This is a genomic window from Aedoeadaptatus coxii (assembly GCF_001553115.1).
Lineage (GTDB): Bacteria > Bacillota > Clostridia > Tissierellales > Peptoniphilaceae > Aedoeadaptatus > Aedoeadaptatus coxii.
Genome location: NZ_KQ960173.1, coordinates 1 through 57,671, shown reverse-complemented (window position 1 = coordinate 57,671; position 57,671 = coordinate 1). Strand labels below are relative to the sequence as shown.

Sequence of the window (57,671 nt, the reverse complement as noted above, 5' to 3'; positions counted from 1 at the left end):
TCAAAGTCGTCTTTGCTTGCGCCGCAGAGGGGGCATTCCCAATCAGCGGGAAGATCTGCAAATGCAGTACCTGCATCGATACCGTTGTCCGGATCGCCTTCAGCAGGGTCATAAATATATCCGCAAAGTGTGCATTCGTATTTGTCCATGTTAGGAACTCCTTTCAAAAGTTATATTGTCAGCGTAACTTTATTATACCCTGCAGAAGAAAAATATAACACCGAAAGAAAGAATATTTTCCAAGTATATAAAATTTTACTCGGGCGTTACAAACCTTTGATTTTGGGTAAAAAATACTCAGAGAGGTGAGGGTTATGGAAGGAAGGCGTTGGATCGAGGGATCTGTCCCCAGTGATATGCTCATGCTGCGAGAATTTATTGCCGGCGCCATGCGCCAGGCGGCGTCTTATGTGTCAGATCGGGATCGTTTATTTGATATTCGCCTGATCATCGACGAATTACTTTTAAACGGCGCCGATCACGGCAATGCATGGGATCGAAAAAAAGAAGTGTATCTTCGCATGGAATTTATTCCCAACGGGGTGAAAATTGTCGTGCGCGATGAAGGCAGGGGCATCGATTACGCTCCCGAAGGCTATGTTTGCACCACGGATTGCTGCAGCGGTCGGGGACTTTTTATAGTGGAATCCATTTGCCAATCGGTGGCCTATGAGGGCAACTCCATCGAATGTTATATGGAACTTTCTTAATTACTGAAAATAAATGTATCTATTCAAGGGAAATAGCGTTATAATAGTTTAGTTAAAGGATTGGGTGTACCGATCCTATTTTTATGGAGGCATTTGCCGGAAAGGAAGTTTATGGAACGACAAGATATTCGAAACATAGCCATTATCGCCCACGTCGATCACGGTAAGACGACATTGGTCGATGTTTTATTAAGGCAATCGGGGGTGTTTCGTGACAATCAAATAGTCGCCGAGCGCGTCATGGACTCGGGGGATATTGAAAAGGAACGGGGCATTACGATCTTATCGAAAAACACGTCCATCGTCTATGACGGCGTGAAAATTAACGTCATCGACACGCCGGGCCACGCCGACTTCGGGGGGGAAGTAGAGCGTGTTTTAAAAATGGTTTCCGGTGTCGTCCTTTTAGTAGACGCCTTTGAAGGACCTATGCCTCAAACGAAATTTGTGCTTAAAAAAGCCATCGAACTGGGCCTAAAGGTTATTGTGTGCATCAATAAAGTGGATCGTCCGGGCGCCCGTCCGGAAGAAGTGGTCGGCGAAGTATTGGATCTTTTCATCGAGCTCGGCGCCGACGAAGATATTTTAGATTCACCCTTTATTTTCGCATCGGCAAAAGAAGGCTGGGCTTCGGAAGACAGCGACCAACGTGGCGACAACATGAAGCCGCTTTTCAACGCCATTATCGAACACATCGATCCTCCGGCGGGAGATAAGGACAAGCCCGCTCAGCTTTTAATCTCCACCATCGATTACAGCGATTACGTGGGCCGTATCGGCATCGGCAAAATCGAAAACGGAAGCATTCACAAAAACGATCAAATGCTCCTTATAAACGCCGCCGATCCCGACAAGAGAAAATCGGTTAAGATCAGCAAAATCTACGAATTTGAGGGCTTAAACCGCGTGGAAAAAGACGGATCCACCGCAGGCAATATCGTCGCCGTCACGGGTATCGACGATATTAATATTGGCGACACGATTTGCGATCCGGACTTGGACGAAGCGTTGGAGTTTGTAAAAATTTCCGAGCCTACCTTGTCCATGACCTTCGCCGTCAACAATTCGCCTTTTGCAGGGCGAGAAGGGGAGTATGTAACCTCTCGTCAACTGCGCAACCGCCTTTACCGCGAACTTGAAACCGACGTCAGCTTAAAAGTGGAAGATACGGATTCCACCGACGCCTTTAAGGTAAGCGGCCGCGGCGAGCTTCACCTTTCCGTACTCATCGAAAATTTACGTCGGGAAGGTTTCGAATTCCAGGTATCCAAGCCGGAAGTTCTCTTTAAAGAAGTGGACGGCAAGCGACAAGAGCCGATGGAGAAAGTCACCATCGACGTGAACCAGGAATTTGTCGGCGCCATTATCGAAAAGCTCGGTCGTCGAAAGGGCGAACTTTTAACCATGCAAGAGCCCAGCGGCGGCTATTCCCGTTTGGTGTTCCGCATTCCCGCAAGGGGTTTAATCGGTTATCGACAAGAATTTATTACCGACACCAAGGGAAACGGCATTATGAACTCGGAATTTGAAGGCTATGCGCCCTATAAAGGCGACATTCCCCGCCGCAAAACCGGCTCGATTATTTCCTTCGACACGGGTACGGCATCGGCTTACGGTTTACACAATGCCCAAGACCGCGGGGATCTTTTCGTCGAACCCGGCGAAGAAGTTTACAGCGGTATGGTCGTCGGATCGTCTCCCAAGGGTCTTGATTTGGAAGTAAGCGTCACCAAGACGAAGAAGCAAACCAATGTCCGCGCATCGGGAAGCGACGATGCACTTCGCCTTTCTCCCATTAAGGATTTAAGTTTGGAAGAGGCCATTGAATTTATCGAAGACGACGAGCTTATCGAAATTACGCCCCAATCCTTTAGAATCAGAAAGACGATTTTAGACGCCAACAAACGCTATAAGGCAAACAAAAACAAATAGGAGGCAGTTATGTCCACGGAACGTGCGCTGGCTTATTTACGGGAAAAAGGTTATGACGATCGCGTGATCACATCGGACGAATCCACGGGCACTGTAGCCGAAGCGGCATCGGCTCTCGGCGTGACGGAAGGGGAAATCGCCAAATCCCTTACCTTTCGCGGAAAAGAAGGTGAGGCAATATTGATCGTTGTGGAGGGGGATAAGCGCATCGACAACAGTAAATTTAAAGCCACTTTCCACACCAAGGCGAAAATGCTGAAGCCCGATGAAGTGGTGGAAGAAATCGGCCACGCCATCGGCGGCGTCACGCCCTTCGGCGCAAAGGAAGATGTGGTCATTTATTTAGACGAAAGTTTAAACGCCTACGATGTGGTCTATCCCGCCTGCGGCTCGTCGAACACGGCGGCGAAATTGACGGTGGAAGAACTTCAAGGCCTTTTCGGAAAAGAAAACATGGTGGATGTTACGAAATAAGACGATCGTTATCTCAGTCTTTGACGTATAGTAGATTTTCTCTGCTATACTCAAAGCAAAGGGGGAAAGCGACATGGAAATGAGCCAAGGAATTCAAAATTTCATCGACGAGAAAAAAGAAAAGAAGCGCAGAAAAAAACGCCGGAAACGCCGTCGTCGCATCGTGTTTTTCTTTATTCTCCTGGGAATTCTCGCCTACACGGGCACGCTGGAAAATCTGTACCGATCGGCGCAAAACGGCGGTGGCGAACGGGCCTTTTACACGGCAAAAGAAATGGGCGGCCACGTTATGGAACGAATGCCCGAATTTCGTCTATGGCTTGCGGACAAACTAAATTACATCGCACAGTTTTTGTAAAGAGCTTCGGCGTGTGCCGGAGCTTTTATTTTGCCTAGAGGGGATCGAGCCTTCATTGCTTTTAAGGGAAAGCTGTGGGAAAATGAGAAGAGGAGGCCCTATGTTTGGATTTAAGAAAAAACCGAAGACGCTATATGAGAAAATAATCGCCGATCCCACAACAGACATCGGCGAAGACGGAAGTTTTGAACTGTCCGTGTTGCGCAGGGAAGAAAAAGTAGAGCCTGTAAACACCGATCCCTTGGACGTGGGGATAATGGAATATTTCGGACGGGAAGCCTTCAGCATCGAACACATCGAAAGCTTTTTTGAAAAACACAAGGCCCTGGAAGCCATTCCTCATTTTGAAAATTGGCTTTACGCCTTCGATCAAATGGACAGACCCTTTTTAGGATTGAGTATTTTGCTCATGCGGGATTCTCAGGTTATCGAGGCTGTAAAATTCGGCATCTATCTGACGCAATTTACCGATCTCTCCCATAAAACCCAGGCGAGGGTGATCGTAGAAAACTTAGGAAGACATTCGGCATTTAGTTACTACGCCTTGACGGCGCTTTTAAGAAGCGATCGCGGAAGCCACGCTTTTTACGAATTAGGTTCCGGCCTCGAGGGGCGGGGACACGATATGTACGATATAATGGCGCGCGCGCTTTTAGAGAAAGGACGACAATGAAACTAGGTAAAGTACAGGAATTAAAATTAGTGGAAAAAGGGGAATACCTTTGGGCCACCGACGGCGTGGAGGAAGTACCCATTCACGGAAAAAAACGAGCTCCCGGCGGCGAGATGCGCCCGGTATTTCTCTACAGAGAAAACAACGGCCAAATCGTCGGCATGTTGGAAGAGCCTTTTATACAAGTAGGGGAAGTGGCGAAATTAAAAGTTGTGGACAAATCGAAAATCGGCTACTTCGTCGACATTAATGCGCCCAAAGATATTTTACTTCCCTTCTCGGAAGCCACAGAGCGCATTAAAGAAGGAGAAAGCTATCTCTTTACCATGTATGTGGATAAATCCGAGCGTCTGGCGGTGACCATGGAAATTAAAGACGTACTTTCCACCGACAGCCCTTACAAAAAAGATGATCGCGTCACGGGCACGGTATACCACGTTGGAAGAGGGGGCGCCCTCGTCGCCATCGACGACAAATATGACGGCATGATCCCGAAACAGGAAATGAAGGGAATTTACCGCGCCGGAGACGAAGTGGAAGGGCGCGTCTTTAATGTTTTAGACGACGGCAAGCTCACCCTCTCCCTCCGCGCCTATGCCCACGTGCAAATGCTCCAAGATTCCGATGTATTGTACGATCTTATGGGAGAATACGGCGGCGTACTTCCCGTAGGAGATAAATCCGATCCGGAAGAGATTATGAAGCTCACGGGTCTTACGAAAAAAGCCTTTAAGCGTGCCGTGGGCAAACTTTACAAAGAGGGCAAAGCCATTCCCGGAAAGACCGAAACGAGACGGAAGTAATGGAAGTCTTCGATCGTATTCATCTTGACGTCATGGATTACGACGTCAAGGGAAGAGGGCTCGGAAAAGTTGACGGTGCCGTGGTGTTTTTAGACGGCGGTGAAATCGGCGACAAAGTGGAGGTAGAAATCCTTAAAAAGAAAAAGAATTTCTACGAGGGAAAAATTATCGGCTACGACAAAAAGTCATCTCGCCGGGTGAAGAACCCTTGCCCTTACGACCGCTGCAACGGCTGCGCCTTTCTTTCCCTCGAGCGACAATCGGAGCTTGCATGGAAACGGGAGCGAGTTGCGAGCGCCGTGGCTCGCATCGGCGGCATAGACACAAAGGTGGAAGAGGTAATCACCGGCGGCGATGTTTTCGGCTATCGCAACCATATGCAATTTCACGTAAAAGGCGGCAAACTTTGTCTCTATGGAAAAGAGGGAGAGCTTATCCCCATTCGCCGCTGCCTCATGCAATGGGAAAGGGGCAACGAGATCCTCACAGCCCTTCAAGGGGAAAAGTGGCTCGCCGATATTCAAACCGTAGGCATTCGCACAACCCGTGGCGGCGAGGTGATGGTGATCCTCGTCGGCAAAAAAGATATGAGCGATCGCCTACTTCACGATGCCGTCGCCTTCGCCGTGGAGGAAAAGGTGGATTCCCTATACTATTCGAAGAACAAAAATCCACGCTTTCATTACGGCAAAACCTTCGAGCATCTGTATGGCAAAGAAACCATTGAGGAAACCCTTGGGCAGTTTCGCTACGGCGTCGGCGCAGGCAATTTCTTTCAGATCAATCCCTACGGCGCCGAAGCCATTACCCGCGAAGTGACGAAGAACTTAATCGGCGCGGAAACCGTGGTGGAACTTTACTCCGGTATCGGCACCATTACATTGGCGGCGAGCCGCATGGCGGGGCAAGTGATCGGAAACGAAATCTCGGAAATCTCCGTGGATTACGCGCGGCAAACCGCCGAAAATAACGGCGTCACCAATGTGCGCTATATTGCAGGCCCCGCAGAAAAAATGCTCCCGAAAATCGCCGAGGAAGAAACCATCGACGGCCTCATCGTCGATCCGCCCCGGGCGGGGCTCGATCCAGTCGTCGTGGATACCCTTTTAGAATCCAAGCCTAAGCAAATACTATACGTCAGCTGTAACCCCTCTACATTGGCGCGGGATCTGGGGCGGCTGGTGGCAGCATACGATATAGAAAAAATACAACCCATCGACATGTTTCCCCATACCGCATCGGTGGAGACGGTGGTGAATTTAAAAATAAAATAATCGCAAGTGATCTATTGAAGAAATCAAAGAGACCCCCAAAAAATTGGACGAAGGAATCCGACGCTTGGGGGTCTTTTAATGGCAAAAATGGATGCTTCTTAAAGTAAAAGCGGAGGGAAATTTGTGTATCAAAACTATTGTAAATGAAATACAAAGTAGAAGAATTAATAGAGAAAAAGTTGGGCTGTTAAAATTAAGAATTCAGATCGAAAAGCATAGCGATATTATTGTGATTAATAACGAGAGTATAAAGGAGAGGACCATAGGCAGGCGCAAAAGAAAAATTTAATGTTGCTATTGACAAAAATGGTGAGTGAAAGCTAATATATAGGCATACAGAACGAGTGTCGGTCGATTGGCGGTGAGGTTTTGACAAAAAGAAATATAAAGGATCCGGAAGAAAGAAAACAGGAGCTTATAAATATAGCATCCAGGCTTTTTGAAAAGTATGGATATGAGAAAGTTTCTGTTCGAGATATTCTCGCAGAAGTTAACGGTGCACCTGGAATGTTTTATTATTACTTCAAATCAAAAGAAGATATTTTTTTGGCGTGTATGGAAACATATTTTGAAGAGAAACTAAAAAATAAGTTGGATATACTTCAAAACAATGAAATAGATTACGAAGAAAGAATAAAAACTTTAAGGGAACTTATAGTAAAAGATATCGGTCAGTTTACGACAAGATATAACTTTTCAAAGGAGAGTTCAATTACAGATAACTCTTACAGGCTATGGGAATTGATTCATTACATTGGAAAATTTATAGACGTCTATTCAGAATTTATAATTGAAGGGATCGAAGGCAAAAAAATAGAAAATAATATGGGAATAAATAGAGAAAATGTGAGGAGTTTTGCAGCTTTTATTTTATACGGAGCTGTCGGAACAATATATAATGACTATATTATTAAGGGAGAAAACAAAACAAATTCAAGTGAAGCCTTTGGAATAATAAGCGAACTATTTCAAAGACCTCAGTAGAGAAAAATAAAATATAAGTATTTTACAAGGAAAACATCAACGGTGTTTTCCTTGTATTAGTTTTAAGGCAAATGAACGAACTCGTTCGGTAAGGAGGTATGTTTTAGATGAAAAAGAAGAAATCAATCAAAGATATTATTTCCTACAGCGAAATAAAAAAAGGACAACTTGTAGGAGGAATATTATTTGTTAGTCTTGGGATGCTATTAAGTATTTGTCCAATTTTGGTGATATACAAAGTCATAAAATCTCTATTTTTATATGGGAAATTAGAACAAAGTACAATTCAGTTCTGCACCTATGGACTTGCAGCAGTGGTATTGTCATATTGCTTAACTTACATTGGCGGTATTTTATGCCATAAGTTTTCATATGTTTTAATAGCTAACTTAAAAAAGAAGATATTATGTCATATTGGGAATCTTCCTTTAGGATTTTTTACCGGAGACAACAAGTCAAAAATAAGGCAAGTATTAGGATCGGACATGAATCAAATTGAGGGTTATTTTTCTCATCAATTACCAAATTTAATTTCAACATTAGCACTAATTTTAGTAATGATAGTTGTTATGTTGAAGATAAATTTAATATTAGGTCTTACGACTTTGTTAATTATATTTGTCGGTTTAGGAATTCAGATTGCAATCATGGCAAAGATTATAAAGTCGGGTGGACTTGAGAAGAACTTTGCGATTTTGGATCAAATTAATTCAGCAACTACTGAATACGTTAAAGGTATGCCGGAAGTAAAAATATTTGGAACAGGAGTAAAATCATTTAAAATTTTCTCAAAGTCAGTAGGAGAATATAGAGATTTTACAAGTTCGATGACATCAATGATAAGACCGGGATTTGTTTCATTTAGAATGTTTATTTTATCTGTTGCTACATTCATAGTTCCAGTAGGAATACTTTTAATGTCACGAAATAATAACTTGGATTTCGCTACAGTCTTTATTTTCTATTTGATTCTTGCACCTGCTATTAGTGTACCTGCATTAAAACTTAGAGATTTTGCAGAAGGAATGAATTTACTAAATGAAGTTGTTTTGAGAATCTACGAAATTATAGATCAAAAAGAATTGTCAATTAAAAATAGCGAGGAAGAGATAAAAGGTCATGATCTTGAATTCGAGAATGTAAGCTTTTCTTATGGAAATGAAGAGGTTTTAAAGAATATAAGCTTCTGTGCTAAACAAGGAGAAGTTACAGCATTGGTTGGCTATTCGGGAGCAGGCAAATCTACCATTGGAACGCTAATACCCAGATTTTACGATCCTTCAGAAGGCTCTATTAAAATTGGTGGGGTTAATATAAAAAATATTCCGATAAACGTCTTAATGGACAAGATAGCATTTGTTTTTCAAGACAGCGATCTTATCACAGATACAGTATTCAATAATGTTGCTATGGCAAAGACAGGTTCTACAAAAGATGATGTTATAAAAGCCTGCAAAAAAGCGAGATGTCATGATTTTATTGAAAAACTCCCTAATGGATACAATACTGTTTTGGGTAAAGGAACTTATTTATCCGGGGGAGAGAAACAACGTATTGCAGTGGCAAGAGCGATTTTAAAGGATGCACCAATATTAGTATTAGACGAAGCAACAAGTTTTGCTGATTCTGAAAATGAATATCTTATGCAATAAGCTTTATCTGAATTGGTTAAAGATAAGACAGTTATCATGATTGCGCATAGGCTAAATACCATAGAGCATGCAAATCAAATCTTAGTAATATCTGATGGAAAAATTGCAGAAAAAGGTAAGCATAAAGATTTAATCGTCGCAGATGGAATATATAAGCGACTTTTTGATATTTATAAGAAGACAAATATTTGGCAAATGGATATAGAAGGGAGTGAGAATGAATGATAAGAAATATTACTTTAGGAAAGATGAATAATATAAGAAAATCCATTATCTTAAATGTTTTGGCATCTATTTCCAACCTTATACCATTTATTGCTTTGGCGAAAATTGTAGAAACACTATTTTTGAATAGAGGAGCAGATAGTATAGATACGAGCCTTTTATGGAAGTATTTTGGGATAATGGCAATATTTTTCTTTGTGACATTCTTATTGGAAAATTTAGCCACAAAATATACCTATGGACTTGGATACAAGGCAAGTGCAGATGGAAGAATAGAGCTTGCAGACCACATAAGAAAACTGCCAATAGGTTATATTTCAGGGAAAAGTTCAGCAGAGATCCTAGATACATTAATGAATGATTTTTTCAAAGTTGAAACGGCAGTAACTCATCAATTACCTCAATTTTTCAGTGGTATATGTGTAGCGGTTCTTTGCTCAATATTATTTTTGATAATTAATATAAAAATGGGAATAGCAACACTTATTGGATTGCCAATTTCTGTTCTACTTCTTACACTCATGCAAAACTTTCAGAAAAAAATTTATTTGAAAACAAAGAGAATGAGGATAAAAGAGGAAGAAGATATTAACGAATATTTGGATGCTATTAAGACTCTAAAAGCTTACAACAGCATAGATGATACATTAACAAAACTTGAAGAAGATATAGATAATTCAAAAGACGCAAATATTAAGAGTGAGAAAGGAGTTGGTTCATTAACTACTATAGCAAGTATGATTTTAAGAATAGGACTTCCTTTGATGAGTTTAGTTGGTTCCTATTTATTTATAAATGGATCTTTGGAAATTGATACATTTTTAATGTTCTTATTTGTAGGCACAAGGATTTTTGATCCCTTGGAGCTTGCACTTGTAAATTATACAGGACTACAAATGGCATCAGTTTCAGGAGAGAGAATCATTAATTTACTTAACGCTAAACCTATGTCAGGAAATTCCGATGTAAACGAAAGCAACAAAATTGAAATTCACGATGTTTCATTTTCATACAAGGAATCTAAGGTTATCGATAATGTTTCATTAGATATTAATGAAAATGAATTAACTGCTTTTGTTGGTTACTCTGGCTCTGGGAAATCTACACTCATTAAATTAATTTCCAGATTTTATGATCCTAATGAAGGGACAATTAAAATTGGTGGAGTAGATTTGCTAACAGCCGACCCTGATAAATTAATGGAAAAATTTTCTGTTGTGTTTCAAGATGTGTATCTTTTTAAAGACACAATTTATAACAACATAAAGTTTGGAAATGAAGATGCGAGTAAAGATGAAATAATGAATGCTGCAAAAATGGCAGGAGCTTATGACTTTATAGTCAGAAAAGATGATGGATTTGAAACTATGATTGGACAAGGAGGAGCGACCCTGTCCGGAGGTGAGAAGCAAAGAATATCAATAGCGAGAGCAATATTAAAAAATGCCCCAATAATACTGCTTGATGAAGCAACATCTTCGCTTGATCCCGAAAATGAACTTATTATACAAGAAGCAATATCAAATTTAATTAAAAATAAAACAGTTGTGGTTGTAGCCCATAAATTAAGAAACGTAATGGGAGCTGATAAAATTGTTGTTTTAAACAAAGGAAAGGTAGAGGAAGTTGGGAAGCATGAAGAACTTATTAAAAATGAAGGACTATATAAAGACTTATGGAATTATCAAGAAAAGTCTAAAGAATGGAAGATAGTACAGTAATAATCAATTTTAAAGGAGGAAACGTATGAAAACACAAAAGAAATCATCAAAAAACGCAGTTACAGCCGGTGTTTTAATTGCACTTTACTTTGTAACATATTTAGTTATTGGGGCAATATCTATGCCTGTCCCTGTTTTATTTTTACTAATGCCGATGCTTGTAGCACTACTTGCTGCACCAACCTATCATATGCTTCTTGCAAAGACAAAGTCAGCTACTGCTATTGTAATCGCAGCTATCTTACCAAGTATTTTATTAGTTGCAACTGGACATATTACAATTGCGCCATTAGTGGCAGTGCCTGCCGGAATAATTGCCATGTTCATAGCAAAAGGTGGAAATTATACAGACTTTAAGAAAAATACAATGAGTCATATGTTTTTTTCTCTAAACTTATTTGGAGGATTCTTACCAATTTGGGTTATGAGAGAAGCATTTTTTGAAAGTGTAATAAAAGGTGGCTTAGATCAAAGTTTTTGTAACACAGTAAGGGCATGGACACCAATATGGATGTTACCGGTTATGATTATAGGAACATTTATATTCTCTTTAATTGGTTCTTATTTTACAAAGAAAATACTAAATAAAAAGTTGGAATCCGCAGGAGTTTTATAATGGAAAATTCAAAGTTTGTTCTGGGGTCAAAATATGACCTCAGAACAAAACTTATCTTGCTTATAGGCGCGAATATTTTAATTTTTTTAGGATTTGATTGGCTCTATCAAAGCCTTATTACATTATTTTTTCTTGTCATTATTATTAGTGATGGTTATAAAAAATCTGCTATAAGGTATATTTCATTTTTTGTAATAAGTCTAGCATTAGAAAAAGCTTTTGCCTATGTTAACATGAATTTTCTCTTGGATTTAATTTTATTTCTCTTGGCAATTGGAAGGAAATTTTTGCCGTGTATTATCGTAGGTAAATGGATTTTAAATTCTACATCTGTTTCCAGTGCAGTGGCAACTTTACAAAAATTAAAACTTTCAAAAGACTCGCTCATAATGATTTCTGTAATATTTAGATGTTTGCCTACTATTAAAGACGAATGGAGTCATATAAATATGGCGATGAAAACGCGAGGAATTAATTTTAACCTAATAAATTTAATAAGGAAACCAACATTAATTATGGAATATTTTTTTGTACCCTTATTCGTAAGTGTGATAGAAATTGGGGATGAACTCTCTCAATCAGCCATTATAAGGGGACTCGATGCTCCTGTTAACAAAACAAGTAGACACCTAATTAAGTTTAGAAAAAATGATATTGGTGTTCTATTTTTTATGATTTTAATTTTATCAATAATAATATTTATGAAAGTATCAGGGTGGGATTTATGATTGAAATTAGAGAATTAAGTTTTAAGTACAAGGGAGGATCTGATTACTCATTAAAAGATATAAATTTGAAAATCAAAAAAGGGGAATGCATTCTTCTATGTGGTAGGAGCGGTTGTGGAAAATCCACTCTATTAAAGCTTATGAATGGCATAATACCTGAGTTTTATGATGGGGACATTTCCGGCAGTGTCATGGTCAATGGTATGAATACATTTACTACACCAATTTATAAATTATCTAGGGATGTAGGTTCAGTTTTTCAAAATCCCAAAACACAATTCTATACAACCAATACAACCGATGAAATTGCTTTTGGTTTAGAAAATTACGGCATAGAAAGGGAAGTAATTAACAAAAGAATTGAAGAAGTCGAAAAAGAGCTTCATCTTGAAAACTTGATGAATAAAAATATATTCAATCTTTCCGGAGGAGAAAAGCAGAAGATTGCTATAGCAAGTATTTACGCATTAAACCCTGAGATATTTATTCTCGATGAACCGTCTTCAAGCTTAGATATAAAGTCAATGAAAGAACTATCACTCATAATGAAAAAGCTTAAATCTTTAGGGAAAACTATTATTATTGCAGAACATAGGCTGTGGTATTTAAAAGACATTGTCGATAGAGCAATATACTTAGAGGATGGACAAATCATCAGAGAATATAGTATGGATGAAATTGAAAATCTAAGCGAAGATGAACGAATGAGAACAGGACTTAGGCATTCTGATTATAAGGCTATTGAAGGATTTGATGATTTTGAAACTTTAAATAAAGGGACTTTATTAGAGTTAAAAAATCTGATATTCAAAAGAAATACCAGAACAATTTTGTCCATTGAGGATCTTAAATTTGGCTATGGAAATATTATAGGGATAGTTGGAGAAAATGGAATTGGAAAGTCTACTTTAGCAAAAATCATATGCGGATTATACAAAGCAAATAAAGGGAAAATTTTAAAAGAAAATGAGAATTTCAATATAAGAAGCAGATTAAATGAAAGTTTGCTTATCATGCAGGAGGTGAACTGTCAGTTATTCACGGACACTGTTAAAGATGAAATAGTATTAACCTCAACCATTAAAGATGATTATGTTTTAGATACTTGGCTAAAAGATATGGAGTTGAAAGATATTAGCGAGAGGAATCCTCACACCTTGTCAGGAGGACAAAAACAGAGAGTCATTATCTTATCAGCTTTACTATCCGACAAGAAAATTCTATTTTTTGATGAACCAACTAGCGGATTGGACTATAGAAATATGAAAATAGTAGCTAAAAACATAAAGAAAGTAAAGGAAGAAGATAAGTTGATTTTAATAATATCCCATGATGTTGAATTTTTAGAGTCAGTTTGTGATAGGATTGTAGAACTTGTTGAGAGCCGAGATACTTAAATGGGAAAGTTAACCTTTAGATTTATTCAATTTAGAAAGCTATGGATGAAATGACTTGCTCTATGCTACCCACCCAGGTGACCGTGAACTTAAAATTAAGATAATCGAAAAAGATCTCTTGAAGAGATCAAAGAGCCCCCAAACGTTGGACGAAGGAATCCGACGCTTGGGGGTCTTTTTGTGAAAAGAATGCATCCATTTTCCCTGGCGAATCAATGACAAATAGTCCTTAAGAAATCCTTAAATTTATGCCGTAATCTTCAATTAAGAAAGAGGAGGTTATTATGGATCAATTTATTTTGGAAACAAAAAAGTTATCGAAGGTATTTGCCAGCCAAAAAGCTGTAGATGGTATATCCCTAAGAATTAAGGAAAATTCAGTTTATGGACTACTTGGGCCAAATGGAGCCGGCAAGTCTACTACATTAAAAATGATCACCGGCATGTTGCATAAATCATCGGGAGATATTTTATTTGAAGGGCACCCATGGAGTCGGAACGATTTAGCAGATATAGGAGCCCTCATTGAAACACCGCCTTTATATGAAAATTTAAGCGCCAGGGAGAATTTAAAAGTAAGAACGTTATTGTTAGGATTGCCTGATTCAAGGATTGATGAAGTTTTGGAAATTGTAGGTTTGAACGATACCGGAAAGAAGAAAAGCGGCCAGTTCTCTTTAGGCATGAAACAAAGACTGGGAATCGCCATTGCATTATTAAATAATCCGAAGCTTTTGATTTTAGATGAGCCGACGAATGGACTGGATCCATTGGGAATTCAAGAATTACGTAGCTTAATAAGAAGTTTCCCCGAAAAAGGAATAACTGTGATTTTATCCAGTCATATTCTGGCGGAAGTAGAACAAACTGCGGATCATATAGGGATTATTCATAATGGGCAATTGAAATACAAAAATATTATGGATCGCCATGAGAACTTAGAGAAACTTTTTATGGATGTTGTGAAAACCAGAACGGGGGCATAGCATATGACGAATTATATTCTTGCAGAAAATTTAAAACACAAGCACAGTTTCTTGAAAAAGTTATTGCTCATTATGCCACTATTTACAATCTTATCATCACTCTTTCTCATGCCAAGTTATTTCACCACGAATTCCTATAACTGGTGGTATGTCATTATCATGCCGGCAACATTCGCCTTAATACCGGCCATGATGGATAGAAAAGAAAGTAGAAAATTAAATTACAGAGCTGTTTTTCCGCTCAATATTGATCTTCAAAAGGTGTGGGTTTCAAAAATAGTAACAGCTTTGCTTTATATGAGTATAGCTGCAATGGTTCATATGCTGGGAGTATTTATTTTTCAATCTTTTGTGGGTGAACAACTAACACCGAACTATGCATTTCTGACATTGTTATGTGCAAGTGTATTATTAATTATAACTAATATATGGCAAATCCCATTTTGCTTTTTCTTGGCAAAAAAGTTCGGCTTTGTCGTAAGTATTGCAATCAATGCCGTGTTGGGTTTAGGGTTAGGAATTATGTTATCCGATAGAGGTGCGTGGATTTATTGCCCGTATTCCTGGGGAATTCGATCAATGGTTCCTGTTTTGCATATTTTACCGAGTGGTGTTTTAATAAAATCATCAAACCCGATGCTATCGAACACATCCATCTTTCTTCCTTGTATTTTATCTATATGTCTATTTACTTTACTGACATTGATAAGTGCAAAATGGTTTTCGAAGCAAGAGGTAAAATGATGTTGAATATTATCAAATTCGAACTTTATAAAATGAAGCACACCTGGCTTCCTTGGATTCACATCCTTTTACCCATTGCATATTCAGTGTTTTTTTACGTAGCGTCAAATACGACCGGTTTAAAAAATTTTGAAGAAACGGAGATAGTACAGACCTATTTCGTGATGTTAGGAGCAATGCTTCCAATAGTCTGTAGTTTTATTACATCCAAAGTTGTCGATATGGAAGCAAGTGCGGGAAATTTTCAGGTGCTTTTATCAACGACAAAATCTCGAACGAAGGCTTACCTTGGAAAACTGATTGTAATGGAGTTGGGATTTATTGTTTCGTTAACGTGGGCCGTTATCATTTTTGCTGCTTTATCCGGATATCAACACGCCCTTGATTGGATCATTGAGTTATTTTTAATTTTTATTAGCAGCATAGCTTTGTATATAATTCATACGTGGATTGGGTTCGCATCTAGTAGCGGCGCATCGATTGGATTGGGTTTTATAGAAACAATGATATCTTTACTTTTGATGACAATTCTTGGTGATAATATTTGGTACTTTATTCCTTGTACATGGCCAACCAGGCTTCCGGCTACGTTTATTATGATGCGAAACGTTTTGGATAGTTCCTATTTTTACAGAGAGATAAGACTGTGGAGTTTTGTAGCGACTCTTATGATCCTCATCTTACTTATTTCTTCGATCATTTGGTTTAATAAGTGGGATGGAAAGACTGCCGGTGATTAATAAGGGGGTAATATTATTTTAAATGAGGAGGTGACGGAATGTCTTTAATTCTTGCAGTTGATGATGAGCTGGACATGCTCGATCTAATAAAAAACATTTTGAAAAAGAACCACCATCAAGTTCATATATTCCAAAACCCTTTAGACATCGATAATAGCAAACTTAGTCAATATGATTTGATTCTGCTCGATGTGATGATGCCGGGTATGGACGGAATTCGTTTTTGTAAAGAGATTCGAGGTAAAGTAGACTGTCCTATTCTCTTTTTAACCGCAAAAACGATGGAAGACGATATCGTCGAAGGGCTATTAATTGGTGGAGATGATTACATTACCAAACCATTCGGTGCAGCAGAACTAGTAGCTCGTGTCGAGGCGCATTTAAGACGAGAAAAGCGAGAACGGCACACGAGTTTAAACCTTGGTGACATTCGATTTGATTTATCTTCCAATGAAGTGTTTGTAGCGGACAAAAAAGTTCATTTGACAAAATCGGAGTATCAAATTTCAGAATTACTGGCAAAAAGAAAAGGACAAGTATTTTCAAGGGAGCAATTATACGAGCTTGTCTTTGGATTTGATGGGATAGGCGATGCATCTGCCATATCGGAACATATAAAAAACATTAGGGCGAAGTTCCAAAAGTATGGGAAAAATCCAATTGAAACAGTATGGGGGATCGGATATAAATGGAATTAAAATCAAAAGGCCAATCTCTTAATAAGGTACTTTTCAAATATTTATTGAGTATTACATTGGGGCTCGTCATTTCCGTTGGATTAATCCTGGGTTTTATGAATGTTTCTTACCAATTTAAGTGGATCGTGCCTGCAAATTATACTGAAACTTCAATTCTTGAAAGAAGGATGGACATTGCCACATCAAAAAAATTCCAAAAGTCATTGCTTCCGGACAATACATCTTATTTGTTTTTATCAAAAGATGAAAAAGTGATAGAAACAAATATGAATAAGAATATTCAAGATAAGGCAATTAACTATCACAAAGGCTCCGGTTACTCTAATGCGAACTTATCCTTTATAGAAATACAAAGGTCAGATGGCTATGTCATCGTTGCTTATAATCTAAAACCTTACTACTCAAATTCTTGGATGCAACAAACGCTTCCGACAATCACTATTTTGTTCGTGTCTTTACTCATAACATTTTGTTTTACGAGTATCATTGCCATTACTTTATTTTGGGCAAGGCGAATTTCGAAAGAATTAAATCCTTTGCTACAGGTTTCAGAAGAAATCGGGAGACAAAATTTAGATTTTCAAGTTAAAAAATCAAATATTCAAGAATTTAATGCCATATCAGAAAGTTTAGAAAAAATGAAAGTAGGATTAAGTCAATCATTAAGAACAAATTGGAGAGAGGCAGAAAAAAAGAGGAATCAGATTTCAGCATTAAGTCACGATATAAAAACACCGGTTTCAATCATAAAGGGAAACTCAGAATTATTAGGAGAAACAGATCTAACAGAAGAGCAGGAAATGTATCTTAACTATATTAGAAAAAATACAAACCGCATTAGCCAATATATCGAGACCTTAATGCTTTTGAATAAATCGAACCAAGTAAATGAATTAAATTTTCTTGAAGTAGAAGTAGAGCAATTTGTAGAGAATATCAAAAAATTAACGAAAGAATTCACATCATCTTACCAGCTTCATCTTTTAGTAGATAGTAACTATGAGAATAATTTTTTGATTGTGGATACGAAAGAATTTGAGCGAGCTTTTCTGAATATTCTCAGTAATGCAGGGGAACACAGTCCTATAAACTCGACCATAAAATTAAGCATATGCTCTAAAGAGGACAATCTGGAAATATCCATATTGGATCAAGGATACGGATTTACTAATGAGGATTTAGTATATGCAAAAGATCAATTCTATCAAGGAGACAAAAGTAGACATTCAAGACAAAACTATGGCATCGGATTATTTGTCGCCGAGCAAATTATTAAGAACCACGGTGGAAGTCTTATCTTAGAAAATAGAACTGACGAAATCGGCGCGAAAGTTAGCATATTATTACCTGTAACGAATAAACCATATAGGTGATTCGCCACCAAAACGAACAATGGATGTGTTTCATGATGCACTTTCACTCCGCTTAGATACCGGTAATTTACAACTAAAACAAATGAAATCCCAAGCGTGAAGAGATAACGTTTGGGATTTTTTTTATTTTTTTAAAAAAGGGGATAAAAATTTAGTTCCGGGGTATATAATGAATGATAACAAATATCAAATATTTCAAATAAAAAGGAGGACATTATGTCACAAGTAGGAAAGAAGATGCCGGAGTTCACAACGAACGGCTACAACCCCAAGAAAGAAGAATTTGTAACGGTATCCAACAAGGATTTTGAAGGCAAGTGGAATGTTCTCATGTTCTATCCCGCAGACTTCACCTTCGTCTGCCCGACGGAACTGGAAGATATGCAAGAGCAATATGCTAAATTGCAATCTCTCGGCGTGGAAGTTTACTCCATGTCCTGTGACACACACTTTGTTCACAAAGGTTGGCACGACCATTCGGAAGCCATTAGTAAATTGGAATTTACTATGCTTGCCGATCCCCACAAAACCATTGCCAGCGATTTCTATGTTTTAGATGAAGCGGCAGGTCTTGCACAACGTGCTACGTTTATTATCGATCCCGATGGCGTGATCCAAGCGGTAGAAGTTAATGCTGACGGCATCGGCCGCGACGCAAGCCAAGTTTACGACAAGATTCGCGCTGCTCAATATGTTCGCGAAAATCCGGGCGAAGTATGCCCTGCAAAATGGAAACAATCCGGCGAAACGTTGACTCCGGGCTTGGATCTCGTCGGTAAGATCTAATGCTGGACGAAACCTTAAAAAATCAGGTGAAACAGTATTTACAACTTCTCGAAGGGGAAGTTGTATTTTCTGTTAGCTTGGATGATTCTGAAAATTCCAAACAGCTGAAGGGTTTTGTGGAAGAGATCGTCGGTCTTTCGGATCGCCTGCATATGGAAGAAAAGGAGCTTGAGCTGACGCCGAGTTTTGCTCTTTCTTCCGGCGATCGCGGAGGCATCGTCTTTGCCGGTGTGCCTTTGGGCCACGAGTTTGAATCTTTCGTCTTAGCCCTTTTGCAAGTAAGCGGACGCCCTCCAAAGATTGAAGAGCATCAGCTGGAGAGAATAAAGTCCATCGATCGTGAATTGGCCTTTGAAACGGTCGTAAGTTTAAGTTGCCACAATTGCCCGGAAGTGGTGCAGGCGCTGAACATTATGTCGGCGGTAAATCCAAAGATTAGCCACCGCATGGTAGACGGCTCCATGTTCCAAGAATATGTGGACAAAAAAGGCGTTATGGCCGTGCCCGCAAGCTTCTTAAACGGAGAAAGTTTCTATAACGGCAAGATTAATTTAAATGCCATACTCGATAAAGTGACGGGCAAAAAAGAGCGTCCTTCGTTGAAGGATAAGCCCCTTTACGACCTCCTCGTTATCGGAGGAGGCCCTGCCGGCGCCACGGCGGCGATTTACGGCGCGCGCAAAGGGATTAAAACGGGTTTGATCGCCAAAAATTTTGGCGGTCAAGTGGAAGAGACCCTCGCCATCGAAAACATTACGGGCTTCCCCTATACGGAAGGACCAAAGTTTATGGCGTCGGTGAAAGAGCATGTCTTAAAGTACAAGGTAGATCTAATGGACGAAGTGGAAGTGGAAAACATCCACAAGGACGATGTCTTGAAGATCACCACCGACAGCGGCGAGCTTTTGGCGAAGACGGTGGTCATTGCCACCGGCGCAAAATGGCGTCTGATCGGTATTCCCGGCGAAATCGAATTTCGCAACAAGGGCGTAGCCTATTGCACCCATTGCGACGGCCCCTTATTTAAAGGGAAAAAGGTTACCGTCATCGGCGGCGGCAATTCCGGTATCGAGGCGGCCATCGACTTGGCAGGTCTCGCCAAAGAAGTGTTGGTTCTCGAATTTTTGCCGGATCTTAAAGCCGACAGCGTTCTTCAAGATAAGTTAAAGACTTTAAGCAATGTTCGCGTCGTCACTAATGCGGAAACGAAAGCTTTGGAAGGCGGCGACAAACTTGAAAAAATTCGTTATGTCGACCGTATCAGCGGAGAAGAACACGAAGAAGCTACCGACGGCTGCTTTATTCAAGTCGGCCTCGTACCCGTGACGGAATGGGTGGAAGGTATTGAGAAAAACAATCGGGGCGAAATCCTTGTCGACGAAGTGGGCGCCACCAGCATGGAAGGCGTTTTTGCGGCGGGAGACTGCACGAACAGCGTCTTTAAGCAAATCGTAATCGCCCAAGGTAGCGGCGCTACGGCGGCTCTTGGAAGTTATCAGTATTTAATGCGGCAATAAAAATAAAATCACAAAATCATAAAATTGAATCCTCCTGTGAAATCGGCAGACGGTGAAAAACTGTTTGCCGATTTTTTACGTCGCCATTTTCGATTATGAAAGTTTTAAATTCTATTCTTTTCGGTATCTATTGTTTATAGAAAAGAGGTTTTTATGTTTTACGATTATACAGTGAAAGATATCGAGGGGAAGGATGTGTCCCTTTCCCAATATGAAGGCAAAGTTGTCCTCGTGGTGAACACGGCGAGCAAATGCGGTTTTACGAAACAATACAAAGGGCTGGAAGCGCTCTATGAAAAGTACAAGGACGAGGGTTTCGTCATCTTAGGTTTTCCCTGCAATCAATTCGGCAGTCAGGAGCCGGGGAGTAATGAAGAGATTCAAAATTTCTGCGACATTACGTTTCAAGTGACGTTCCCCATGATGGCGAAGATCGACGTCAACGGCGAAGAGGAAGATCCTCTTTACACTTTCCTGAAAAAGGAACAGGGCGGCCTTTTCGGCAAGGACATTAAATGGAATTTTACGAAATTTCTCATCGACCGAAAGGGCAACGTCGTCGATCGGTTTGCGCCGCAAAAATCGCCGGAAAGTTTTGAAGACGCCATAAAGGCGTTGCTGTAAAAAGATAATGAAAAAAGACGGGTAGTCCGTCTTTTTTTATACCGTAATCGTAAAGTGGTGGCGGCGAATCATTTGTAAATCGCAGGATTCGGCGGCGCCCTTTGTATTTAAAAAATTGCCCGTAATGGCGGCGTTCATGCCGGCGTGTAGCGTCGCTTCTCCTTCGCCCGAAAGGAGTTGCCGTCCTCCGGCAAGACGCAAATAAGCGTTCGGCAGAATGTGACGAAAGATGGCGACTGTGCGGAGGAATTCGTCTTCGGCTATGGGCTGTCGTTCCGCAAGGGGCGTTCCTTCCATAGGGCTTAGGATGTTAAGGGGCACCGATCGAATGCCGAGGCCCCGAAGGGTGAGTGCCAAATCCACGCGATCTTCCCGTGTTTCGCCGACATTAAAAATGCCGCCGCTGCAGACTTCGATACCTAAGGATTGGGCGTCTTGTATGGTTTGAATTTTTTCGTCGTAGGTATGGGTCGTGCAGATGGAAGGGAAGTAGCGGCGAGAGGTTTCCAGATTATTGTGTAGTCGTTCGAGGCCCGCTTCTTGTAACAGCGCCAATTCGTCGCGATGCAATAAGCCGCCGGATAAGCAGAGTCGGAGATTGGTTTCCCGTTTCAGCCGGCGATAAAGGTGCGCTACATTTTCCACATCTCGTTTCGAAAGCTTTCTCCCTGCAAAGACGAGGGCAAAGTGACGAATGCCGGCAGCGTCTGCGCATTTGGCGTTTTCGATTACTTTTTCGTCGTCGATGGTGTTTAAAAGATCCACCCGGCCCTCGCTTACAGAGGATTGCACGCAAAAAGCACAATCTTCCGAGCAGTGGCCGTTTCTACCGCGCATAATGGTGCAGAGATCGAATGTGTTTCCCAACAGAGCGCGTCGAATAGCGACGGCGCTTTCCATTAAAGTATGTAAGGGTTCATGGTAAAGTGAGAGGGCATCTTCCCGTTGGAGTTCGTAGCCTTTTATAATTTTTTCCGTGGGTATCATGTAATATCTCCTCGTTTTAACTGCTCGAATTCTGAAATCGACATTCTAATTGTATAGGAATTTCTTAAAATTTAAAAGTAGCAAAAATATCAAAGTAAAAGAGTGCGATTTAAATTGACTGTATATTTTCGAAGGTATATAATTAGTGAAAACGATTATCATGTTGCAGTTCAGCGACAAAAATCTTTTTTAAAACATATATTAAGGAGGAAAGAATGGATTTTAATTTATCTAAAGAACATCTGGAAGTGCAAGAAAGAGCGCGGAAATTCGTCGAAGAACGGGTTCTTCCCGGCGTCATCGAACGGGATCAAAACTCGATTTACCCCATGGAACAATACCAGGAAATGGTAAAAGCGGGTTTTGTCGGTTTCCAATTCGACAAAAAATACGGCGGTCTCGGAAAAGACTATATGTCCTATATTTTAACTATTGAAGAATTAGGCAAAGTGGACGCATCTCTTTGTGTTCTATATTCCGTTTCCCTTTCTCTCTTCCTCGGCGGTATTTTAAAATACGGCACGGAAGAACAAAAGAAATTCTTTATCGGCGGCGTGGCTGACGGTTCCATTACCGGTTGCTTCGCTTTAACTGAAAAGAACGCAGGTAGCGACGCAAGCGGCGTACAAACCGTAGCGGTTCGCGACGGCGACAATTACATTATTAACGGTACGAAACGTTTTATCACCAACGGCAAGACGGCAGATTATGCCATGCTCGTCGCTAAAACCGATGTTGACGCTCCCGGCACCAAGGGCCTTACGTCCTTTATGGTTCCCACCAACACACCGGGATATGAAGTGGTCGGTTTGGAAGACAAAATGGGCCTTAGAAGTGCGGAAGTTGCCGAACTTAAATTTACCGACATGGTCGTACCCGCATCCGCTCGCCTCGGCGAAGAAGGCGACGGCTTCAAGCTCGCTATGGAAACGCTCAACGGCGGCCGCGTCGGCGTAGCCGCACAAGCTTTAGGTATTGCAAAAGGCGCTTATGCTCACGCCATCGAATTTTTGAAGAGACGTGAACAATTTGGCAAACCTCTTTACAAAAATCAATACCTCGCATTTAAAGCGGTTGATCTCAGAAACATCATCGATCAAGCGGAACTTATGCTTTATAAAGCGGCTTGGTTGGAAGATCAAGGCATTCAAGATCCCAAGGCTTGCGCTCAAGCAAAACTTCTTTGCTCCGACGCCGCTATGGCTGTCACAACAGAAGCTATTCAATTAATGGGCGGGGAAGGCTATATGAAAGAATTCCACGTGGAACGTATGATGCGCGATGCTAAGATTACGCAAATTTACGAAGGCACCAACGAAATTCAACGTATGGTCATTCAAGGACCGGTCTTCAAATAATGGAATGAACGCAAAAAGCGGTAGATGAGAGAAATCTCACCTGCCGCTTTTTATTTTTTGCGATACTTCATTTAACGGAATCTTCCGTCGATGGGAATAATATCTCCGGTGATGTAGCCGGCTTCGTCGGAAATAAGGTATTTTACAAGACTTGCGATTTCTTCGGGTTTGGCAAAACGGCAAACGCCGACGTCCTCTTTCAACGTGTCCAGCTCCTCCGTGCTAAAATCTTTTCGCATCATATCGGTATCGACGATGCCGGGAGCCACGGCATTGACGCGAATGCCGCTGGGCGCCAGTTCGTAGGCCAGAGCTTTCGTCAAGGCGTTGACACCGCCTTTTGATGCGGAGTAGCAGGTTTCCATACTTGCACCTGTTTCGCCCCAAATGGAGCTGATGTTGATGATGACCCCTTCGTGACGGGCAAGCATATGGGAAAGGGCTCTTTTGGAACTTAAAAAAACCGAATTCAGATTGGTGGCGATGATCTCCTGCCATTTGTCGAAGGACATGTCCTGGAGGAGAGAATAGTGAGAAATTCCCGCATTGTTTATGAGAATATCCACGTGGCCGAAATTTTTCTCCGCCACATAGAATAAGTAATCCACCTCTTCTTCCCGGCTGACGTCGGCTTTGACGGCGATAGTGAGCGGATTGGTTTTGCGCAGTTCAGAGAGGAGCTGAAGGGCGGCCTCCTCGCTGTTGTGGTAACTAATGACCAATTTGTATTCAGGATTTAATTTTTTCGCAATGGCGGCTCCGATTCCCCGTGAAGAGCCTGTAATTAAAACTGTTTTCATAACCATTTTTTAACACATTTTAGATTCGTTTTCCAGATAAATTTAATAAAGGGTATAAAAAAAGGTTCTAAGGCAGGCGGTAGATGGGCTGCTTTAGAACCTTTCTCTTTAGAAAAATTGAATGGGCGATGCCAAGTTTTCCAAAAGGGCGACGACGCTCCACGCCGCCGTAATGCTGGATTTCGGATTGCTCGGATCGGGCTTTGATGTAATTTCCACTACGGCCTTGGCCTTATCATTTTCCACCGTCACGCGATGGGTATTGCCGCGGCTTTCGGGATCGGAGATCAAGCGGACGCCGGTGCGTTCGGCGCCGTTGGTGACGATGCCCGTGGCCACGGAAACATTGGTGTTTTTGGGAAAGCCCGCAATGGCTTCTCGAGCATTTCCCTCGAAGGCCGTGCACTTTTCATGTTCCGGCAAGAGCTCGCCCTTTAAATAAGGGGCGCCGTTTAAACTCTTCGGCGCTTTTGTGCTTTGAATTTCGCTCGTCGTATCCCCCATTAAAAAGAGGGTGCGCATAATGTCGAAGCCGCCGATGGCGCCAGAGGTAATGTGTACTTTACAGCCGGCGGTTGCGGCTGTCTTTTTAATGTGCTCGTAAAGGGCTTCATCTGCCAATGCGCCCACCGATGTAATCACTACATCTTTTCCCCCGTCGAGAAGGGGTGTGATGTATTCTTTTACGGCGCCGACACCTGCAATTTCCACGACGATGTCCGTATCGTCTTCTAAGAGGGTGTCGAAGGAGGGGTAGAGGGGAATGGATTTTCCGGCGACCATCACAGATTTTTCAGCAAGGGCGCTGTCGTAAATTCCCCTTAGGTTGTAAGATGATCCGAGTTTTTCGACGAGGGCGCGGTTTAAAATTTTCCCCAGCGCACCGTAGCCGATAACGGCAATATTTTTCATAGGTTCTCCTTTATTCTTTTACGAGAAAACCGTGGGCATCCAATGCGCTACGCACTTCCTCCAGTGTCTCCTCATCCTCTGCGGAGATCGTGTGAAAGTGGTAGCCGTTGGTAATGTTTTTAAGAGGTGTGCTCACGCTGTCGTAAATAGTATCCATAAAATGACGAACGTCTTTTCTCGACTTAATGTTCATTTCCGCTTCCACTTTGCCGTAAATACGGTGTTCGACATAGACATCTTCCACTTTCGCCCCGAGATCCACGATTAAGTTCAATTCGTCGACGATTTGATCGTCTCGATGTTTGCATTTAAAGATGCGGTAAAGGGTGCCGGCTCCCTCCATCATGTAGCCTCGATTGGTAGATGTAATGGGAACATTTTTGGCGCGCAGCAAACTAATATCGCCGACAATAACTTGTCTGGAAACATTAAAATGCTTTGCCAAATCGTCCCCTGAAACCGGGCGCTCGGCGTGCGATAAATAGTCTTTTAAAGCGGAAAGCCTTTCTTGTTTACTTTGGGTCATGGCGAAGCCCTTTCATGGAAAGATCTAAAATCGGAGCGGAATGGGTTAGGGAGCCGCTGGAAATAATATCGGCGCCCAAATCTCCGTAGTCTTTAATATTTTCGAGAGTCACATTGCCGGAAAGCTCCACGAGGGCGCGGCCTGCAATGTAATCCACCGCCGATTTCATATCTTCGCGGCTCATATTATCGAGCATAATAATATCCGCCTTAGCGGCGACGGCTTCTTTCACCATGTCCATGTTTTCCACTTCCACTTCGATTTTTTTCATAAAGGAAGTGTAGCGCCTCGCCAAGCGCACGGCATTTTCGATGGAGCCTGCAGCGGCGATGTGATTGTCTTTTAGCATGACGCCGTCGGAAAGATTGTAGCGGTGATTGGTGCCGCCGCCGATGCGAACGGCGTATTTTGCAAACAATCTGAAATTCGGCGTCGTTTTTCGCGTGTCGGCGATTTGCGTGTTAGTGTTTTCAAGAGCAAGTGCCATTTGACGGGTGTAGGTGGCGATGCCGCACATACGTTGCAGGAAATTTAAGGCGACCCGTTCGCCGGTTAAAAGGGCGCGCAAGGGGCCGGAGATCGTGGCGATTTTGTCGCCCTTTTCTACCGAATCGCCGTCTTTTTTAAAAAATGAAACCTTCGTCCGTTGGTCGAGGAGAAGAAAAGCCCGTTCGAAAACGGGGAGGCCGGCGAGAATGCCCTCTTCCTTTGCCAGAAGATCCACACTTCCCGTGGCGTCTTCGTCGACGACGCTGTTGGTGGAAAAATCCTCTTCGTTAATATCTTCTTTCAGTGCATCGAAAATAATGGGATCGATTAAAAAATGCGGTAAGCCGAAGGTCATACAAACCCCTTTCTGTGGCGAATTAATTGCAAATGGCGAGCATGCGATCCAGAGGAAGCTTCGCCCGTTCGGCGAGAGCAGGATCCACGTGGATTTCGTTAATACCTTTTTCTAAAATGGCGGCGATTTTTTCGTTGGTGACTTTCTTCATGCCTTCGCAGATCATGTCGGGAAAGATGAATTTCTTATTCGGATAGTTCTTTTCCAATTCGTATAAAAGTCCTTGTTCCGTAATAATAATATTGACGTCACGGTCCAAGTCGCCTACTGCCTTTAAAATACCCTTGGTACTTCCCTTGTAATCCACGTGTTCCAAAACTTCCGGTTTACATTCGGGATGGGCAAAGACGGCGGCGTCGGGGTACGCATTTTTTAAATTGACGATTTTTTCCGGGGTCATTTGATCGTGAACCGGGCAGCATCCGTCGTTATTAATAAAGGTTTTGTCGGGGAATTGGCCTTGAATATTGCGCCCTAAATTGCCGTCGGGGATAAAAAAGATCGTATCGCTATCGATGGCTGAGACGATCTTCGCCGCATTGGACGAGGTGCAACAGTAATCGGAATGAGCCTTAATGTCGGCGGTAGAATTGACGTAGCAAACCACGGCGAGATCCGGATATTGTTTGCGCATCTCCTCGATTTTTTCCACTTGTACCATGTGGGCCATGGGGCAATCGGCGTCGAGATCCGGCAAGTAAACGTGCTTGTCGGGATTTAAAATTTTTACCGTTTCGCCCATAAATTCCACGCCTGCCATAATAATATGCTCTGCATCCAAATTGGTGGCGAGCTTGGCGAGGGTAAAGGAATCGCCGACTACATCAGCTGCTGCCTGCACATCGCCGTCCACATAATAGTGGGCGAGAATGACGGCATTTTTTTCTTTTTTCAAACGTTCGATGGTATTGATTTCCATAAAAACTCCTTAGAATCATAGCGTGTCGTGCTGAACAAACAACATCATACCACAAGACTATACAACTGTCATGACAGTAAGTTTTAAAATTGTTTCTTTTTTGTGCGAAGGCTATAATTTAAGAAAGGAGGTCTTATGAATATTTTTAAGTTTCTAAATAACGGGAAACCGTCTTTCCCATCTATGGATATAAATCAAGTCGATACCCTGGAAAATCCTTTTTTGCTCGACGTGAGAGAGCCCGATGAAACGGCAGAGGGCATTATTGAGGGGGCCCATTTAATTCCCCTGGGACAACTTCCCGATGAAATGGATCACCTGCCGAAAGATGACGTGATCTATGTCATTTGTCGCTCGGGCAATCGTAGCGGCAAGGCCTGCGCCCTTTTAAGTTCTCAAGGTTTCCAATGCGTCAATATGGAAGGCGGCATGATGAACTATACGGGGCCCACGATAAGGGGATAAGTTCTTTATTCTTGCGTTAAAAACCGGGCAAAGGGTATGATAGTATAAGAAAAAGGAGGCATACTATGGCAAAAGACATGAGCATTTATCGTTGCAAACCTTGCGGTTTTATTTACGATCCATCGGAAGGTGTTCCCGATTACGGCATTAAGCCGGGTATTCCCTTTAAAGAACTCCCTGAAGATTGGACCTGCCCGAAATGCGGCGCGTCCATTTGGATGTTTGAAAAGGTAGAAGAAAAATAAGAGACACCCTGCGGGGTGTTTTTTATTACGAGGGTTTTATCAATAAGGAGCATGATGTGGAGACAAGGATTAAAATAAACGAACGCTTATTGTCATCGCCTTATGTCATGCCGCCTATGGCGACAGAAGACACGGCGACAGGAGAGGTGACAGGCGGCATGATCGCCTATTACGAAAAGATGGTGAAAAATCCGAACTTCGGACTTTTTATTTTGGAACACGCCTTTGTGGAAGAATGGGGAAAGGCGAGTCCGAAGCAACTTTCCCTCGCAAAAGATGTCCATGTGGAAGGACATAAAAAATTAGTGGAGGCTATGAAACGCATTCGCCCCGACGCTCAATACTTTCTCCAGCTCAATCACGCCGGCATAAAGACACGGCGGGAGTACACGGGAGCGGATCCCATCGCCGTGGCGAAAAGGCCATGGGATAAAGTGTCCCGTTTAATGACGGCGGACGATTTCTCGCGAATTAAAGAGGCTTTTGCAGCGGCGGCCCTTCGCGCCAAGAAAGGGGGCTACGACGGCGTGGAGCTTCACGTGGCCCACGGTTATTTGCTCAATCAATTTTTGTCGCCTCTTACGAATTTCAGAGACGACGATTACGGAAAGGACCGGGTAAAGTATCCCCTGGAAGTTTTCGGCGCCATAAAAAAAGCGGTAGGCGATTATCCTATTGCCGTGCGCATCGGCGGTATCGAAACCATTGCGGGCGGCACCACGATCGAAGAAGGGGTAGAGGCGGCATTGCGTTTTGAAGAAGCGGGCGCCTGCTTATTGGATATGACCGGCGGTATGACGGGCTATGTACGTGGGGGACACGACGAGCCCGGGTGGTTCGGCGATCTTTCCGCTGCGGTAAAAGAAAAAGCGCGCGTCCCCGTAATGGTTACAGGAGGCGTCAAGACGAAAGAAGAAGCGGATACATTGCTGAAAGACAATAAGGCCGATCTTATCGGCATCGGCCGCGCCTTTTTACAAAACCCCGATTGGGGAAAATAAGAGCACACAAAAACCCTCGCTTAGCGAGGGCTTTTTGATTGCGTAAAGTTATGCTCGTTTTTCCATGGCTTGGAGTAGGCTTACGAGGAAGTCTCTTCCTTTTTCCATGTGTTGAATGGGGATGTATTCGTAGGGGCCGTGGAAGTTCATGCCACCGGTGAAAAGGTTGGGAGTGGGCAGCCCCATCCAGGAAAGTTTACTGCCGTCGGTACCGCCGCGAATGGGTTCGACGACAGGTTCGATGCCTTCTTCTTTCATAACGTCGACGCAAAGATCGATTAAATCCATATGAGGTTCGATTTTTTCGCGCATGTTGCGGTAGGTTTCGTCCAATGTAAGCTTGACGCGATCGCCGTATTTCGTATTGAGGAAATCCACGGCGGATTCAAAAATGGTGCACATTTTTTCCACTTTCTTTGCATCGAAATCGCGGATAATGTAAATCATTTCCGCTTGTTCCACATTGCCGCGGAATTGATCGAGATGGAAGAAACCTTCGTAGCCTTCAGTGTATTGCGGGCGCATTTGTTCGGGGAGCATGCCGTCAAGTTCCATGCCGAGGGCAATGGCGTTGATCATTTGGCCTTTAGCCGATCCCGGGTGGACGCTTACGCCTTGAATATCCACTTTGCCGCTGACGGCGTGGAAGCATTCGTATTGTACTTCGCCGAGGCGAGAGCCGTCTAATGTAAAGGCGATGTCGGCGCCGAATTTTTCCACGTCGAATTTGTCGACGCCGCGGCCGATTTCTTCATCGGGGGTAAAGCCGATGGCGAGCGGACCGTGGGGAAGATTTTTTTCGATAACGGTCTTTAACGTATCCATAATAATGGCGATGCCGGCCTTGTCGTCGGCGCCTAAAAGAGTGGTGCCGTCGGTGACCATAAGGTCCAATCCCACCACGTCGTCGAGGGCGGGGAAATCTTCCGGCGAAAGCACGATGTTTTTGTCTTTATTGAGTACGATGTCGCCGCCTTCGTAGTGAACGATTTGGGGATTGACATTTTCGCCTTTGGCGGCGGGGGAGGTGTCCATGTGGGCAAGCAAGCCTAAAGTAGGCATTTTTTTGTCCGTATTACCGTCTAAGTGGGCGGTGACGTAACCGTATTCGTCGACGGAAGCATCTTTTAAGCCCAGTTCCTTTAATTCATCGACGAGAATATGTGCCAAATCAAATTGGCGTTTCGTCGAAGGGAAAGTTTCGGAGTTTTCATCACTTGTAGTATAGACTTTCACGTATTTTGTTAAACGTTCTGTAAGATTCATAATACCTCCTTTGATCTACCTTGTATTGTAGCACAAACACGTGCTATACTCGCATTAATTTGAAAGGAGGTGCGCCATGTCCGTGGGCATTATCGGCGGCGGCGTAAGCGGCTTGTGTTTAGGCGTGCTTTTGGCGAGAGAAGGCGTCGAGGTTACGATTTACGAGCGTAAAAACAGAGTGGGTAAAAAACTCCTGGCCACGGGAAATGGCCGCGCCAATGTAAGCAATGTGGATCTGGATCGCCGCCATTTTCACAGCCGGGGGACGATTCCCTTCGATCCGAGTAAAACTTTTTCTCCCGAGGTGCGGGATCTTTTCTTTGAAAACTTGGGAATCGATTTAGTGGAAGAAGATAGGGGCAAACTTTACCCCCGCACCCTTCAATCACAAACGGTCCTAAACGCCTTGAGGCGTCGCTTTTCGGAGTGGGGCGGCGTGGAGGTAACCGATACTTTTATCGCCAAGATCGAGAAAAATAAAAAGGGCTTTTTGATTCATAGCAATGAAACGACTTACTGCGCAGATACCGTTGTGGTGGCGACAGGCGGCCTCGCCATGCCCGAATCGGGAAGCGACGGCAAAGGTTACGCTTTGTTAGAAGGATTCGGACATAACAAAACGCGCACATTCCCGGGCATTTCCGCCCTCGTTTGTCAGTCGCCTTATCTCGCCCATTTAAGCGGCACGAAAATCGAAGGGACGATCGCTCTTTTAAAAGACGAAATTGAAATCGATCGGCGAAAGGGCGAAATTTTACTGGCAAAAGACGGGGTAAGCGGCCCGCCCGTATTGGATCTGGCGCGGAAAGTCGGAGAGTCCCCCGGGAAGTACAGAGTATCTTTTCCCATGCTCAATCATTTGGAACAGACTGAACATTACCGAGAGTATTTAGAAGGACGCAGCTACTTGCCCGATACGGTGGAATCTTTTCTAGAAGGCGTCGTGTCGAAAAAGTGGGTCCACGTGATCTTAAAAGAATGTGGGATCAAAGGTAGCGACACGATGGATTCGTTGGAGTTCGATCTGCGCACCAAACTCTTGGATTTGCTTTTCGATTTTTCTTTGGAAGTTAAAGGGGTTCGAGGTTTCGATTATGCCCAGGTCACCTGCGGCGGCATTCGGATCGATGAATTTACCGATCATCTGGAATCGAAACGTGTAGAAGGTCTTTACGCCATGGGCGAAGTCCTCGATGTAGACGGGGATTGCGGCGGCTATAATATTCACTGGGCCCTGGCAGGTGCTCACCGTGTAGCGGAATCGATTTTAAAAAAATAAAATAAAAAACGGAAAAGACCTTTACAACGAAGGTCTTCTCTGGTACTATGTAGTAGTTAAAACCGCAGACAGCAGGTGGCTTGCCTTAATTTCCTGCCGAGGTTACTGAATCTGATTTTAGTACTCGCATTGTGTCTGCAATGTGATTTTTTATTGTAAAAAAATGAGGAGGTGAATCTGTGAAAGAAGAGCTACTCCAATCGAAAATTAATCTCGTCAATGAGATTAAGGAAAAGATCGAGAAGTCTCAATCGATTGTTTTCGTCGACAACAAAGGCTTAAACGTCGCCGAAGTGACTGAACTCAGAAAGAATCTTCGTGAAAACGGCGTAGATTACAAGGTGTACAAAAACACCATGATGAAACGTGCATTCAGCGATTTAGGCATTGAAGGCGCCGAAGAATTTCTCGCAGGTCCTACGGCCGTCGCATTCGGTATTGAAGACGCCGTTCAACCGGCTAAAATTCTTAATGACTTTGCCGAAGACAACGATCGTTTGGAACTCAAAGCCGGCGTGTTAGACGGTAAAATCGTAAGTGTTGACGAAGTTAAAGCACTTGCAAAACTACCGAGCCGCGAAGTTCTCGTTGCACAATTACTTGGCAGCTTAAATGCTCCGCTCCAAGGACTGGCAACTGTCCTTTCCGGAAACATCAGAGGTCTTGCCGTTGCGCTTGATCAAATTCGTGAAAAGAAAGAAGAAGAAACTGCCTAAGGGCAAAAAGTACATGGAGGTAATATAACATGGCATCTGAAAAAGTAACCGCTCTTATTGAAGAGATCAAAAATTTAACCGTTATCGAACTTGCTGACTTAGTTAGCGCATTAGAAGAAGAATTCGGCGTAAGCGCACAAGCTCCCGTTGCTGTTGCAGCAGCAGGCGCTCCCGCAGCAGGCGCTCCCGCAGCAGCAGGCGAAGAAAAATCTGAATTCGACGTTATTCTTGCATCTGCAGGTCAAGAAAAAGTTAAGGTTATCAAAGTCGTTAAAGACATCACCGGCCTTGGCTTAAAAGACGCAAAAGCTTTAGTTGACGGCGCTCCGAAGCCCCTCAAAGAAGGCGCAAACAAAGAAGAAGCTGACGAAATCAAAGCTAAATTAGAAGAAGTCGGCGCAACTGTAGAAGTAAAATAAGCATTGCTTATTAAAAGCCCTCATCCTTCGGGATGGGGGCTTTTTCTATGGAGGAAACCATGGCCGAAGAGGGAAATAGCTTTTTTGATCGAAGAATTTAGTTCAACCCCATAGTAGCACGGCATATATGCTAACCTAATAAAGTGTTGAAATTTAGCCGTTTTCTCGAACTTTTTCATGCCTTTTATTTTCATAACGTGTATAATCATTGTATGATTCAAAGAAAAAGGATGAGGAGGGAGTATGAGGGAATTTAAAAAGGTCTTTCCAAAGACTATTCCTTTATTAATCAGTTACTTGCTTATGGGAATGGGATTCGGCGTTTTAATTCGATCCGTAGGCCGTTCCACTTTCGTAAGCGTATTAATGAGCGGCGGTATTTGTGCCGGCGCCATGCAATTTGCCATGGTGAGTTTGTTCGCTCAACCTCTTGTGGTGATCGAACTCGTTATTTTGGCATTCTCTATTAATTTGAGATATTTGTTTTACACCATTTCCCTTTTAAAACCACTGGAGAAGGAGCCTTTTTGGCGTAAATTACTTATCACCCACGTGTGTAGCGACGAAACCTTTTCTCTCTACATTAGTTCGGGGGAAGACGGAGGCATGGCGACGCCCGACGATATGCTCGCCATCGGACTTTTAGATTACAGCTATTGGGTGCTCGGCACGCTTATAGGGGCGCTCCTCGGAAGTGTCATTCCCATTAATGTAGAGGGCATCGAGTTTATGATGACGGCGCTTTTTATTACCACATTTATCGAGCAGTGGAAGGGGACGGATCATCACTTCCCGTCGATTTTAGGTTTGGCAGGATCCCTACTCGCCGTCTTGTTGTTCGGTCCGGGGAATTTTATACTGCCCGCTATGGTCATCATTTTAATGGGAAATCTTTACTATAGGAGGAAATATGTCAACTAAAGAAGTGTATATCGCCATCGGTATTGTCATTGCTATTACCTTCGGTATTCGAATGTTTCCTTTATTTTTCTTTTCCCGTCGCAACACGATTCCCAAAATAGTAAGAGACCTTGGGAATCTTTTGCCCTATTCCATGATGGCCCTGCTCGTAATTTATTGTCTGCGCACCATGACCTTTGACAGTGTGTCCGGCTACTTGCCCCTTACCATTGCATGCGTCGTAACGGCAGGAAGTTATGTGTGGAAGAGAAAATCCATTCTTTCCATCGTCATGGGAACGGCGGTTTATATGATTTTAATTCAACAGGTATTCCGCTAGAGGCTTTTGTCTGGTATACTAACTGGGTAATTTTTTTATAAGGAGGAAAACATGGAATCATTCTTTAAACTTCGGGAAAACAATACTGACGTTTCTACGGAAGTGCTCGCCGGCATTACGACATTTTTTGCCATGAGCTACATTATTTTCGTAAACCCCGCTATTCTTTCCCAAACGGGTATCCCTTGGGGCGCCGTCTTCTTGGCGACCATTATCGCTACAGTGGTTTCCACTTTGGTCATGGGACTTTTTGCCAATGTGCCTTACGCCCTTGCGCCGGGCATGGGACTCAACGCCTTTTTCACCTATACCGTCGTCTTCGGTTTGGGCTTTAGCTGGAAAGAAGCGCTGGGCATGGTACTTTTGTGCGGCATCATCAATGTGTTGATTACGGTAACAAAAGTTCGCAAAATGATTATTACCGCCATCCCCGAGTCGTTGCAACACGCTATTAGCGGCGGCATCGGCGTTTTTATCGCCTACATCGGCATTAAAAACTGTGGTCTTTTAAGCTTCACATTGGATCCGGGAACCTATCAAACGCTCGACGGCGGCACCATCGTCGCCTCCTCGGCAGCTGTTCCCTCTCTCGTCAACTTTAACCAAGCGGGCGTGTTACTTGCCCTCGTGGGCATCCTCATTACCATCGTGCTCGTCATTAAAAATGTGCGCGGCGCGATTATTATCAGCATCGCTGCTACCACTCTTCTCGGGATTCCTTTCGGCGTCGTCGATCTTACGAAACTTTCCGAAACGCCGACAGTGGCAAGTTCTTTCCACGATCTTTCCACGGTTTTCGGTGTGGCCCTCGGAAAAGAAGGCTTAATCGGTCTGTTCAGTGATCCGAGTCGTATTCCTCTCGTTTTAATGACGATCTTCGCCTTCTCCTTAAGCGACACCTTCGACACGTTGGGCACCTTTATCGGTACCGGCCGTCGCACGGGAATTTTCAGCGAAGACGATATTAGCAATATGCAAAACAGCTCCGGATTTAAATCCAAGCTGGACAAAGCCCTCTTCGCCGATTCCGTCGGAACGGTTATCGGTTCGATTGTCGGTACGAGTAACACGACGACCTTCGTCGAAAGTGCGGCAGGTATTGGCGCCGGCGGACGTACAGGCCTTACTTCCACGGTAACGGCGGCACTCTTCTTAGCGTCGATCTTTATTGCGCCGGTGGCAGGTCTTGTGCCGGCACAAGCTACGGCGCCGGTGTTGATTATCGTCGGCATTATGATGTGTTCCGGCTTTAAAGAAATCGAATGGACGAATTTGGAAGTGGCCGTTCCCGCTTTCTTCGCTTCGATTTTCATGGGCCTCAGCTACTCCATCAGCAACGGCATCGCCGCAGGATTTATTTTCTACTGCATCGTTATGATCGTACAAGGAAAAGCCAAAAAACTTCACCCGATTTTAATCGCCGCGACTGTTTTATTCCTTATTAACTATTGCCTCATGGCCTATCTCGCCATGGCGTAAATAAAAAAAGCCCTCCTCGAGTTCGCTGTAGAACATGGGGAGGGTATTTTTTTATCCTAATGGCTGTAAATTATTTAAATAACCGAAAAGGGTTTCGGCGGCCGTCTTTTCTTCTTCATAAATTTGTTCGTTGGCGCCTGAAAGGGAAATGGTACCGATACATTCCTTCCGCTTGTCGAAAATGGGAAAGGCAATGGATCCGATGCCTTCATTAATTTCGCCGATCTCGAGGGCGTAGCCGCAATGTCTGATTTTTTCAATTTCGCTCAGAAGTTGTTCCGGCGCCGTAATGGTTAAATCCGTGTACTGAACGAGGCGTGTATCTTTAATATAAGTATCGATGACGGAATCGGGCAGCGATGCTAAATAGGCTTTCCCCGACGCCGTGGCGTGGAGGGGAAAAGGTGTTCTGGAGCGGGTCATGATCATGTAGCGCGTGTTGTCGGGAACTTCCGTAAACACGGTCATCAATTGGCCATCGTCGATCATATTGAGCCTGGCACTCAAGCTGAATGCGTTGGCCCATTTTCTTAACATGGGTTGAATCTTATTTTTGATGTGGAACAAATATTGATCCTCCACCAGATTGGCTTTAGGAATAAAGGCCAGGCCGAGGTGGTAGTCGTTATCTTCTTCGTCGCGGCTCAAATAATGAAAGTGGACCAAGGTATTGACAAGACCGCGGGTAGTGTTGACGTTTAATTTTACAATGTCACTTATTTCGGTGATGCTGAGCCGTGGATGGACAGAATCGAAGCAATCCAAAATGGCAAATGCTCGGGCAAGGGATTGTATTGTTCGGGGATTTTTCTCCATAACGCTCCTCTTTTCTCTAATTACTCTTACATAGATTATACCTAATTTTTAGAAGATTAAAGGTCTAAATCGAACTTGAACCCATAAAAATTTATTGGTACACTATTAGCTATGCAAGTGAGCGTAAGAAGGAGAAGCAAATGAGAAATACGGTTGGAAAAGTATTAGCTATTATTTTCGGAATTCTGGCCTTGGTGTACGTTTTAGGCGCTTTGGTTTTTACTCAAGTTTATATGCCGAACACATCGGTTAACGGTGCCGACATTTCGTTGATGCCGAAAAACCAATTAAAGGAATCTTTCAAAAATTCCTGGAAAGACTACACCCTGACGATCAACGGTCGTGGCGACAAAAAAGATACTATTTCCGCAAAAGACATCGATTATGTGGAAACCATGCCGACCTTTAAAGAAAAGGGTGCCAATCCCTGGGGATGGCCGGTGCTCGCGTTTGTAAAAAAAGATTTTAAGGTCGCTACGAAAATTGATTACAGCGATGAAAAATTGGAAAACAAATTGGCCTATCTTCATATGGTGACCGACGGAGACATTACCGATCCTGTCCCTCAACAAATCGCCTATGCAGACGATAAGGGATACTACATCGCCGATGCCAAGCCCGGTACTCGCGTCGACGGGCCCAAGCTTAAGCGCGCCGTTCTCGCTTCATTCCACAAACAAGACAAGGTCATGGATGCGGACAAGGCGAAAGTTTATCTGGAAGCGGCTCCCGCAGAAGATTTGGATCACATGAAAAACCACGTGGCCAGCATGAATGAAATCGAAGGCTTTACGCTGAAATATAATTTTTCCGATCGGGAAGAGACATTGGGCGGCCAAGATTTAATTCAGCTCTATAAACAAAGGGACGACGGTTCCCTCGAACCCGACGAAGCAAAGATCAAGACATACGTGGCAAATCTTGCGCAAAAATACGACACCTTCCGCGGCACGAGAGAGTTTCAAGCGACAGGCGGCGCCATGATGCGCATTCAAGGTGGCATTTACGGCTGGCAGATCGACCAAAAGGAAACCCGTAAGCAGCTACTGGAAGCCATTAATAAAAAGCAAAGTCAAACCATGGAGCCTGTGTACAAACGGAAAGCTCAAAGTCGCAATGTAAACGACTTGGGCAACAGCTACATCGAAATCGACATTGCGAGACAGCACATGTGGCTCTACAAAGACGGCAATTTAGTCGTAGAATCCCCTGTTGTAACGGGGAATCCTTATCAAGGCAATGGCACGCCGACGGGAACACAAGAAGTTTGGATGAAAGAGCGCAACCGCTATTTAACCGGCGAAACATGGAAGAGCTATGTTAAATATTGGATGCCTTTCAACTGGACGGGCTGCGGAATTCACGATGCCAATTGGCGCGGCAGTTTCGGCGGTAAAATTTACCTCGGCGGCGGAAGCCACGGTTGCGTCAACACGCCATCAAAAAAGGCGGCTATATTCTATGAAAATGCCTTTGAAGGCATGCCGGTAATTGTTTACAATTCATCAAAACACGCCATTTAAAAAGCACTTTTCAGTGCTTTTTTTATGTCCGAATTTTCTGTCAAAAAAAAGTGAAAAGAACAATTCAGCATCTGTTCATGGAGGGAAATTTGAGTTAAAATAAATTGTAAATTGCTGTTTGAGACAGGAGGTTATTTTGAAAACTATTTACCAAGGCAAGACGAAAGACATTCGAGAAAAAGACGGTAAAACCTATTTCTTTTTTAAAGACGATGTAACCGGAAAAGACGGCGTCTTCGATCCGGGTGAAAACCAAGTCGGCCTTTCCATTGAAGGCTCCGGCCGTGCATGCATTGCCATGAGCAAGTACTTCTTTGAAAAATTCGAAAAGCAAGGTATCCCCACCCACTACATCAATGCCGATGTTGACAATCGCTTGATGGAAATCAAACCGGCCACTGTATTCGGTAAAGGCTTGGAAGTTATTTGCCGCTACATTGCCACCGGCAGTTTTGTTCGTCGCTACGGACGTTACATTAACGACGGCGACAAATTAAACGAATATGTGGAATTCACATTAAAAGATGACGAACGTCAAGATCCGCTTATTAACGAAGATGCTTTACTTCAATTAGGCATTTTCAAAGAAGGGGAATATGACAGAATTAAAGAACTGATGCGTTCCATTACAAAAGTCATCGCAGAAGACCTTGCTGAAAGAGGTCTCACACTTTACGACATTAAATTGGAATTCGGACGCCTTGCAGGCAGCGACGAAATCGTCCTAATCGACGAAATTTCCGGCGGCAACATGCGCGTTTACAAAGGTGACGAATACATCGAACCCTTAACCCTTTCCAAAATGATCGTTGGAGAATAATAAACTGTTTTCGAAATAATCAAAAGAGCCCTGCGGGGCTCTTTTTAATATGCTTTTTTCTCGTGTAAGCTTGTGATATAATGAGATTACAAATCAATTAAGAAATGATCTTCAGGGCGAGGTGAAATTCCTCATCGGTGGTAAAGTCCACGGGCCTTAGGGCAGAATTGGTGCAACTCCAATACCGACGGTGACAGTCCGGATGGAAGAAGATGTCTTTTTTCATGTGTAGGCCCTATTTTCGAGGGCTCTTTTTATGCCCTGCATTAGGAGGAAATGATGAATCCCATAGAAAAAACAGCGTCTTGTTACTCGACAAAAAATATAACGCGGATCTCCCTTTTATCGGTGATCGCTTTTTTACTTATGTATCTGGAGTTTCCGCTTACATTTATTGCGCCGCCTTTTATTAAGCTGGATATTTCGGATATGCCTGCCTTAATCGGCGGCTTCGCCATGGGACCCTTGGTCGGCGCGTCCATTGAACTTATAAAATGCATTTTGATCTTTTTTGTACGAGGCACGACCACAGGCGGCGTCGGCGAATTTTCTAATTTTATTGTAGGCGCTCTTTTGGTGTCGACAGCGTCCGCTTTTTATAGACGCAATAGAACCTATGGCGGCGCCGTCCTCGGCCTTTTTATCGGTGTCCTCAGTATGACGGCATTTGCCACTTTAAGTAATTACTTCGTCGTCTTTCCCTTGTACGGAAAAATCATGCCTATGGAAGCGATTATCGAAATGGGGCGGGCCGTATCGTCTCGCGTAAACTCTCTTTGGAGTTTAATGATCTATTGCATCGTTCCCTTTAATCTCGTGAAGGGCTTTATAACCTCTATTGTGACCCTCGTCCTTTACAAACGGGTAAGTTCTTTACTCCATCGCTAAATGCGCCCCTTGGGGGCGTTTTTTGTTGGGAAAAAGGGCAATAAAAAAAGCCCTCCCGGGAGAGCTTTTAATGGCAGATTATTCTTCGTCTTCGCCTTCGCCTTCAGTTTCACCAACTGTGGGAACGTCGGCTGCATCGGCTTCATCATCTTCTTCGATGGCTTCTTCTCTGGGTTCTTGAAGAGATGCGACAGCTTCTTCAGCGTCAGTTAAGACGTCGATACCTTCGATGGACGATACGTCGAGGTCGGCTACGGTAAGGGTGTCGCCGATTTCCATGTTTTGTACGTCTACGAGAGCTTCCGAGGGAAGGTTTGTAGGTAGACATTCAACTTCAACTTCTTCAAGCAATTGCAAGAGAACGGAAGGTTGTGCGTGAATTTCGTCGCGGTTTTCCAATACGACGGGAATGGAAAGTCTGAGTTTTTCTTTTAAGTTTACGCCGTATGCGTCAAAGTGAAGAATTTGATTCTTGAAAGGATGGTTTTGGATTTCCTTGAAAAGAATTTTAGTGGTTTTGCCGTCGAGTTCGATATCGACAAGAGCGGAAGTACCGGCTTGTTCGACAACTTTTTGTAATTCGTTGGCTTTTGCCGCTACAGCTACAGGTTCTTCGTTTTCAGCGTAGAATACGCCGGGAACCAAACCTTTTGCTCTGACTTTTTTAGCGCCGGATGTGCCGAGCTCCTCGCGTTTTTGTAAATTTAAATGGATTGTTTTCATTAGTCTCCTCCTTCGTCTAATCAACAACATATTATACATTAAAATGCCGAGAATTGCCATTCTTTCGTTAATTTAAGCCTTAACTTCCTGAAGAAACCCTATTAAGCGAAAACTTTCTTAAAGGGCGATAACTCGGCTATTATACCATAGAATGATTGAAAAACGCCAAATTTATGGTTTTTTAATAAAAATGGAATTGCGGATCGTTTATTACGAGCGCCTGGAACGTTCTTTGTGGAGTTGTTCCTGTTGAAATTCGGCGATGCGATCGGTGATTTTTTCCCAGTAATTGGGTAAGTTTTCAAAAGAAGCGCGGCTCGTACGGTGGTAGCGCACGCTTAAACAAAGGCCGATGGTCGCCAGGTTTACCATTTGGAACGTGCCACCGTAACTTATAAAGGGAAGGGGAATCCCCGTAACGGGCATAAGGCCCAGCGTCATGCCCATGTTTTCCCACACGTGAATAAATAGAATGCCGAGAAAACCTAAAATCATGAGCTCGCCCATTTTATCTTTTGCGATTTTTGAAAGGGAAATCAGTCGGTAAAAAATAAGGCCGTAGAGGAAAATTAAAAGGCTGCCTCCGACAAAGCCTAATTCTTCCACGAGGACGGGGAAGATAAAGTCTGTTTCTTTTGTAGGAACGAAATTAAATTGGGTTTGAGGCCCTTTATAGAGTCCTCGCCCGAAGAAGCGGCCGTCGCCAATGGCAATGCGCCCTTCGTAGGCTTGATAGCCGCTGCCGCTGGTATTGGCATCGGGCTTTAAAAAGTTTAGGATTCTGTCTTTTTGGTAATCGTCCAGGCGGGCGTAAAGTACGGGAAGGGATAGAACGACGGCACCTAATGCGCCGAAAATGTATTTCCAATCCAAATTCGTAAAGAAAAGCATAATGGCGATAAAAAACAAAAACACCATGGCCGTTCCGAAGTCGGGCTGAAGCATAATAAGCCCGACGGGGAAACCTGCGAAGGCGAGGGTTTTAATTAATTCTTTCGGATCGTTTAATTTGTGGCCGTGCTCGTCTAAATAGGCGGCGAGACAAATGACGAGAAAGATTTTTACGAATTCCGCCGGCTGAAAGTTAATGGGGCCGATGGAAAGCCAGCTTTTGGATCCCCAGGTGGTATCGCCGTGGCCGAAGAGTAGAGTGGCGGCAAGAAGCACCACGCTCAGTAAGTATAGAAAGGGATAATAGGTTTTCCAAATACGATAATCGACGACCATTAGCCCAAAGGCGATGCCTGCGCCCAGTAAGGTGGCGACGAGCTGTTTAATTAAATAGGGGCGATTGCCGTAGGTTAATGTGGCAGACGATAAGACGACGAAACCCAGTACGGTTACGGCGACGACGGCCAAGACCAGGGTCATGTCGATGTTTCGTTTATTGAAATCAAAATGGAAGTGCGACAGCAGCCGCTCCAATGGTTCGCGATTAAAAGGGTTTTTCATAGCCTCTCCTTTGTAAGATTAGAATATGATACTATTATACAATAACGAAAGGAAGAGCCAATGGAAATAGAAGCTATAAAAAATAGAATAGGTTTCCACGATGTAGCCCATATTCCGGCAGTGGCTCTTCACGAGATGAAGGCGATTTTTGAACAGCGGGAAAAAAACGGGCGTCGCCTGCCCATTGAGCCGGACTCCGTTAACGAGCGCATCGATCCGCGCTGCGTGCTCCCTTCGGCGCGCTCGATTGTCGTCGCTTTCGAGCAGACGCCTTTTGCGGAGAAAATGCCGGAGGCGAAGCCGGGCTATGGCCGTTTAGCCGGCGTATCCCGCGATCGAGATTACCATCATTTACTGGGAGAAAAACTTCGCAGGTTAGAGCAGGCGTTAAAAGAAGAATATCCCGAACTGGAAAGTTACTTACAAGTAGACACGGGTCCATTATATGAACGGGGCTTTGCGGAACTGACGGGGAAAGGCTTTTTAGGCCGTAACGGCCTCTTTATTCACGATACCTTGGGAAGCTATGTAGGTATCGGTCTCTTAGTCACCAATCTCCCCGGCGGCGAAATCAAAGTATCTGAAAAAAAGTGTGGAGACTGTATGAAATGTGTGAGCGCTTGTCCGGGAGGTGCCCTTTCAAAAGAAGGGATCGTCGATCCCCGACGGTGTCGCTCGTGGATTACGCAAAAGCGAGGGGAGCTCACCGAAAGAGAGAAGCACATTATGGGCGATTGGCTTTACGGTTGCGATCAATGCCAAATTGTATGCCCTAAAAATCAGGGGATCGAGCATACATTTCAAGTGGAAGATCCCGTCGAGCACATCTCCCTCGATGCGATTCGGGAAACGAGTAATCGTACATTTAAAGAAAGCTTCGGCCATTTAAGCGGTTCGTGGCGCGGAGCGAAACAATGGAAGAAAAACGCCGATTACATCGACGATTATTTTGGGAAGGACAGAGAATAAGCATGCAAATGACACGTGACGACGCCTTAAAGGTCTATGATATTTTAGAGGAAACATTTCCCGATGCCCGTGCGGAATTGAATTATACGACGCCGTATGAACTTTTAGTGGCGACCATTCTTTCCGCCCAATGTACCGATGTTCGGGTCAACAAAGTGACGAAGGTGCTCTTTGAAAATTACAATACGCCGGAAAAAATGGTGACCCTTTCACAAAAGGAAATGGAAGATTACGTACACAGTTGCGGCGTCTATCGAAACAAGGCGAAAAACATTTTAGCGGCGTCGCGAATTATTTTAGATCGCTACCACGGCGACATTCCCGATACCATCGAAGGCTTAATGACCCTTCCCGGTGTAGGGCGTAAGACGGCCAATGTGGTGGCATCTAATGTATTGAACATTCCCGCCATCGCCGTGGACACCCATGTGTTTCGCGTGTCCAATCGCCTGGGGCTTGCCGATGCAAAAAATGTCGATGGGACGGAAAAGCAATTGATGGACATTTGGCCGGAAAGTTGTTGGAGCAAAGGCCATCATCTCCTTATTTTCTTAGGACGGCGCATTTGCAAGGCGCAAAACCCCCTTTGCGAGGAATGCCCTTTGACGATCTATTGCAAAAACTATCAAGGCGAGGTAGCCAATGGCTAAAAATTATTTTGATTTACGAAATCGTAAGCGACAGCAACTTGTGCGGAAAAAAAGAATCAAACAATTGGGCGGGATCCTATCTATCATCATCGTCCTTTCTATTGCCGTGGCGTGCGTGCCGCTAACGGGGCGTATTAGCCCGGGCATTCAGTACGAAGGGGTGAAGTTGGGCTTTTTAACAGAAGAGTCTGCGAAGAAAAAGCTTGAAAAAGCGCAAGACAGTTTTAAAAATCAGGACGTGGTGTTGACCCACGGCAAGTGCAAGGGAAAGACGAGCGCCGGCATGCTCGGGCTGTCTTTTTCACCGGAAGCGGTGGCGAAAGAGGCCGTGGCCACGAGCCGCAAGATACCCTTTATAAAACGGCCTTTGATCGCCGTCACAAGAGAAAAGGTAGACGTTCCCCTTTCTGTGGACAAGGCGGCTCTTTTAAAAGGACTCCAAACCTTAAATGGAACACTGTACGAGGGAGCAAAACCTGCCCGCGTCTTTTTGCGGGGAGGGAAAGTCGTCGTGGAAAACGGCGAAGTGGGCGAGGGCATCAATCTTGAGGACGCCGCCCTTTCCCTTTCAAAGGGAATCGACAAGCCGGTGGAAGTAAAGGTGGAAAAAGTATCGCCTGCCGTGTCGGCAGAGGCCCTTCGGGGAATCGATACCGTGCTCGCCACATGGAGCACAGATTACAATCCCGGCGACAAAAATCGCGCCGTCAATGTAGAGCGCGGCGCATCCTTTTTTAGGCGTATCGTTTTACAACCCGGCGAGCGGCTTTCCTTTTTGGAAACCATTGGCGGCATTACGAAAGAAAACGGCTTTGTCGAAGGGGAAACTATTTCTGCAGGTATCGAAACAAAAGGGGTAGGCGGTGGTGTATGCCAAGTATCCACCACCATGTACAATGCGGCGGTGCGGGCGAACCTCAACATTTTATCCCGCCACAACCATTCCAAACCCGTGGACTATGCGGCGGAGGGAACGGACTGCGCCGTAAGCGACGGGTACAAGGATTTTATTTTTACAAATCCCTACCAAACGCCGATTTATATCGATACGAAAGCGGACGGCCACCACGTGGTGTGCACGATCTTCGGCCATGGCGCCGAAAAACCATACGTCATCGATCTTTTGCCCGAGCGGATTAGAACTATTCCTGCCGGAGAAAATTGGCAGAATACGCCGGAGCTTAAAAAAGGCGAGGTTAAGGTCGTTCAAAAGCGAGAAGACGGTTCTTTTTATAAAACCTATAAAGTTTATAAGCAGGGAAATCGGGAGATTAAAAGGGAATTGGCCAACACCTCCCGTTATACGCCGGTAGACGGAAAGTATTTAAAGGGAATTTCAGATTAATCCTTGCACTGAACCGTGTCTCGTGTTAATATAATAAATTGCATAATATTAAAAAGTTATAAGGAAACGAAAGCGCAGTTACGGAAGATAATGTATATGTAAGTTACTTGGAGAGAGCTCGTAAGTTAATATTTACACATACATTTTTTATTTTTCGAGAGAACTTAAGGGGTGAGGAATTTAGATGGTACATCCTGTTCAATACGGTAGACGGGAGAGAATGAGCTATTCCAGAATCGACGATGTTTTGGAAATACCGAATCTGTTAGGTGTTCAAACAGATTCTTTCAAATGGCTCATCGACGAAGGCCTCGGTGAAGTATTCCGAGATATTTCGCCGATTGAAGACTTCGCGGGGAATTTAATCCTCGAATTTGTCGATTACTATGTTTCGGAAGAAAAGAAGTACGACTTTGAGGAAGCGAAGGAAAAAGACACAAACTATTCGGCGCCGCTAAAGGTAAAGGTGCGATTAATCAATACCGAAACCGGCGAAGTGAAAGAACAAGAAGTGTTTATGGGCGATTTGCCCCTTATGAGCGACACGGGAACCTTCGTCATTAACGGCGCGGAACGTGTCGTCGTCAGTCAATTGGTTCGCTCGCCGGGGGCTTACTATAAGGAAGAGTTCGATAAGACCGGTAAAAGATTATACTCGGCGACGCTCATTCCCAATCGCGGTGCGTGGCTCGAATTTGAAACCGATGCCCAAGGCGTGGTCAATGTTCGTATCGACCGTACGCGTAAAATCCCCATTACCATTTTGCTTCGCGCCATTGGTGTCGAATCCAATTTGGAGATTACGCGCTTAATGGGCGAATCGGAAGAATTGCTCAAGGTTTTTGAAAAAGATCAAACCAGCAACAAACAAGAGGCGCTTCTTGAAATTTACAAGAAATTGCGTCCCGGTGAACCGCCGACGATCGAAAGTGCGCAGTCATTATTCGAAAACATGTTTTTCGATGCGCGTCGTTACGATATGGCGAAGGTGGGCCGCTATAAATTCAACAAAAAGCTCGCCCTTCGTGAACGTCTGCAAAATCAAGTGTTGGCAGAAGATGTTATCGACGGGGAAACCGGCGAAATCATGGGTAAAGCCGGCGATCGCGTAAGTCGCGAAGAAGCCGTGGCCATTGAAAATGCCGGTATTAATCGCGTCGAAATTGTCATCGACGATCCCAATGAATTAGGGGAAAAGAAAAACATTGTCTTGATCGGCAATAATTTCGTCGACACCGACAGCTTGGATTTAGACATCGACTTTGAAGCCCTCGGCTTTAAAGAAAAAATTTACCTGCCCCGCTTACAGGAACTTCTCGACGAATACGAAGGAGAAGAGCTTTTAGCGCGCATAAAATTACATTATAAAGAGCTGACGCCGAAGCATATTTTAATCGATGATATTTTGGCTGCCGTAAACTACGAATTTAACTTGTTCTACGGCATCGGCAAAACCGACGACATCGACCATTTGGGAAATCGTCGCATTCGCTCCGTCGGCGAGCTTTTACAAAATCAATTTAGAATCGGCTTAACTCGTATGGAACGCGTCATCCGCGAACGTATGGCGGTTCAAGATCCCGACGGCGCTACGCCGCAATCCCTTATTAACATTCGCCCGGTAACGGCGGCGATTAAGGAATTTTTCGGATCTTCTCAGCTTTCCCAATTTATGGATCAAAACAATCCTTTGTCCGAGCTGACCCACAAACGCCGTCTCTCGGCACTTGGACCCGGCGGTCTTTCTCGTGATCGTGCCGGCATGGAAGTCCGCGACGTGCACAATTCCCACTACGGACGTATGTGCCCCATCGAGACGCCGGAAGGTCCGAATATCGGTTTGATTACCTCCCTTACCACCTTTGCCCGCATCAATGAATACGGCTTTATTGAAGCGCCTTATCGCAAGGTCATTAAAGGGGAAGGTAAAGTAACGGATCAAGTCGAATACATTACCGCTGACGTGGAAGATGAAAACATCATTGCACAGGCGGATGAAAAGCTGGACGAAAACGGACACTTCATTAACAGTCGTGTTATTGCCCGTGGTTATGGCGGTGCCGTCGACGTTTACAAACGTGAAGACATTAGCTACATGGACGTTTCGCCGCAACAAATTGTCGCTGTCGGTACCAGTATGATTCCTTTCTTGGAAAACGACGATGCTAACCGCGCGCTCATGGGTTCCAACATGCAGCGTCAAGCGGTGCCTTTATTAAAGACCGAAGCGCCTATTGTGGCAACGGGTATCGAATATAAAGCGGCGAGAGATTCCGGCGTCTGCGTTATCGCAACGGAAGACGGAACGGTATCGAAGGTCAGCAGTAATCGTATCGTCCTTACGCCGGACAGCAAAAAGAACGATATCGAATACCGACTCCATAAATTCGAAAAAGCCAACCAAGGCACCACCATCAATCAACGTCCTATTGTAAAAGAAGGACAAAAGGTCAAACGGGGCGAGGTCATCGCCGACGGACCTTCTACCGATCTCGGTGAAATGGCCTTAGGTAAAAATATATTAATCGCCTTCATGAACTGGGAAGGCTACAACTATGAAGACGCTATGCTCATTAACGAAGAACTCGTTATTGACGACGTCTTAACCTCTCTTCACATTGAAGAATACGAATCGGAAGCGCGCGATACGAAATTAGGACCCGAAGAAATCACCCGGGACATTTCCAATGTGGGCGACGATATGTTGAAAGACTTAGATGAAAACGGCATTATCCGCGTCGGAGCGGAAGTCAATCCCGGCGACATCTTAGTCGGCAAGGTAACGCCGAAGGGCGAAACGGAACTTTCCGCAGAAGAAAGACTTTTACGTGCTATCTTCGGTGAAAAAGCGAGAGAAGTGCGCGATACTTCCCTGCGTTTGCCACATGGTGAAGCAGGTATCGTCGTGGACGTCAAAGTGTTCAGCCGCGCCGATGGCGACGAGTTGCAACCGGGCGTTAACGAAATGGTGCGCGTCTTTATTGCGACGAAACGTAAAATTCAAGTAGGCGATAAAATGTGCGGTCGCCACGGGAACAAAGGGGTTATTTCGAGAGTGCTTCCGAAAGAAGACATGCCCTACATGCCCGACGGCCGTCCCATTCAAATCGTGTTGAACCCCTTGGGTGTACCTTCTCGTATGAACTTGGGACAAGTTCTCGAAGTGCACTTGGGCTTGGCGGCGAAGAAATTAGGCTGGCACGTGGCGACGCCTGTATTTGACGGCGCCAACGAACAGGATATTTTCGATACTCTGGAAAAAGCGGGATACTCTGCCGACGGAAAAGTACAACTTCGCGACGGCAGAACCGGCGAAGACTTCGATCACCCGGTAACGGTGGGTTATATGTACATGCTCAAACTTCACCACTTGGTCGATGAAAAGATCCACTCCCGTTCCACAGGTCCTTACTCTTTGGTAACGCAACAACCTTTAGGCGGTCGTGCTCAATTCGGCGGTCAACGTTTCGGGGAAATGGAAGTGTGGGCACTGGAAGCTTACGGTGCGAGCCACACCCTTCAAGAAATGCTGACGGTAAAATCCGACGATATCGTAGGCCGTGTTAAAACCTACGAAGCCATCGTCAAAGGGGAAAACATTCCTCAACCGGGCATTCCCGAATCCTTTAAAGTTCTTATTAAAGAGCTGGAAGCACTGGCCCTTGAAATCCAAGTATTGGACGAAGACGAAAACCCGGTCGACCTTTCTACCGACGATGACGACTTAAACCACTTAGACAGCATGGACGGCAAGATCGACGGAGAAGATGCGGGAGAATTGATCGAAGGCAAGAGCAGTGTCAATGTTCTTGCGGGGATTAAGAAAATCTCCGGCGATGACATTCCGCAAGGCTTTACGCAAGAAGAAGACGAAGAGGAAGAATACGAGTAATTCTTCAGAACGTAGTTCAGACTATTTAAAGAAAGGAGTCATGCTCCTTGAGCAGAAACGAATTATTTCATTCAATTAAAATCGGTTTAGCATCCTCTGAAAAGATCAGATCCTGGTCTTACGGGGAAGTAAAAAAACCGGAAACCATTAATTACAGAACGCTAAAGCCTGAAAAAGAAGGTCTTTTCTGTGAAAAAATCTTTGGTCCCACGAAAGACTGGGAGTGTTCTTGCGGAAAATACAAGCGTCTCCGCTATAAAGGGGTCGTTTGTGAAAAATGCGGCGTCGAAGTAACGAAATCCAAAGTGCGTCGAGAACGTATGGGCCACATCGAATTGGCTGCTCCCGTATCCCACATTTGGTATTTTAAAGGCATTCCCTCCCGCATGGGCCTGGTCTTGGACGTAAGCCCTCGCGCGCTAGAAAAAGTCTTATACTTTGCATCCTACATCGTCACCCGTGTGGACGAAGGTGTACCGGAATTATACGAAAAACAACTTTTAAGCGAAACGGAATACCGCGAATTTAAGCGGGATTACGGCGATAAGTTCGAAGCGAAAATGGGCGCTGAAGCTATTCGCGATATTTTACGCAAAATCGACCTTGATCAAATTGCAAAAGAACTTCGCGATCAATTGGAAGATGCCAGCGGTCAAAAGCGTGTGCGCATTACTCGCAGATTGGAAGTTATCGAAGCTTTTAGAAGCTCCGGCAACAAATGCGAGTGGATGATCTTAGACTGCATCCCCGTTATTCCGCCGGAACTGCGCCCCATGGTGCAATTAGACGGCGGACGTTTCGCCACCAGCGATTTAAACGATCTTTACAGACGGGTTATTAACCGTAACAACCGTCTCCGCAAATTAATGGATATCGGCGCGCCGGAAATTATCGTGCGCAACGAAAAACGTATGTTGCAAGAATCCGTCGACGCTTTAATCGACAACGGTCGTCGCGGTCGCCCCGTTACGGGAGCCGGCAATCGCCCCTTAAAGAGCTTGTCCGAAATGCTCAAGGGGAAACAAGGTCGTTTCCGTCAAAATCTTTTAGGGAAACGTGTAGACTATTCCGGCCGTTCGGTAATCGTCGTCGGTCCGTCGCTTAAATTCTACCAATGCGGTCTTCCGAAAAACATGGCGTTGGAACTCTTTAAACCCTTCGTCATGCGCGAACTGGTCGACCGCGAATTGGCACATAATATTAAGAGCGCGAAACGCATGGTGGAAAGAGTGCGTCCCGAAGTATGGGATGTACTGGAAGAAGTTATTAAAGACCATCCGGTGCTTTTGAACCGTGCGCCTACCTTGCACCGCTTAGGTATTCAAGCCTTTGAACCGGTGCTCGTAGAAGGAAAAGCTATTAAACTTCACCCCCTTGCATGTACGGCATACAACGCCGACTTCGACGGGGACCAAATGGCGGTTCACTTGCCCTTATCGGCGGAAGCACAAGCGGAAGCTCGTCTTCTCATGCTGTCCACCAATAACATTTTGGCGCTTAAAGACGGTAAGCCTATTACGACGCCGTCTCAAGATATGGTACTCGGTATGTATTACCTGACCCTCGATCGCAAAGACAGCGTCAAGGGCGACGGCATGACCTTTATGGACACGAAGGAAATGATGCACGCTTACGAAAGCGGTTGGGTTCATCTCCATTCTCACGTAAAAGTTCGTTGCCATATCGACGAAAACGACAAGCGCGGTAAAATCGTCGAAAGTACGGTAGGCCGCTTCCTCATCAATAAGGCAATTCCTCAAGACTTGGGATTTGTCGATCGTAAAGTAGATCCCTACAGCCTGGAAATCGACCGCGTCATCGACAAAAAATTACTTGGTAAAATCATCGATCGCTGCTATAAACTGCACGATAACTTGGAAACGGCAGAGTTCCTCGATGAAGTGAAGAGCTTAGGCTATCACTACTCCACCGTCGGCGCCATGTCCATTTCCATGGGCGACGTTGAAATTCCCAAGGAAAAACCTGAAATTCTCGAACAAGCGGAAGCCGATGTAGAAAAATACGAAAAGGCATACCGTAAAGGTTTAATCAGTGACGAAGAACGTTACGAACACGTTATCGACATTTGGAACGAAGCGACCGACCATTTGACCAATAAGGTTATGGAAGGTTTCGGAGCGTTAAACAATATTTATATTTTCGCCGATTCCGGTGCCCGTGGTTCGAAAAACCAAATTCGTCAGCTCGCCGGTATGCGTGGTTTGATGGCATCGCCTTCCGGCCGTACCATCGAAGTCCCCATTACCTCAAACTTCCGGGAAGGCTTGGACGTATTGGAATTCTTCATGTCCACTCACGGTTCTCGTAAAGGTTTGGCGGATACGGCTCTTCGTACAGCGGACTCCGGTTACTTGACCCGTCGTCTCGTCGATGTTTCACAACAAGTGACGGTAACGGAAAAAGATTGCGGTACGGAAAGCTACATTGTGGCGAAGGCCTTTAAAGACGGCCGCGAAATGATCGAGGAATTGCACGATCGTATTGAAGGTCGTACATCCTATGAAGATATTCATCATCCGGAAACCGGCGAACTTATTGTCGAAGCCGGTGAAATGATTAGCGGAACGGCAGCCGATGCCATTACAGAAGCGGGTATCGAAGAAGTGAAGATTCGCTCCGTATTAGGTTGCCACTCTGAACACGGCGTCTGCGTTAAGTGCTACGGCCAAAACTTGGCCACCGGTCGTCCCGTCGGCATCGGCGAAGCGGTAGGCGTTATCGCTGCGCAATCCATCGGTGAACCGGGTACACAACTTACCATGCGTACCTTCCACACCGGCGGCGTTGCGGCTGCAGCCGATATTACCCAAGGTTTACCTCGTGTCGAAGAACTTTTCGAAGTGCGTAAGCCTAAAGGTCTTGCGATTATTTCCGAAATCGACGGTACCGTGGACATTCGCGAAACTGCGAAAAAACGCGAAATCGTCGTAACCGGTGACGACGGCGAAAGCAAGGCATACAATGTGGTCTACGGCGCGCGTATTCGCGTGAAACCCGGCGATCACGTGGAAAAAGGCGACGAACTGACACAAGGTTCTGTTTATCCTCAAGACTTGCTCCGCGTCAAAGGCGCAACAGGCGTTCAAGAGTACATCGTAAAAGAAGTACAAAGAGTTTACCGTTTACAAGGGGTAGATATCGACGATAAACACATCGAGGTTATCGTCAAGCAAATGATGTCGAAAGTGCGCGTGGAAGAAGCAGGCGACACGAACCTCTTGCCGGGCAGCATGGTGACGAAAATCGAATTCGAACGCGCCAACGAGGCGGCTCGCGCAGAAGGCTTAAAAGAGGCGACGGCAAGCCCGACGCTTCTCGGTATTACTAAGGCCTCTCTCGCCACCGACTCCTTCCTGTCGGCGGCATCTTTCCAAGAAACGACCCGCGTCTTAACCGATGCGGCCATCGAAGGAAAGCAGGATTACCTCGAAGGTTTAAAAGAAAATATTATTATAGGTCAGCTTATTCCCGCCGGTACGGGCGTGCGTCAAAACGGCACGGTCTACTGGGAGGAAGAGGATCTGAGAAAAGAAAATCTCGACATTCTCGAAGGCATGAACGCATAAAAGGAAAGAGACTTCGCCAAGGCGAGGTCTCTTTTTTGTGCGATGATTTAGAATTTAGAGTTTTGAGAATGAGGGAAAGATTCTACGAAAAGTTGACAATCTTCTCCAAATAGTTTACTTTAAATTGATCTGGTATTTAAAACTAGATAATGAGATTTAGGAGATTAGATCATGAACCGTTTTCAGAACTTAAAAAACTTCAAAAAAATCAGCTGGGAAAGCATTCCGGATTACGGGCTGTATTCCATGCAGTTATTGGATTATCTTGACGAGCATTTGCTTTCGTTCTTCCCGAGTACCCTCAGTCTAAGTCAAAGTATGATTAACAATTACGTGAAAAAAGAAATTCTGCCGAAGCCTGTCAACAAGAGATATGGCAGAGAACATATCGGTATGTTGATCGTCATCGTCGTGTTAAAAGAAGTCATCCCGCTGGAAGGAATTAAAGAAGGCATGGAACTTCAACTGGACATTATGGGAATCGAAAGGGCCTACAATGAATTTTCCGAGATTTTAGAAAAGACGCTTAAGAATATCCTCGGTGCAATAGAAAAGGGAAACGGATTAGGTTCCGATGCACTTGAAACGAATTGGGAAAACATAGCGTTGGCCATTGCGGTCAAAGCGTTTTGCTATCAAACCGTCACCAAAGAAATTCTAAAATCGAAGGGAATATACAACAGGGAGAACATCAATGAATAAAATTGCCATACTGACAGATTCGGCGAGCAATATAAATGAAGACATGGCCAAGGGAATATTCGTCGTACCCCTCTATGTTAATTTTCGCGAAGCGTCGAAAAAGGATTTGCTGGAAATAACTCCGGAAGAGCTCTATGAGAAAATAGAAAAAGAAGAACCGACGACGTCCGCTCCCGCTATAGACGACATCGTCGAAAAAATTGAATCGGCGAAAAGGAAAGGTTTTGAAAAAATTATCGCCGTAGGGGCGTCTCAAACTCTTTCGGGGACGTACAATGCCATGAGACTCGCCCTCGAAAGCCAAGACATGGAGTATCGCTTAATCGACAGCAAAAGCATTTCCATGGGCGAAGGTTTACTGGCAATGTACGGCCATTATTTAATCGAGAGGGGCGTCGATTTTCATGACGTGGCGGAGCGATTGGAAGAAAAGAAAGGCGATGTACGAGTTTTTGCGACCATCAGCGATCTGACGTACTTAATTCGCGGCGGGCGATTAAATGCAGTGCAAGGTTTCATCGGCGGCACCTTGAGAGTGAATCCGATTTTAACCCTGGATGAAAAGGGAGCCATCGACAAATGTAAATCTGTCGTCGGTAAAAAGAGGGCTCTCAGTTTTATTGTGGAGAAGGCGAAAGAAGATCTGCAAAATCAAGAACATTACTTTTTGGCCGTAGCCTACGCGAAAGATAAAGAGGACACGGATAGGATAAAAGCAAAGTTGTCCGACACCTTCGAGACAGCGGATTTGTATTTAGAAGGCCCCATTACGGCAGTTTTAGGAACTCACGCCGGGCCGAGCGCCTATGTTGTAAGTTACCTTCCGTTTTAGTCGGCAGTCTATCCATTGGCTTTGCGATGCTTTTCCCTATGCAAGAGGAAGGACAACCATGGGCGGGAACTATTTTGTATAAACCATTGGCTAGAAAAGAATTGACAAATAGAATCGTAAAGATTATTATTTACAATAACATTGTAAATAAGGAGGCTTTACATGAAAACAAAACAATTGACGGTGATGGCACTTTACCTCGCCATGATTATCGTAAGCGGGCTTTTCGCCATTCCGACCCCCATGGGTATTCCCATCGTTTTACAGAATATGGTGTGTGCCTTAGGCGGAGCCTTACTCGGAAAAAAACACGGAACCCTCACAGTGCTCGTTTTTATCTTATGTATTCTCATCGGTCTTCCCGTCTTACCCGGCGGTCGTGGCGGCGCGGCCATTTTTGCAGGTGCGACGGGATCCTTTTTCATCGGGTACATATTATCGCCCTATTTTATCGGCCTCGCTATTGAAAAATGCCATCCGAAAACCATTTGGCATTATTTCATAATATTCTGGCTTTTCGGCGCGCTGTTTATTAACCTTACGGGGATTCCGAGTTTAAGCTATCATAGCGGCGGCATCGCCGTTGCCTTTAAGACCATTTTAGGATTTATACCGGGAGATACGGTCAAGGCCATTGCCGTGGCTTGGATTACTGAACGGGTTTTTGCCTCGGGAAAAGTAAAAACTTTGGAAAAACTGTAGAAAAAAGCCGGAAATCGGCTAAAACGCTTGAAAACTTCATTATCAGATGGTATAATACCGGAGTGTAAATCGACTGACTTAAAAACTACCCGATCATCGGGTAGTTTTTAATGAGTTAAAACGATTTGTGCTGTTAGTCATAATTCTTAATAAAAGGAGGTGCACTAAGTGCCTACAATTAATCAATTAGTCAAACAAGGTAGAAAGAAATCTTTGACGAAGTCGAAATCTCCGGCTTTAGGTTTCAACTACGACTCGTTGGACAAACAACTCACAGCTGTTAACTCTCCTCAAAAGAGAGGCGTCTGTGTCGCTGTTCGTACGGTTACCCCGAAGAAACCGAACTCTGCGCTTCGTAAAGTAGCCCGTGTTCGTCTTTCCAACGGATATGAAGTCATGGCTTATATCCCCGGAATCGGCCATAACCTTCAAGAACACAGTGTTGTTTTAGTTCGTGGCGGTCGTGTTAAAGACCTTCCCGGTGTCCGTTACCACGTTGTTCGCGGTTCCTTAGATACCGCCGGCGTTGACGGCAGAAAACAAGCTCGCTCCAAATATGGTGCGAAGAAGCCCAAAAGCAACTAATCATCAAAGAGCACAATCATAAATATAGATGCTCTTGGCACGCGACTTAGGTCGAGTACCTGTGATATTTCTCAGATCCATAGTTAAGGAGGGAAGAGAATGCCAAGAAAAGGACATATTCCTAAAAGAGAGGTCATGCCCGATCCCGTATACAATGATGTTGTTATTACGAAGTTAATCAACAATGTCATGCTCGACGGCAAACGCGGTGTGGCACAAAAAATCGTCTACGGCGCATTGGACGCTGTAAAAGAACAAACCGGTGAAGAACCTTTAGAAGTATTCTACAAGGCATTAAACAATGCTATGCCGGTATTGGAAGTTAAAGCTCGTCGCGTCGGTGGTGCAAACTACCAAGTACCTATGGAAGTGCGTCCCGAAAGACGTCAAACCTTGGGTCTTCGCTGGATCGTGCGTTACGCAAGAGCTCGTGGCGAAAAAACCATGATCGAACGTTTATCGAAAGAAATTATGGACGCATCCAACGAATTGGGCGGTGCCGTTAAACGTAAAGACGAAATGCACCGTGCGGCTGAAGCGAATAAAGCATTCGCGCATTTCAGATGGTAAGAAAGGGGAAATTACGTGGCTAGAGAAGTGGCGCTTGATAAAGTACGTAATATCGGAATTATGGCGCACATCGACGCCGGTAAAACGACGACGACAGAGCGTATCTTATACTACACCGGACGTATTCACAAAATCGGTGAAACCCACGACGGTGGTGCTCAAATGGACTGGATGGAGCAAGAGCAAGAAAGAGGGATCACGATCACCTCTGCTGCTACGACCGCTCACTGGAAAGGTTATCGACTCAACATTATCGATACTCCGGGCCACGTTGACTTTACCGTAGAAGTTGAACGTTCCCTTCGTGTTCTCGACGGTGCCGTTTCGTTGTTCGACGCTAAAAGCGGTGTAGAACCTCAATCGGAAACCGTATGGAGACAAGCGGACCGTTATCACGTTCCGAGAATTGCACATATTAACAAAATGGACGTTACCGGCGCGGATTTCTTCCGTTCCGTTCGCACCATTGATGAAAAATTAAGCGGTAACCCGGTTCCCATTCAAATCCCCATGGGCGCAGAAGATACTTTCATCGGTATGATCGACTTGGTCAAGATGGAAGCCGAAATCTACAAAGACGACATGGGAACGGAAATTGAAATCACTGACGTTCCGGAAGAATACAAGGCACAAGCCGACGAATGGCGCGAAAACCTGATCGAAAAAGTCTCCGAATATGACGAAGACTTAATGATGGCTTACCTCGAAGGCGAAGAAGTCACAGAAGAAATGATCAAACGCGCTATCCGTAAAGGTACCTTGGCCGTCGAAATGACGCCGGTAACCTGCGGTTCTTCCTATAAGAACAAAGGTGTACAATTACTGCTCGATGCGATCGTCGATTATTTACCGGCTCCCGTCGACATTCCGTCGATCGTCGGTATCGATCCCGCAACGGGAGAAGAAGAAGCTCGCCACGCAAGTGACGAAGAACCCTTCTCCGCATTGGCATTTAAGATTGTAACCGACCCCTATGTAGGTAAACTTTCTTACTTCCGCGTTTACTCCGGTACCCTTAAAGCAGGTAGCTACGTCTACAACTCCAGCAAGGGCAAGAGAGAACGTGTGGGCCGTATCCTTTTAATGCACGCCAACAAGCGTGAAGAAGTAGAAGAAATCTACGCAGGTGAAATCGCAGCGGCCGTCGGCCTTAAAAACACCTCCACAGGTGACACACTTTGCGATGAAAAAGATGAAATCATCCTCGAAAAAATGGAATTCCCGGAACCGGTAATTTCTGTAGCGATTGAACCGAAGACCAAAGCGTCTCAAGATAAAATGGCCATCGGCCTTCAAAAGCTTGCAGAAGAAGACCCGACATTCCGTACCTATACTGACGAGGAAACCGGCCAAACCATTATCGCCGGCATGGGCGAATTGCACTTGGATATTATCGTAGACCGCTTGCTTCGTGAATTTAAAGTAGAAGCAAACATCGGTAACCCGAAAGTATCCTACCGCGAAGGTATCCTCTCTTCTGCAGAAGGTGAAGGTAAATTCGTACGTCAATCCGGTGGTCGCGGTCAATACGGCCACGCTAAGATCAAGGTCGAACCCCTCGAAGCAGGTAAAGGCTTTGAATTCGAAAACAACATCGTCGGTGGTGCTATTCCCAAGGAATTCATCGGACCGACACAACAAGGTATCGAAGAAGCTATGCAAAACGGTGTCTTAGGCGGCTACGAAGTACTCGACGTGAAAGTAAGCCTTTACGACGGTTCCTTCCACGATGTCGACTCTTCGGAAATGGCATTTAAGGTTGCCGGTTCCATGGCGCTTCGCGATGCATTAAGCAAAGCAAACCCGGTTCTTCTCGAACCTGTTATGAAAGTTGAAATCGTAACGCCTGAAGAATACATGGGCGATGTTATCGGCGACATCAACTCTCGTCGTGGACGTATGGAAGGTATGGAACTTGTAGCAGGCGCTCAAATCGTAACCTGTTACGTACCCTTGGCTGAAATGTTCGGTTATGCAACCAGCTTGCGCTCCAACACACAAGGTCGTGCAAACTACTCCATGCAATTCGATCACTACGAACAAGTACCGAAAAATGTTTCGGAAGAAGTTCTCAACGGAAAAAACAAAAACAACTAAAATAGGAGGCTTATCATGGCAAAAGGAAAATTTGAAAGAACCAAACC

General features: G+C 44.4%; 57 protein-coding genes, 1 riboswitch and 1 other annotated feature (1 of these 59 running past the window's edge). Of the genes, 46 read left to right on the top strand and 11 right to left on the bottom strand.

The window, feature by feature from the left end; all coding sequences use genetic code 11:
• Positions 1-149, bottom strand: the 5' portion of a protein-coding gene (rd, locus tag HMPREF1863_RS04270) for a rubredoxin (RefSeq protein WP_068367695.1). The gene continues 13 nt to the left of window position 1, outside the view; 149 of the gene's 162 nt are visible here — the first part of the coding sequence; its start codon is at positions 147-149; the stop codon falls past the left edge of the window.
• 165 nt (positions 150-314) lie between these two features.
• Here rd and HMPREF1863_RS04265 point away from each other — a divergent pair, with 165 nt between their 5' ends.
• From HMPREF1863_RS04265 to HMPREF1863_RS04160, 22 genes are all read left to right on the top strand, one after another.
• Positions 315-710, top strand: coding sequence for an ATP-binding protein (locus HMPREF1863_RS04265; RefSeq protein ID WP_068367693.1), 396 nt, complete (start codon positions 315-317; stop codon positions 708-710).
• A gap of 111 nt (positions 711-821) precedes the next feature.
• Complete coding sequence (gene typA, locus HMPREF1863_RS04260; RefSeq protein WP_068367691.1) at positions 822-2,642, top strand: translational GTPase TypA; 1,821 nt, start codon at positions 822-824, stop codon at positions 2,640-2,642.
• Between the two features lie 9 nt (positions 2,643-2,651).
• Entirely contained in the window at positions 2,652-3,116 is a 465-nt protein-coding gene (locus HMPREF1863_RS04255; protein ID WP_068367690.1) for a YbaK/EbsC family protein, read from the top strand.
• Between the two features lie 73 nt (positions 3,117-3,189).
• A complete protein-coding gene (locus tag HMPREF1863_RS04250; RefSeq protein WP_068367688.1) occupies positions 3,190-3,474 on the top strand; it encodes a hypothetical protein in 285 nt (94 codons plus the stop codon).
• Positions 3,475-3,574: 100 nt separating this feature from the next.
• On the top strand, positions 3,575-4,147 hold the full coding sequence (locus HMPREF1863_RS04245) for a hypothetical protein (RefSeq protein WP_068367686.1): 573 nt from the start codon (positions 3,575-3,577) through the stop codon (positions 4,145-4,147).
• Positions 4,144-4,950: a CvfB family protein gene (locus HMPREF1863_RS04240; protein WP_068367684.1), complete on the top strand. Its 807-nt coding sequence runs from the start codon at positions 4,144-4,146 to the stop codon at positions 4,948-4,950. Before HMPREF1863_RS04245 ends, HMPREF1863_RS04240 begins: the two co-directional genes overlap by 4 nt.
• A complete protein-coding gene (gene rlmD, locus HMPREF1863_RS04235; protein ID WP_068367682.1) occupies positions 4,950-6,224 on the top strand; it encodes a 23S rRNA (uracil(1939)-C(5))-methyltransferase RlmD in 1,275 nt (424 codons plus the stop codon). The genes HMPREF1863_RS04240 and rlmD overlap by 1 nt, the downstream gene beginning before the upstream one ends.
• A gap of 369 nt (positions 6,225-6,593) precedes the next feature.
• Positions 6,594-7,208, top strand: a complete 615-nt coding sequence (locus tag HMPREF1863_RS04225; protein WP_068367679.1) for a TetR/AcrR family transcriptional regulator — start codon at positions 6,594-6,596, stop codon at positions 7,206-7,208.
• A gap of 107 nt (positions 7,209-7,315) precedes the next feature.
• The gene (locus HMPREF1863_RS04220; RefSeq protein ID WP_232300110.1) at positions 7,316-8,860 is read left to right on the top strand and encodes an ABC transporter ATP-binding protein; all 1,545 of its coding nucleotides are present in this window, start codon (positions 7,316-7,318) and stop codon (positions 8,858-8,860) included.
• 12 nt (positions 8,861-8,872) lie between these two features.
• Positions 8,873-9,085 carry a hypothetical protein gene (locus HMPREF1863_RS09320; protein WP_232300109.1) on the top strand — a complete coding sequence of 71 codons (213 nt, stop codon included), beginning with the start codon at positions 8,873-8,875 and terminating at the stop codon, positions 9,083-9,085.
• Complete coding sequence (locus tag HMPREF1863_RS04215; protein ID WP_068367677.1) at positions 9,082-10,806, top strand: ABC transporter ATP-binding protein; 1,725 nt, start codon at positions 9,082-9,084, stop codon at positions 10,804-10,806. Before HMPREF1863_RS09320 ends, HMPREF1863_RS04215 begins: the two co-directional genes overlap by 4 nt.
• Before the next feature lie 25 nt (positions 10,807-10,831).
• Entirely contained in the window at positions 10,832-11,422 is a 591-nt protein-coding gene (locus HMPREF1863_RS04210; RefSeq protein WP_068367675.1) for an MptD family putative ECF transporter S component, read from the top strand.
• Positions 11,422-12,150 (top strand): energy-coupling factor transporter transmembrane component T family protein, encoded by a 729-nt coding sequence (locus HMPREF1863_RS04205; RefSeq protein ID WP_068367673.1) that lies wholly within the window; start codon positions 11,422-11,424, stop codon positions 12,148-12,150. The genes HMPREF1863_RS04210 and HMPREF1863_RS04205 overlap by 1 nt, the downstream gene beginning before the upstream one ends.
• Positions 12,147-13,547, top strand: coding sequence for an ABC transporter ATP-binding protein (locus HMPREF1863_RS04200; RefSeq protein ID WP_068367671.1), 1,401 nt, complete (start codon positions 12,147-12,149; stop codon positions 13,545-13,547). Before HMPREF1863_RS04205 ends, HMPREF1863_RS04200 begins: the two co-directional genes overlap by 4 nt.
• Before the next feature lie 284 nt (positions 13,548-13,831).
• A complete protein-coding gene (locus tag HMPREF1863_RS04195; RefSeq protein ID WP_068367669.1) occupies positions 13,832-14,533 on the top strand; it encodes a lantibiotic protection ABC transporter ATP-binding protein in 702 nt (233 codons plus the stop codon).
• 3 nt (positions 14,534-14,536) lie between these two features.
• Positions 14,537-15,277 carry a lantibiotic immunity ABC transporter MutE/EpiE family permease subunit gene (locus tag HMPREF1863_RS04190; protein WP_068367667.1) on the top strand — a complete coding sequence of 247 codons (741 nt, stop codon included), beginning with the start codon at positions 14,537-14,539 and terminating at the stop codon, positions 15,275-15,277.
• Positions 15,274-16,017 (top strand): lantibiotic immunity ABC transporter MutG family permease subunit, encoded by a 744-nt coding sequence (locus HMPREF1863_RS04185; protein ID WP_232300108.1) that lies wholly within the window; start codon positions 15,274-15,276, stop codon positions 16,015-16,017. The genes HMPREF1863_RS04190 and HMPREF1863_RS04185 overlap by 4 nt, the downstream gene beginning before the upstream one ends.
• 38 nt (positions 16,018-16,055) lie before the next feature.
• On the top strand, positions 16,056-16,715 hold the full coding sequence (locus HMPREF1863_RS04180) for a response regulator transcription factor (protein ID WP_068367665.1): 660 nt from the start codon (positions 16,056-16,058) through the stop codon (positions 16,713-16,715).
• Positions 16,706-18,088 (top strand): sensor histidine kinase, encoded by a 1,383-nt coding sequence (locus HMPREF1863_RS04175; RefSeq protein WP_068367664.1) that lies wholly within the window; start codon positions 16,706-16,708, stop codon positions 18,086-18,088. The genes HMPREF1863_RS04180 and HMPREF1863_RS04175 overlap by 10 nt, the downstream gene beginning before the upstream one ends.
• A 216-nt stretch (positions 18,089-18,304) precedes the next feature.
• A complete protein-coding gene (gene ahpC / locus HMPREF1863_RS04170; protein WP_068367662.1) occupies positions 18,305-18,874 on the top strand; it encodes an alkyl hydroperoxide reductase subunit C in 570 nt (189 codons plus the stop codon).
• Positions 18,874-20,391 carry an alkyl hydroperoxide reductase subunit F gene (ahpF, locus tag HMPREF1863_RS04165; protein ID WP_068367659.1) on the top strand — a complete coding sequence of 506 codons (1,518 nt, stop codon included), beginning with the start codon at positions 18,874-18,876 and terminating at the stop codon, positions 20,389-20,391. Before ahpC ends, ahpF begins: the two co-directional genes overlap by 1 nt.
• Positions 20,392-20,544: 153 nt before the next feature.
• Positions 20,545-21,015 (top strand): glutathione peroxidase, encoded by a 471-nt coding sequence (locus HMPREF1863_RS04160; protein ID WP_068367658.1) that lies wholly within the window; start codon positions 20,545-20,547, stop codon positions 21,013-21,015.
• 36 nt (positions 21,016-21,051) lie between these two features.
• Here HMPREF1863_RS04160 and bioB read toward each other — a convergent pair whose 3' ends face one another.
• Positions 21,052-22,002 carry a biotin synthase BioB gene (gene bioB, locus HMPREF1863_RS04155; RefSeq protein ID WP_068367656.1) on the bottom strand — a complete coding sequence of 317 codons (951 nt, stop codon included), beginning with the start codon at positions 22,000-22,002 and terminating at the stop codon, positions 21,052-21,054.
• A gap of 215 nt (positions 22,003-22,217) precedes the next feature.
• Here bioB and HMPREF1863_RS04150 point away from each other — a divergent pair, with 215 nt between their 5' ends.
• Positions 22,218-23,360 (top strand): acyl-CoA dehydrogenase family protein, encoded by a 1,143-nt coding sequence (locus HMPREF1863_RS04150; protein WP_068367654.1) that lies wholly within the window; start codon positions 22,218-22,220, stop codon positions 23,358-23,360.
• 71 nt (positions 23,361-23,431) lie between these two features.
• Here the strand turns inward: HMPREF1863_RS04150 and ymfI are convergent, their stop codons facing one another.
• From ymfI to nadA, 5 genes are all read right to left on the bottom strand, one after another.
• Positions 23,432-24,160 (bottom strand): elongation factor P 5-aminopentanone reductase, encoded by a 729-nt coding sequence (gene ymfI / locus HMPREF1863_RS04145; RefSeq protein WP_068367760.1) that lies wholly within the window; start codon positions 24,158-24,160, stop codon positions 23,432-23,434.
• A gap of 108 nt (positions 24,161-24,268) precedes the next feature.
• Positions 24,269-25,072, bottom strand: coding sequence for an aspartate dehydrogenase domain-containing protein (locus HMPREF1863_RS04140; protein WP_068367652.1), 804 nt, complete (start codon positions 25,070-25,072; stop codon positions 24,269-24,271).
• Between the two features lie 10 nt (positions 25,073-25,082).
• Positions 25,083-25,598, bottom strand: coding sequence for a transcription repressor NadR (locus HMPREF1863_RS04135; RefSeq protein WP_068367650.1), 516 nt, complete (start codon positions 25,596-25,598; stop codon positions 25,083-25,085).
• Positions 25,585-26,442 carry a carboxylating nicotinate-nucleotide diphosphorylase gene (gene nadC, locus HMPREF1863_RS04130; protein WP_068367648.1) on the bottom strand — a complete coding sequence of 286 codons (858 nt, stop codon included), beginning with the start codon at positions 26,440-26,442 and terminating at the stop codon, positions 25,585-25,587. Before nadC ends, HMPREF1863_RS04135 begins: the two co-directional genes overlap by 14 nt.
• A gap of 22 nt (positions 26,443-26,464) precedes the next feature.
• Positions 26,465-27,361 (bottom strand): quinolinate synthase NadA, encoded by an 897-nt coding sequence (nadA, locus tag HMPREF1863_RS04125; RefSeq protein ID WP_068367646.1) that lies wholly within the window; start codon positions 27,359-27,361, stop codon positions 26,465-26,467.
• A 135-nt stretch (positions 27,362-27,496) separates the two neighbouring features.
• Between nadA and HMPREF1863_RS04120 the strand changes: the two genes are divergently transcribed.
• The 3 genes from HMPREF1863_RS04120 to HMPREF1863_RS04110 all read left to right on the top strand — a co-directional run bounded on the left by HMPREF1863_RS04120 (position 27,497) and on the right by HMPREF1863_RS04110 (position 29,072).
• Positions 27,497-27,826, top strand: a complete 330-nt coding sequence (locus tag HMPREF1863_RS04120; RefSeq protein ID WP_198142711.1) for a rhodanese-like domain-containing protein — start codon at positions 27,497-27,499, stop codon at positions 27,824-27,826.
• A 65-nt stretch (positions 27,827-27,891) separates the two neighbouring features.
• Complete coding sequence (locus HMPREF1863_RS04115) at positions 27,892-28,071, top strand: rubredoxin (RefSeq protein ID WP_407705199.1); 180 nt, start codon at positions 27,892-27,894, stop codon at positions 28,069-28,071.
• A 56-nt stretch (positions 28,072-28,127) separates the two neighbouring features.
• A complete protein-coding gene (locus HMPREF1863_RS04110) occupies positions 28,128-29,072 on the top strand; it encodes an NADH:flavin oxidoreductase (protein ID WP_083508508.1) in 945 nt (314 codons plus the stop codon).
• A 48-nt stretch (positions 29,073-29,120) separates the two neighbouring features.
• Here the strand turns inward: HMPREF1863_RS04110 and pepT are convergent, their stop codons facing one another.
• On the bottom strand, positions 29,121-30,338 hold the full coding sequence (gene pepT / locus HMPREF1863_RS04105; protein ID WP_068367644.1) for a peptidase T: 1,218 nt from the start codon (positions 30,336-30,338) through the stop codon (positions 29,121-29,123).
• 76 nt (positions 30,339-30,414) lie between these two features.
• Between pepT and HMPREF1863_RS04100 the strand changes: the two genes are divergently transcribed.
• From HMPREF1863_RS04100 to HMPREF1863_RS04075, 6 genes are all read left to right on the top strand, one after another.
• Positions 30,415-31,617 (top strand): aminoacetone oxidase family FAD-binding enzyme, encoded by a 1,203-nt coding sequence (locus tag HMPREF1863_RS04100; protein ID WP_068367643.1) that lies wholly within the window; start codon positions 30,415-30,417, stop codon positions 31,615-31,617.
• A 44-nt stretch (positions 31,618-31,661) separates the two neighbouring features.
• Positions 31,662-31,778, top strand: a sequence feature (ribosomal protein L10 leader region).
• An 18-nt stretch (positions 31,779-31,796) separates the two neighbouring features.
• A complete protein-coding gene (gene rplJ, locus HMPREF1863_RS04095; RefSeq protein WP_068367641.1) occupies positions 31,797-32,333 on the top strand; it encodes a 50S ribosomal protein L10 in 537 nt (178 codons plus the stop codon).
• Positions 32,334-32,362: 29 nt separating this feature from the next.
• Complete coding sequence (gene rplL, locus HMPREF1863_RS04090) at positions 32,363-32,752, top strand: 50S ribosomal protein L7/L12 (RefSeq protein WP_068367639.1); 390 nt, start codon at positions 32,363-32,365, stop codon at positions 32,750-32,752.
• Positions 32,753-32,995: 243 nt separating this feature from the next.
• Positions 32,996-33,673 (top strand): AzlC family ABC transporter permease, encoded by a 678-nt coding sequence (locus HMPREF1863_RS04085; protein ID WP_068367637.1) that lies wholly within the window; start codon positions 32,996-32,998, stop codon positions 33,671-33,673.
• Positions 33,663-33,992 (top strand): branched-chain amino acid transporter permease, encoded by a 330-nt coding sequence (locus tag HMPREF1863_RS04080; protein WP_068367636.1) that lies wholly within the window; start codon positions 33,663-33,665, stop codon positions 33,990-33,992. Before HMPREF1863_RS04085 ends, HMPREF1863_RS04080 begins: the two co-directional genes overlap by 11 nt.
• 51 nt (positions 33,993-34,043) lie before the next feature.
• Positions 34,044-35,471 carry an NCS2 family permease gene (locus HMPREF1863_RS04075; RefSeq protein ID WP_068367634.1) on the top strand — a complete coding sequence of 476 codons (1,428 nt, stop codon included), beginning with the start codon at positions 34,044-34,046 and terminating at the stop codon, positions 35,469-35,471.
• Between the two features lie 51 nt (positions 35,472-35,522).
• On the opposite strand, the gene HMPREF1863_RS04070 is transcribed toward HMPREF1863_RS04075, so the two are convergent.
• On the bottom strand, positions 35,523-36,287 hold the full coding sequence (locus HMPREF1863_RS04070; protein WP_068367632.1) for an IclR family transcriptional regulator: 765 nt from the start codon (positions 36,285-36,287) through the stop codon (positions 35,523-35,525).
• Between the two features lie 140 nt (positions 36,288-36,427).
• Between HMPREF1863_RS04070 and HMPREF1863_RS04065 the strand changes: the two genes are divergently transcribed.
• The 3 genes from HMPREF1863_RS04065 to HMPREF1863_RS04055 all read left to right on the top strand — a co-directional run bounded on the left by HMPREF1863_RS04065 (position 36,428) and on the right by HMPREF1863_RS04055 (position 39,518).
• Positions 36,428-37,810 (top strand): L,D-transpeptidase family protein, encoded by a 1,383-nt coding sequence (locus HMPREF1863_RS04065; RefSeq protein ID WP_068367630.1) that lies wholly within the window; start codon positions 36,428-36,430, stop codon positions 37,808-37,810.
• 136 nt (positions 37,811-37,946) lie between these two features.
• Entirely contained in the window at positions 37,947-38,630 is a 684-nt protein-coding gene (locus tag HMPREF1863_RS04060; protein ID WP_068367628.1) for a phosphoribosylaminoimidazolesuccinocarboxamide synthase, read from the top strand.
• Positions 38,631-38,733: 103 nt separating this feature from the next.
• A riboswitch (FMN riboswitch) is annotated at positions 38,734-38,848 on the top strand.
• Between the two features lie 61 nt (positions 38,849-38,909).
• Positions 38,910-39,518, top strand: coding sequence for an ECF transporter S component (locus tag HMPREF1863_RS04055; protein WP_068367626.1), 609 nt, complete (start codon positions 38,910-38,912; stop codon positions 39,516-39,518).
• A 78-nt stretch (positions 39,519-39,596) separates the two neighbouring features.
• Here the strand turns inward: HMPREF1863_RS04055 and HMPREF1863_RS04050 are convergent, their stop codons facing one another.
• Together HMPREF1863_RS04050 and rodA are read right to left on the bottom strand one after the other, a co-directional pair.
• Positions 39,597-40,241: a 50S ribosomal protein L25 gene (locus HMPREF1863_RS04050; RefSeq protein WP_068367624.1), complete on the bottom strand. Its 645-nt coding sequence runs from the start codon at positions 40,239-40,241 to the stop codon at positions 39,597-39,599.
• Between the two features lie 210 nt (positions 40,242-40,451).
• Positions 40,452-41,693 (bottom strand): rod shape-determining protein RodA, encoded by a 1,242-nt coding sequence (gene rodA, locus HMPREF1863_RS04045; protein ID WP_068367622.1) that lies wholly within the window; start codon positions 41,691-41,693, stop codon positions 40,452-40,454.
• A gap of 60 nt (positions 41,694-41,753) precedes the next feature.
• On the opposite strand from rodA, the gene queG reads away from it, so the two are divergent.
• From queG to fusA, 11 genes are all read left to right on the top strand, one after another.
• The gene (gene queG, locus HMPREF1863_RS04040; RefSeq protein ID WP_068367620.1) at positions 41,754-42,662 is read left to right on the top strand and encodes a tRNA epoxyqueuosine(34) reductase QueG; all 909 of its coding nucleotides are present in this window, start codon (positions 41,754-41,756) and stop codon (positions 42,660-42,662) included.
• Between the two features lie 8 nt (positions 42,663-42,670).
• A complete protein-coding gene (gene nth, locus HMPREF1863_RS04035; RefSeq protein WP_068367752.1) occupies positions 42,671-43,312 on the top strand; it encodes an endonuclease III in 642 nt (213 codons plus the stop codon).
• Positions 43,305-44,657: a VanW family protein gene (locus HMPREF1863_RS04030; protein ID WP_068367618.1), complete on the top strand. Its 1,353-nt coding sequence runs from the start codon at positions 43,305-43,307 to the stop codon at positions 44,655-44,657. Before nth ends, HMPREF1863_RS04030 begins: the two co-directional genes overlap by 8 nt.
• A 184-nt stretch (positions 44,658-44,841) precedes the next feature.
• Complete coding sequence (gene rpoB, locus HMPREF1863_RS04025) at positions 44,842-48,549, top strand: DNA-directed RNA polymerase subunit beta (protein ID WP_068367616.1); 3,708 nt, start codon at positions 44,842-44,844, stop codon at positions 48,547-48,549.
• A gap of 47 nt (positions 48,550-48,596) precedes the next feature.
• Positions 48,597-52,136 carry a DNA-directed RNA polymerase subunit beta' gene (gene rpoC / locus HMPREF1863_RS04020; RefSeq protein WP_068367614.1) on the top strand — a complete coding sequence of 1,180 codons (3,540 nt, stop codon included), beginning with the start codon at positions 48,597-48,599 and terminating at the stop codon, positions 52,134-52,136.
• A gap of 171 nt (positions 52,137-52,307) precedes the next feature.
• A complete protein-coding gene (locus tag HMPREF1863_RS04015) occupies positions 52,308-52,838 on the top strand; it encodes a DUF1836 domain-containing protein (protein WP_068367612.1) in 531 nt (176 codons plus the stop codon).
• The gene (locus tag HMPREF1863_RS04010; protein WP_068367610.1) at positions 52,831-53,670 is read left to right on the top strand and encodes a DegV family protein; all 840 of its coding nucleotides are present in this window, start codon (positions 52,831-52,833) and stop codon (positions 53,668-53,670) included. Before HMPREF1863_RS04015 ends, HMPREF1863_RS04010 begins: the two co-directional genes overlap by 8 nt.
• 162 nt (positions 53,671-53,832) lie before the next feature.
• On the top strand, positions 53,833-54,372 hold the full coding sequence (locus tag HMPREF1863_RS04005; protein ID WP_068367608.1) for a biotin transporter BioY: 540 nt from the start codon (positions 53,833-53,835) through the stop codon (positions 54,370-54,372).
• A gap of 168 nt (positions 54,373-54,540) precedes the next feature.
• Positions 54,541-54,957: a 30S ribosomal protein S12 gene (gene rpsL, locus HMPREF1863_RS04000; protein ID WP_068367606.1), complete on the top strand. Its 417-nt coding sequence runs from the start codon at positions 54,541-54,543 to the stop codon at positions 54,955-54,957.
• 99 nt (positions 54,958-55,056) lie between these two features.
• Positions 55,057-55,527 (top strand): 30S ribosomal protein S7, encoded by a 471-nt coding sequence (gene rpsG, locus HMPREF1863_RS03995; protein ID WP_068367604.1) that lies wholly within the window; start codon positions 55,057-55,059, stop codon positions 55,525-55,527.
• 15 nt (positions 55,528-55,542) lie between these two features.
• Positions 55,543-57,624: an elongation factor G gene (fusA, locus tag HMPREF1863_RS03990; RefSeq protein ID WP_068367602.1), complete on the top strand. Its 2,082-nt coding sequence runs from the start codon at positions 55,543-55,545 to the stop codon at positions 57,622-57,624.
• Positions 57,625-57,671 lie beyond the last annotated feature (47 nt).

Bases quoted from the DNA above. Each gene is read 5' to 3' on its own strand.
- HMPREF1863_RS04220 (WP_232300110.1), top strand. From the start codon at position 7,316: ATGAAAAAGAAGAAATCAATCAAAGATATTATTTCCTACAGCGAAATA.
- HMPREF1863_RS04200 (WP_068367671.1), top strand. From the start codon at position 12,147: ATGATTGAAATTAGAGAATTAAGTTTTAAGTACAAGGGAGGATCTGAT.
- HMPREF1863_RS04210 (WP_068367675.1), top strand. From the start codon at position 10,832: ATGAAAACACAAAAGAAATCATCAAAAAACGCAGTTACAGCCGGTGTT.
- ahpC (WP_068367662.1), top strand. From the start codon at position 18,305: ATGTCACAAGTAGGAAAGAAGATGCCGGAGTTCACAACGAACGGCTAC.
- HMPREF1863_RS04015 (WP_068367612.1), top strand. From the start codon at position 52,308: ATGAACCGTTTTCAGAACTTAAAAAACTTCAAAAAAATCAGCTGGGAA.
- typA (WP_068367691.1), top strand. From the start codon at position 822: ATGGAACGACAAGATATTCGAAACATAGCCATTATCGCCCACGTCGAT.
- HMPREF1863_RS04215 (WP_068367677.1), top strand. From the start codon at position 9,082: ATGATAAGAAATATTACTTTAGGAAAGATGAATAATATAAGAAAATCC.
- HMPREF1863_RS04250 (WP_068367688.1), top strand. From the start codon at position 3,190: ATGGAAATGAGCCAAGGAATTCAAAATTTCATCGACGAGAAAAAAGAA.
- HMPREF1863_RS04195 (WP_068367669.1), top strand. From the start codon at position 13,832: ATGGATCAATTTATTTTGGAAACAAAAAAGTTATCGAAGGTATTTGCC.
- HMPREF1863_RS04205 (WP_068367673.1), top strand. From the start codon at position 11,422: ATGGAAAATTCAAAGTTTGTTCTGGGGTCAAAATATGACCTCAGAACA.
- rpsG (WP_068367604.1), top strand. From the start codon at position 55,057: ATGCCAAGAAAAGGACATATTCCTAAAAGAGAGGTCATGCCCGATCCC.
- HMPREF1863_RS04115 (WP_407705199.1), top strand. From the start codon at position 27,892: ATGGCAAAAGACATGAGCATTTATCGTTGCAAACCTTGCGGTTTTATT.
- HMPREF1863_RS04150 (WP_068367654.1), top strand. From the start codon at position 22,218: ATGGATTTTAATTTATCTAAAGAACATCTGGAAGTGCAAGAAAGAGCG.
- HMPREF1863_RS04265 (WP_068367693.1), top strand. From the start codon at position 315: ATGGAAGGAAGGCGTTGGATCGAGGGATCTGTCCCCAGTGATATGCTC.
- nadC (WP_068367648.1), bottom strand. From the start codon at position 26,442: ATGACCTTCGGCTTACCGCATTTTTTAATCGATCCCATTATTTTCGAT.
- HMPREF1863_RS04065 (WP_068367630.1), top strand. From the start codon at position 36,428: ATGAGAAATACGGTTGGAAAAGTATTAGCTATTATTTTCGGAATTCTG.
- HMPREF1863_RS04175 (WP_068367664.1), top strand. From the start codon at position 16,706: ATGGAATTAAAATCAAAAGGCCAATCTCTTAATAAGGTACTTTTCAAA.
- HMPREF1863_RS04070 (WP_068367632.1), bottom strand. From the start codon at position 36,287: ATGGAGAAAAATCCCCGAACAATACAATCCCTTGCCCGAGCATTTGCC.
- bioB (WP_068367656.1), bottom strand. From the start codon at position 22,002: ATGATACCCACGGAAAAAATTATAAAAGGCTACGAACTCCAACGGGAA.
- rodA (WP_068367622.1), bottom strand. From the start codon at position 41,693: ATGAAAAACCCTTTTAATCGCGAACCATTGGAGCGGCTGCTGTCGCAC.
- HMPREF1863_RS04140 (WP_068367652.1), bottom strand. From the start codon at position 25,072: ATGAAAAATATTGCCGTTATCGGCTACGGTGCGCTGGGGAAAATTTTA.
- HMPREF1863_RS04005 (WP_068367608.1), top strand. From the start codon at position 53,833: ATGAAAACAAAACAATTGACGGTGATGGCACTTTACCTCGCCATGATT.
- HMPREF1863_RS04100 (WP_068367643.1), top strand. From the start codon at position 30,415: ATGTCCGTGGGCATTATCGGCGGCGGCGTAAGCGGCTTGTGTTTAGGC.
- HMPREF1863_RS04240 (WP_068367684.1), top strand. From the start codon at position 4,144: ATGAAACTAGGTAAAGTACAGGAATTAAAATTAGTGGAAAAAGGGGAA.
- HMPREF1863_RS04030 (WP_068367618.1), top strand. From the start codon at position 43,305: ATGGCTAAAAATTATTTTGATTTACGAAATCGTAAGCGACAGCAACTT.
- ahpF (WP_068367659.1), top strand. From the start codon at position 18,874: ATGCTGGACGAAACCTTAAAAAATCAGGTGAAACAGTATTTACAACTT.
- HMPREF1863_RS04185 (WP_232300108.1), top strand. From the start codon at position 15,274: ATGATGTTGAATATTATCAAATTCGAACTTTATAAAATGAAGCACACC.
- nadA (WP_068367646.1), bottom strand. From the start codon at position 27,361: ATGGAAATCAATACCATCGAACGTTTGAAAAAAGAAAAAAATGCCGTC.
- HMPREF1863_RS04120 (WP_198142711.1), top strand. From the start codon at position 27,497: ATGAATATTTTTAAGTTTCTAAATAACGGGAAACCGTCTTTCCCATCT.
- nth (WP_068367752.1), top strand. From the start codon at position 42,671: ATGACACGTGACGACGCCTTAAAGGTCTATGATATTTTAGAGGAAACA.
- HMPREF1863_RS04255 (WP_068367690.1), top strand. From the start codon at position 2,652: ATGTCCACGGAACGTGCGCTGGCTTATTTACGGGAAAAAGGTTATGAC.
- HMPREF1863_RS04080 (WP_068367636.1), top strand. From the start codon at position 33,663: ATGTCAACTAAAGAAGTGTATATCGCCATCGGTATTGTCATTGCTATT.
- HMPREF1863_RS04245 (WP_068367686.1), top strand. From the start codon at position 3,575: ATGTTTGGATTTAAGAAAAAACCGAAGACGCTATATGAGAAAATAATC.
- HMPREF1863_RS04055 (WP_068367626.1), top strand. From the start codon at position 38,910: ATGAATCCCATAGAAAAAACAGCGTCTTGTTACTCGACAAAAAATATA.
- HMPREF1863_RS04135 (WP_068367650.1), bottom strand. From the start codon at position 25,598: ATGACCCAAAGTAAACAAGAAAGGCTTTCCGCTTTAAAAGACTATTTA.
- HMPREF1863_RS04075 (WP_068367634.1), top strand. From the start codon at position 34,044: ATGGAATCATTCTTTAAACTTCGGGAAAACAATACTGACGTTTCTACG.
- HMPREF1863_RS04010 (WP_068367610.1), top strand. From the start codon at position 52,831: ATGAATAAAATTGCCATACTGACAGATTCGGCGAGCAATATAAATGAA.
- rplL (WP_068367639.1), top strand. From the start codon at position 32,363: ATGGCATCTGAAAAAGTAACCGCTCTTATTGAAGAGATCAAAAATTTA.
- rlmD (WP_068367682.1), top strand. From the start codon at position 4,950: ATGGAAGTCTTCGATCGTATTCATCTTGACGTCATGGATTACGACGTC.
- queG (WP_068367620.1), top strand. From the start codon at position 41,754: ATGGAAATAGAAGCTATAAAAAATAGAATAGGTTTCCACGATGTAGCC.
- HMPREF1863_RS04050 (WP_068367624.1), bottom strand. From the start codon at position 40,241: ATGAAAACAATCCATTTAAATTTACAAAAACGCGAGGAGCTCGGCACA.
- pepT (WP_068367644.1), bottom strand. From the start codon at position 30,338: ATGAATCTTACAGAACGTTTAACAAAATACGTGAAAGTCTATACTACA.
- HMPREF1863_RS04190 (WP_068367667.1), top strand. From the start codon at position 14,537: ATGACGAATTATATTCTTGCAGAAAATTTAAAACACAAGCACAGTTTC.
- HMPREF1863_RS04160 (WP_068367658.1), top strand. From the start codon at position 20,545: ATGTTTTACGATTATACAGTGAAAGATATCGAGGGGAAGGATGTGTCC.
- HMPREF1863_RS04085 (WP_068367637.1), top strand. From the start codon at position 32,996: ATGAGGGAATTTAAAAAGGTCTTTCCAAAGACTATTCCTTTATTAATC.
- HMPREF1863_RS04180 (WP_068367665.1), top strand. From the start codon at position 16,056: ATGTCTTTAATTCTTGCAGTTGATGATGAGCTGGACATGCTCGATCTA.
- ymfI (WP_068367760.1), bottom strand. From the start codon at position 24,160: ATGAAAACAGTTTTAATTACAGGCTCTTCACGGGGAATCGGAGCCGCC.
- rpoB (WP_068367616.1), top strand. From the start codon at position 44,842: ATGGTACATCCTGTTCAATACGGTAGACGGGAGAGAATGAGCTATTCC.